The organism is Streptomyces sp. NPDC050085 (genome assembly GCF_044460595.1).
GTDB lineage: Bacteria > Actinomycetota > Actinomycetes > Streptomycetales > Streptomycetaceae > Streptomyces.
This window is the reverse complement of sequence record NZ_JBITJZ010000008.1, coordinates 116,683-173,478: the sequence shown is the minus strand read 5'-3', so window position 1 is coordinate 173,478 and position 56,796 is coordinate 116,683. Positions and strand designations below refer to the sequence as shown.

At 70.1% G+C, this 56,796-nt stretch carries 49 protein-coding genes, 1 tRNA gene and 2 pseudogenes (1 of these 52 only partly in view); 23 read left to right on the top strand and 29 right to left on the bottom strand.

Annotated features, from left to right (window positions below):
* Positions 1-879 carry the 5' portion of a flavin-containing monooxygenase gene (locus ACIBUY_RS28385; RefSeq protein WP_399154141.1) on the bottom strand. The gene continues 654 nt to the left of window position 1, outside the view, so only the first 879 of its 1,533 coding nucleotides appear in the window; it begins with the start codon at positions 877-879; its stop codon lies off the left edge, out of view.
* A 177-nt stretch (positions 880-1,056) separates the two neighbouring features.
* On the opposite strand from ACIBUY_RS28385, the gene ACIBUY_RS28380 reads away from it, so the two are divergent.
* The gene (locus tag ACIBUY_RS28380) at positions 1,057-1,668 is read left to right on the top strand and encodes a MerR family transcriptional regulator (protein WP_365576770.1); all 612 of its coding nucleotides are present in this window, start codon (positions 1,057-1,059) and stop codon (positions 1,666-1,668) included.
* A 70-nt stretch (positions 1,669-1,738) separates the two neighbouring features.
* Here the strand turns inward: ACIBUY_RS28380 and ACIBUY_RS28375 are convergent, their stop codons facing one another.
* Complete coding sequence (locus ACIBUY_RS28375) at positions 1,739-2,563, bottom strand: exodeoxyribonuclease III (protein WP_399154140.1); 825 nt, start codon at positions 2,561-2,563, stop codon at positions 1,739-1,741.
* 46 nt (positions 2,564-2,609) lie between these two features.
* Between ACIBUY_RS28375 and ACIBUY_RS28370 the strand changes: the two genes are divergently transcribed.
* Positions 2,610-3,131, top strand: coding sequence for a GNAT family N-acetyltransferase (locus ACIBUY_RS28370; RefSeq protein ID WP_399154139.1), 522 nt, complete (start codon positions 2,610-2,612; stop codon positions 3,129-3,131).
* Positions 3,132-3,135: 4 nt separating this feature from the next.
* Here ACIBUY_RS28370 and ACIBUY_RS28365 read toward each other — a convergent pair whose 3' ends face one another.
* The 5 genes from ACIBUY_RS28365 to ACIBUY_RS28345 form a co-directional block, all read right to left on the bottom strand.
* Positions 3,136-5,145: a prolyl oligopeptidase family serine peptidase gene (locus tag ACIBUY_RS28365; RefSeq protein WP_399154138.1), complete on the bottom strand. Its 2,010-nt coding sequence runs from the start codon at positions 5,143-5,145 to the stop codon at positions 3,136-3,138.
* Positions 5,146-5,209: 64 nt separating this feature from the next.
* Positions 5,210-6,415, bottom strand: coding sequence for a HAMP domain-containing sensor histidine kinase (locus ACIBUY_RS28360; protein WP_365576671.1), 1,206 nt, complete (start codon positions 6,413-6,415; stop codon positions 5,210-5,212).
* On the bottom strand, positions 6,415-6,876 hold the full coding sequence (locus ACIBUY_RS28355) for a hypothetical protein (protein ID WP_399154137.1): 462 nt from the start codon (positions 6,874-6,876) through the stop codon (positions 6,415-6,417). Before ACIBUY_RS28355 ends, ACIBUY_RS28360 begins: the two co-directional genes overlap by 1 nt.
* Before the next feature lie 257 nt (positions 6,877-7,133).
* A complete protein-coding gene (locus tag ACIBUY_RS28350; RefSeq protein WP_399154136.1) occupies positions 7,134-8,309 on the bottom strand; it encodes an MFS transporter in 1,176 nt (391 codons plus the stop codon).
* Between the two features lie 71 nt (positions 8,310-8,380).
* Positions 8,381-8,983 (bottom strand): TetR/AcrR family transcriptional regulator, encoded by a 603-nt coding sequence (locus tag ACIBUY_RS28345; protein WP_399154135.1) that lies wholly within the window; start codon positions 8,981-8,983, stop codon positions 8,381-8,383.
* 381 nt (positions 8,984-9,364) lie between these two features.
* On the opposite strand from ACIBUY_RS28345, the gene ACIBUY_RS28340 reads away from it, so the two are divergent.
* Positions 9,365-9,949 carry a hypothetical protein gene (locus ACIBUY_RS28340; protein WP_399154134.1) on the top strand — a complete coding sequence of 195 codons (585 nt, stop codon included), beginning with the start codon at positions 9,365-9,367 and terminating at the stop codon, positions 9,947-9,949.
* 196 nt (positions 9,950-10,145) lie between these two features.
* Here the strand turns inward: ACIBUY_RS28340 and ACIBUY_RS28335 are convergent, their stop codons facing one another.
* A complete protein-coding gene (locus ACIBUY_RS28335) occupies positions 10,146-10,457 on the bottom strand; it encodes a helix-turn-helix domain-containing protein (protein ID WP_399154133.1) in 312 nt (103 codons plus the stop codon).
* 75 nt (positions 10,458-10,532) lie between these two features.
* Here ACIBUY_RS28335 and ACIBUY_RS28330 point away from each other — a divergent pair, with 75 nt between their 5' ends.
* Together ACIBUY_RS28330 and ACIBUY_RS28325 are read left to right on the top strand one after the other, a co-directional pair.
* Complete coding sequence (locus ACIBUY_RS28330) at positions 10,533-11,459, top strand: hypothetical protein (protein WP_399154132.1); 927 nt, start codon at positions 10,533-10,535, stop codon at positions 11,457-11,459.
* A gap of 68 nt (positions 11,460-11,527) precedes the next feature.
* Entirely contained in the window at positions 11,528-13,276 is a 1,749-nt protein-coding gene (locus tag ACIBUY_RS28325; protein WP_399154131.1) for a hypothetical protein, read from the top strand.
* A gap of 231 nt (positions 13,277-13,507) precedes the next feature.
* Here the strand turns inward: ACIBUY_RS28325 and ACIBUY_RS28320 are convergent.
* From ACIBUY_RS28320 to galU, 7 genes are all read right to left on the bottom strand, one after another.
* Positions 13,508-13,581, bottom strand: a tRNA-Ala gene (locus ACIBUY_RS28320).
* An 85-nt stretch (positions 13,582-13,666) separates the two neighbouring features.
* A complete protein-coding gene (gene glpR, locus ACIBUY_RS28315; protein WP_399154130.1) occupies positions 13,667-14,821 on the bottom strand; it encodes a gephyrin-like molybdotransferase receptor GlpR in 1,155 nt (384 codons plus the stop codon).
* Between the two features lie 172 nt (positions 14,822-14,993).
* Positions 14,994-15,638 carry a GNAT family N-acetyltransferase gene (locus tag ACIBUY_RS28310; RefSeq protein WP_399154129.1) on the bottom strand — a complete coding sequence of 215 codons (645 nt, stop codon included), beginning with the start codon at positions 15,636-15,638 and terminating at the stop codon, positions 14,994-14,996.
* Between the two features lie 20 nt (positions 15,639-15,658).
* Positions 15,659-16,171: a molybdenum cofactor biosynthesis protein B gene (locus ACIBUY_RS28305; RefSeq protein ID WP_399154128.1), complete on the bottom strand. Its 513-nt coding sequence runs from the start codon at positions 16,169-16,171 to the stop codon at positions 15,659-15,661.
* Positions 16,168-16,659: a cyclic pyranopterin monophosphate synthase MoaC gene (gene moaC / locus ACIBUY_RS28300; RefSeq protein ID WP_365576681.1), complete on the bottom strand. Its 492-nt coding sequence runs from the start codon at positions 16,657-16,659 to the stop codon at positions 16,168-16,170. The genes ACIBUY_RS28305 and moaC overlap by 4 nt, the downstream gene beginning before the upstream one ends.
* Before the next feature lie 110 nt (positions 16,660-16,769).
* A complete protein-coding gene (gene glp, locus ACIBUY_RS28295; protein ID WP_365576683.1) occupies positions 16,770-18,128 on the bottom strand; it encodes a gephyrin-like molybdotransferase Glp in 1,359 nt (452 codons plus the stop codon).
* 4 nt (positions 18,129-18,132) lie between these two features.
* Positions 18,133-19,035, bottom strand: a complete 903-nt coding sequence (galU, locus tag ACIBUY_RS28290; protein WP_365576685.1) for a UTP--glucose-1-phosphate uridylyltransferase GalU — start codon at positions 19,033-19,035, stop codon at positions 18,133-18,135.
* A 94-nt stretch (positions 19,036-19,129) separates the two neighbouring features.
* Between galU and ACIBUY_RS28285 the strand changes: the two genes are divergently transcribed.
* Positions 19,130-19,753, top strand: coding sequence for a 5-formyltetrahydrofolate cyclo-ligase (locus ACIBUY_RS28285; protein WP_365576687.1), 624 nt, complete (start codon positions 19,130-19,132; stop codon positions 19,751-19,753).
* An 80-nt stretch (positions 19,754-19,833) separates the two neighbouring features.
* Here the strand turns inward: ACIBUY_RS28285 and ACIBUY_RS28280 are convergent, their stop codons facing one another.
* Complete coding sequence (locus tag ACIBUY_RS28280; protein ID WP_399154127.1) at positions 19,834-22,590, bottom strand: penicillin acylase family protein; 2,757 nt, start codon at positions 22,588-22,590, stop codon at positions 19,834-19,836.
* Positions 22,591-22,810: 220 nt separating this feature from the next.
* Here ACIBUY_RS28280 and ACIBUY_RS28275 point away from each other — a divergent pair, with 220 nt between their 5' ends.
* The 6 genes from ACIBUY_RS28275 to mscL all read left to right on the top strand — a co-directional run bounded on the left by ACIBUY_RS28275 (position 22,811) and on the right by mscL (position 28,550).
* Complete coding sequence (locus ACIBUY_RS28275) at positions 22,811-24,280, top strand: potassium/proton antiporter (RefSeq protein WP_365576691.1); 1,470 nt, start codon at positions 22,811-22,813, stop codon at positions 24,278-24,280.
* A 260-nt stretch (positions 24,281-24,540) separates the two neighbouring features.
* Positions 24,541-25,824 carry an MFS transporter gene (locus ACIBUY_RS28270; RefSeq protein WP_365576693.1) on the top strand — a complete coding sequence of 428 codons (1,284 nt, stop codon included), beginning with the start codon at positions 24,541-24,543 and terminating at the stop codon, positions 25,822-25,824.
* A 69-nt stretch (positions 25,825-25,893) separates the two neighbouring features.
* The gene (locus ACIBUY_RS28265) at positions 25,894-26,232 is read left to right on the top strand and encodes an FmdB family zinc ribbon protein (RefSeq protein WP_365576695.1); all 339 of its coding nucleotides are present in this window, start codon (positions 25,894-25,896) and stop codon (positions 26,230-26,232) included.
* Between the two features lie 90 nt (positions 26,233-26,322).
* On the top strand, positions 26,323-27,177 hold the full coding sequence (locus ACIBUY_RS28260) for an S-methyl-5'-thioadenosine phosphorylase (RefSeq protein WP_365576697.1): 855 nt from the start codon (positions 26,323-26,325) through the stop codon (positions 27,175-27,177).
* 365 nt (positions 27,178-27,542) lie between these two features.
* A complete protein-coding gene (locus ACIBUY_RS28255; RefSeq protein ID WP_365576699.1) occupies positions 27,543-27,962 on the top strand; it encodes a hypothetical protein in 420 nt (139 codons plus the stop codon).
* A 126-nt stretch (positions 27,963-28,088) separates the two neighbouring features.
* Positions 28,089-28,550, top strand: a complete 462-nt coding sequence (mscL, locus tag ACIBUY_RS28250) for a large conductance mechanosensitive channel protein MscL (RefSeq protein ID WP_365576772.1) — start codon at positions 28,089-28,091, stop codon at positions 28,548-28,550.
* 19 nt (positions 28,551-28,569) lie between these two features.
* Here mscL and ACIBUY_RS28245 read toward each other — a convergent pair whose 3' ends face one another.
* The 6 genes from ACIBUY_RS28245 to nirB all read right to left on the bottom strand — a co-directional run bounded on the left by ACIBUY_RS28245 (position 28,570) and on the right by nirB (position 38,098).
* Entirely contained in the window at positions 28,570-28,755 is a 186-nt protein-coding gene (locus ACIBUY_RS28245) for a hypothetical protein (RefSeq protein WP_365576701.1), read from the bottom strand.
* A gap of 52 nt (positions 28,756-28,807) precedes the next feature.
* Entirely contained in the window at positions 28,808-30,229 is a 1,422-nt protein-coding gene (locus ACIBUY_RS28240; RefSeq protein ID WP_365576703.1) for a NarK family nitrate/nitrite MFS transporter, read from the bottom strand.
* 84 nt (positions 30,230-30,313) lie between these two features.
* Positions 30,314-31,117, bottom strand: coding sequence for a pyruvate formate-lyase-activating protein (gene pflA / locus ACIBUY_RS28235; RefSeq protein WP_399154126.1), 804 nt, complete (start codon positions 31,115-31,117; stop codon positions 30,314-30,316).
* A gap of 102 nt (positions 31,118-31,219) precedes the next feature.
* Positions 31,220-33,490, bottom strand: a complete 2,271-nt coding sequence (pflB, locus tag ACIBUY_RS28230) for a formate C-acetyltransferase (protein ID WP_399154125.1) — start codon at positions 33,488-33,490, stop codon at positions 31,220-31,222.
* Between the two features lie 282 nt (positions 33,491-33,772).
* Positions 33,773-35,206: a NarK family nitrate/nitrite MFS transporter gene (locus tag ACIBUY_RS28225; protein WP_365576708.1), complete on the bottom strand. Its 1,434-nt coding sequence runs from the start codon at positions 35,204-35,206 to the stop codon at positions 33,773-33,775.
* Positions 35,207-35,341: 135 nt separating this feature from the next.
* The gene (nirB, locus tag ACIBUY_RS28220) at positions 35,342-38,098 is read right to left on the bottom strand and encodes a nitrite reductase large subunit NirB (RefSeq protein WP_399154124.1); all 2,757 of its coding nucleotides are present in this window, start codon (positions 38,096-38,098) and stop codon (positions 35,342-35,344) included.
* Between the two features lie 329 nt (positions 38,099-38,427).
* Between nirB and ACIBUY_RS28215 the strand changes: the two genes are divergently transcribed.
* The 5 genes from ACIBUY_RS28215 to ACIBUY_RS28195 all read left to right on the top strand — a co-directional run bounded on the left by ACIBUY_RS28215 (position 38,428) and on the right by ACIBUY_RS28195 (position 44,407).
* Positions 38,428-39,186 (top strand): sirohydrochlorin chelatase, encoded by a 759-nt coding sequence (locus ACIBUY_RS28215; protein WP_399154123.1) that lies wholly within the window; start codon positions 38,428-38,430, stop codon positions 39,184-39,186.
* Between the two features lie 397 nt (positions 39,187-39,583).
* Entirely contained in the window at positions 39,584-40,732 is a 1,149-nt protein-coding gene (locus tag ACIBUY_RS28210; protein ID WP_365576714.1) for a low temperature requirement protein A, read from the top strand.
* Positions 40,733-40,920: 188 nt separating this feature from the next.
* On the top strand, positions 40,921-42,066 hold the full coding sequence (locus ACIBUY_RS28205; protein WP_399154122.1) for a P1 family peptidase: 1,146 nt from the start codon (positions 40,921-40,923) through the stop codon (positions 42,064-42,066).
* A 200-nt stretch (positions 42,067-42,266) separates the two neighbouring features.
* Positions 42,267-43,463 carry an Ig-like domain-containing protein gene (locus ACIBUY_RS28200; protein WP_399154121.1) on the top strand — a complete coding sequence of 399 codons (1,197 nt, stop codon included), beginning with the start codon at positions 42,267-42,269 and terminating at the stop codon, positions 43,461-43,463.
* 164 nt (positions 43,464-43,627) lie between these two features.
* Positions 43,628-44,407: a DUF6227 family protein gene (locus ACIBUY_RS28195; protein ID WP_365576720.1), complete on the top strand. Its 780-nt coding sequence runs from the start codon at positions 43,628-43,630 to the stop codon at positions 44,405-44,407.
* A gap of 23 nt (positions 44,408-44,430) precedes the next feature.
* Here ACIBUY_RS28195 and ACIBUY_RS28190 read toward each other — a convergent pair whose 3' ends face one another.
* Positions 44,431-44,676: a hypothetical protein gene (locus ACIBUY_RS28190; protein ID WP_365576722.1), complete on the bottom strand. Its 246-nt coding sequence runs from the start codon at positions 44,674-44,676 to the stop codon at positions 44,431-44,433.
* A 216-nt stretch (positions 44,677-44,892) separates the two neighbouring features.
* On the opposite strand from ACIBUY_RS28190, the gene ACIBUY_RS28185 reads away from it, so the two are divergent.
* From ACIBUY_RS28185 to ACIBUY_RS28170, 4 genes and pseudogenes are all read left to right on the top strand, one after another.
* The gene (locus tag ACIBUY_RS28185) at positions 44,893-45,639 is read left to right on the top strand and encodes a recombinase family protein (RefSeq protein WP_399154120.1); all 747 of its coding nucleotides are present in this window, start codon (positions 44,893-44,895) and stop codon (positions 45,637-45,639) included.
* A gap of 4 nt (positions 45,640-45,643) precedes the next feature.
* A pseudogene (locus tag ACIBUY_RS28180) lies at positions 45,644-45,973 on the top strand (zinc ribbon domain-containing protein); the annotation flags it as partial.
* 12 nt (positions 45,974-45,985) lie between these two features.
* Entirely contained in the window at positions 45,986-46,273 is a 288-nt protein-coding gene (locus ACIBUY_RS28175; RefSeq protein ID WP_399154225.1) for a hypothetical protein, read from the top strand.
* Between the two features lie 57 nt (positions 46,274-46,330).
* Positions 46,331-47,248 carry a GNAT family N-acetyltransferase gene (locus ACIBUY_RS28170; protein ID WP_399154119.1) on the top strand — a complete coding sequence of 306 codons (918 nt, stop codon included), beginning with the start codon at positions 46,331-46,333 and terminating at the stop codon, positions 47,246-47,248.
* A gap of 85 nt (positions 47,249-47,333) precedes the next feature.
* Here the strand turns inward: ACIBUY_RS28170 and ACIBUY_RS28165 are convergent.
* Positions 47,334-48,467: pseudogene (locus tag ACIBUY_RS28165) on the bottom strand (PTS fructose transporter subunit IIC); the annotation flags it as partial.
* Positions 48,468-48,513: 46 nt separating this feature from the next.
* Between ACIBUY_RS28165 and ACIBUY_RS28160 the strand changes: the two are divergent.
* Complete coding sequence (locus ACIBUY_RS28160; RefSeq protein ID WP_399154118.1) at positions 48,514-50,139, top strand: recombinase family protein; 1,626 nt, start codon at positions 48,514-48,516, stop codon at positions 50,137-50,139.
* Between the two features lie 142 nt (positions 50,140-50,281).
* Here the strand turns inward: ACIBUY_RS28160 and ACIBUY_RS28155 are convergent, their stop codons facing one another.
* From ACIBUY_RS28155 to ACIBUY_RS28135, 5 genes are all read right to left on the bottom strand, one after another.
* The gene (locus tag ACIBUY_RS28155) at positions 50,282-51,763 is read right to left on the bottom strand and encodes a replication initiator (RefSeq protein WP_399154117.1); all 1,482 of its coding nucleotides are present in this window, start codon (positions 51,761-51,763) and stop codon (positions 50,282-50,284) included.
* A 157-nt stretch (positions 51,764-51,920) separates the two neighbouring features.
* Positions 51,921-52,613, bottom strand: coding sequence for a DUF2637 domain-containing protein (locus ACIBUY_RS28150; RefSeq protein ID WP_399154116.1), 693 nt, complete (start codon positions 52,611-52,613; stop codon positions 51,921-51,923).
* Positions 52,614-52,661: 48 nt separating this feature from the next.
* Entirely contained in the window at positions 52,662-54,065 is a 1,404-nt protein-coding gene (locus ACIBUY_RS28145; RefSeq protein WP_399154115.1) for an FtsK/SpoIIIE domain-containing protein, read from the bottom strand.
* On the bottom strand, positions 54,062-54,268 hold the full coding sequence (locus ACIBUY_RS28140) for a hypothetical protein (RefSeq protein ID WP_399154114.1): 207 nt from the start codon (positions 54,266-54,268) through the stop codon (positions 54,062-54,064). The genes ACIBUY_RS28145 and ACIBUY_RS28140 overlap by 4 nt, the downstream gene beginning before the upstream one ends.
* A gap of 26 nt (positions 54,269-54,294) precedes the next feature.
* Entirely contained in the window at positions 54,295-54,693 is a 399-nt protein-coding gene (locus ACIBUY_RS28135) for a hypothetical protein (RefSeq protein ID WP_399154113.1), read from the bottom strand.
* A 161-nt stretch (positions 54,694-54,854) separates the two neighbouring features.
* Between ACIBUY_RS28135 and ACIBUY_RS28130 the strand changes: the two genes are divergently transcribed.
* Positions 54,855-55,340, top strand: a complete 486-nt coding sequence (locus ACIBUY_RS28130; protein ID WP_399154112.1) for a GntR family transcriptional regulator — start codon at positions 54,855-54,857, stop codon at positions 55,338-55,340.
* Positions 55,341-56,796 lie beyond the last annotated feature (1,456 nt).

The following is a 56,796-nucleotide window of genomic DNA, read 5'->3' as shown; positions in this document are numbered from 1 at the left end:
GAGCAGGATGCGCTTGCACCCGATCCGGTAGTCGGGCGTGAGCTTGGCCCGCAGCGCCGGGTCCTTGATCGACCGGTGCATGTTCCGCTTGGCGATCCGCTCGACGAGCCCGAGCTCGTCGGGCCGCTTGGTGAACGCCTGGACCTGCAACTCCCGTATGCCCCACAGGAGTCCGCGCCGCGCCTGCGTCGTGAAGGGCAGCTGCCGGTGCACCCACCGCTCGGCCTTGCTGATGGCGCGGTCGGCGCGCGGCATCACCCACGGAGGCGTGCGCTGGAAGAGCGTGAGCTGCGCGACCTCCTTCTGGATGGCGGGCACGATCTGGATGGCGGAAGCACCGGTCCCGATCATGGCGACGCGCTTGCCGCGCAGGTCGTACTCGTGGTCCCACTGCGCCGAGTGGAAGACCTTGCCGGGGAAGGAGTCGAGCCCGTCGATGTCCGGCATCTTCGGGTCGGACAGCGGCCCGGTGGCGGACACGACGACATCGGCGGTGAAGGCACCGCCGGCCGCGCCTGCGACGTCGATCTCCCACCGCAGCTGCTCACTGTCCCAACGCAGCTGCGTGACCTCGGAGTTGAGGCGTATGTGCGGCCGCAGCCGGAAGGTGTCGGCGACGTGCTCCAGGTACTCCTGGATGCGCTCCTGTCCGGAGAACGTGCGCGGCCAGTCCGGATTCGGCGCGAACGAGAAGGAGTAGAGATGGGACGGCACGTCGCACGCGCACCCCGGGTAACTGTTGTCCCGCCACGTACCGCCGACAGCGCCCGCCCGCTCCAGGACCACGAAGTCGGTGATCCCCTCGCGGCGCAGCCTGACCGCCGCGCCGAGCCCGCCGAACCCGGACCCGATCACCGCCACCCTCACGTGCTCGCCCATTCCGGCGCCTCCCTGTGCTGAGCGACTCTGCCAGTGAACACTGGCGCAATTGGGAGCGTAGAGCAGCAACATACCGATGGGTAGGGGGCGGGCCGAGGAAAGTTACCGGTGGTACGACATAGGGTCGTCGACGTGGCAGAAGAAGCGAGGCAGGGCTCGGACAGGCGCGAGTACCGGATGGAGGAACTGGCCGAGGCGGCCGGCATCACCGTCCGCACCGTGCGCTTCTACCGCGAGCGCGGCCTCATCAAGCCCCCGCGCCGCGAGGGCCGCATCGCCTGGTACGACGAGACGCACCTGGCCCGCCTGCACACCATCGCCGACCTGCTCGAGCGCGGCCACACCCTCAACGGCATCGCGGAACTCTCCGAGGCCTTCGACCGCGGCCGCGACGTCGGCGAACTCCTCGGCCTCGGCGGCCCCACCGAGGAGACCCCGGTCCGCCTCTCGGCCACCGAACTCGCCGACCACTTCGCGGGCGAAGTCACCCCGGAGAACCTCCAAGCCGCCCTGGACCTCGGCTACTTGGGCACCGACGGCGAAGAGATCGTGCACATCAGCCGCCGCCTCCTCGACGTCTCGGCGGCACTGGTCCGCGAGGGCATCCCGCTGGCGGAGGTGCTGGCCGCGGCCAAGAGCGTCCGCGAGCACGCCGAGTCCATGGCCACGCTCTTCACGGACCTGATCCTCGCCCACGGCACGGAGAAGGACGTCCAGCGCCTGCGCCCGCTGGCCAAGTCGGTGGTGGACGCGGAACTGTCGATGGCCCTCGACCGCAAGATGAAGTGACGGGCCCGGCGACTCACAGCGCCCGCTGCACGGAGCAGATCGCCCCGGACCCGCTCGCCCGCTTTGCGGCTCAGTGCTCGAAGACCACGGTCACCGGAGCGTGGTCCGACCACCGCTCCTCATGAGTGGCGGCCCGCTCCACGAACCCCTTGACCGCGCGCCCGGCGAGCCCCGGCGTCGAGACGAGGTAGTCGATGCGCCACCCCGTGTCGTTGTCGAAAGCACGCCCCCGATAAGACCACCACGAGTACGGCCCCTCGACGTCCGGGTGGAGCGCCCGCACGACGTCGACGTACCCGCCGTCGGCCGCGTCGAAGACCTGGCCGAGCCACTCCCGCTCCTCGGGCAGGAACCCGGAGTTCTTCTTGTTGCCCTTCCAGTTCTTGAGGTCGGCCTCCTGGTGGGCGATGTTCCAGTCGCCGCACACGACGACCTCGCGCCCGTCGGCCGCGGCCCGCTCCCGCAGCCCCTTCAGGTAGCCGAGGAACTCGGCCATGAACCGGATCTTCTCGTCCTGCCGCTCGGTCCCGACCTCGCCGGAGGGGAGGTAGAGGGAGGCCACGACGACGCCGGGCAGGTCCACCTCGACGTAGCGCCCACTGCCGTCGAACTCCTCGGACCCGAAGCCGATCTGCACCCGGTCCGGCTCGCGCCGCGTGTAGAGGGAGACGCCGGCCCGCCCCTTCGCGGCGGCCGGGGCGTGCACGACGTGCCAGCCCTCCGGCTCACGCACCTCGTCGGGCAGCTGCCCCGGCTCGGCCCGCACCTCCTGCAGGCACAGCACATCGGCGGAGGTCTGGGCGAGCCACTCCACGAAGCCCTTCTTGGCGGCGGCCTGCAGCCCGTTCACGTTCACAGTGGTCACAGTCAGCACCGGGCCACGGTACAGGCACACTAAAAGGGAATACCGCACCCGGAAGCATAGAGTTACGATACACCGCATGAGTATCCAGCCGTCGACCTCGCCTGCCGCAGTCGTCACCCTGCGCCCCGTCTCCTTCGGCCACCCCGACGCGATCGCGCTGAACGACCGCGTCCAGCTCGAATACGCGGAGCGGTACGGCGACGGGGGCGACGCCACGTACCTCGACCCCACGATGTTCGACCGCCCGCGCGGCCTGTACCTGATCGCGTACGACGAGCAGGGCACCCCCCTGGCGACGGGCGGCTGGCGCGCCCAGGACGAGAACGAGGAGGGGTACGCGGACGGCGACGCCGAGCTCAAGCGCATGTACGTCACCCCCGAGGCCCGCGGCCTGGGCCTCGCCCGGCGCATCCTGGCCGAGCTGGAGGCGGACGCCCGCGCGGCGGGCCGGACCCGGATGGTCCTGGAGACGGGCACCAAGCAGCCGGAGGCGATAGCGCTGTACGCGTCGAGCGGCTACGAGGAGTGCACCAAGTTCGGCCACTACCGCTTCGACGAGCTGAGCCGCTGCTACGCGAAGGCGTTGCGACAGGGCTGACGGCTCACATGCGGGCGGGACGCTGCCACTCGGCGCCGAGGACGTGGTGGTCGAGGAAGTTCAGGAACGCCTCGTACCAGACGTGGACGTGGTTCGGCTGCAGGATCCAGTGGTTCTCGTCCGGGAAGTAGAGGTACTTCGCCGGGACCTCGTAGCGCTGCAGGTCCTGGAAGAGCGCGGCGCCCTGGCCGACGGGCACGCGGTAGTCCTTCGCGCCGTGGATGACCAGCATCGGGGTGCGGATCTTGGTGGCGTCCGGGTACGGGGAGTCGGCCTCGTACCGCTCGGGCCGGGTCACCGGGTCCCCGAAGATGCACCGGAAGTACCACGGCACGTCGGTGTCGCCCTGGAACATCCGCAGGTCCCACAGGCCCGCGTGACTGACGATCGCCTTGAACCGGTCGGTGCTGGTGGCGACCCGGTTGGCCATGTAGCCGCCGTAGGAACCGCCCGCGAGCGCCGTGCGCCCGGCATCGATGTCGCCCCGCGCCTCCGTGGCATCGGTCAGCGCCATCACGTCCTGGTAGGGGCGCCCGCCCCACTGCCCCCAGCCCCGCCGCTGGCCCAGCTGCCCGTAGCCGGTCGACAGGGCCGGGTCCGGCAGCAGCACCGCATAGCCACGGGCGGCGAACGGCCACGGGTTCCACCGCCAGGTCCAGCCGTTCCAGCTGCCCTGCGGCCCACCGTGGACGGCGACGAGCAGCGGCGCGGGACGCTCGGCCGACGCCCCCTCGGGCAGCACGAGCCAGCCGCGCAGGGCGAACCCGTCGTCCGCCTCGGCGTGCACCTCGGTGAGCGTGCCGGGCAGTCCGCCGGGGGCACCGGGAGCCGCCAGTTCGGCGGGCGTCCGACCGGCCGTGGCGCCGTCGATGCGGACGGGCCGCGGCGGCGAGTCGATCGCGTTGCGCAGGGCGTAGAGCGTCCGCCCGTCGGGGGCCACGCACAGCGATCCGTACGCGCCCGAAGCCGTGAGCCGGGTGACGTTGCCGTCCCGGTCCCGCCGGAAGACGGGGCTGTGCCCCTGCTCGTCCGCCGTGAACCAGAGCGTGTCGTCGACGGGTGAACAGACCGCGCCATGGGGCCAGTTGTCGAACCCGGGCAGCAGGTCGCGCACCTCGCCGCTCGCCAGATCGATCCGGACGAGCGTCTGGTCCCACGGCTCGTCGTACGTCGGCCAACTCCTCCGGGCGCACACGACGGCCGAGCCGTCATGGGTGAACGCCGGTGCGTCATAGAGGTGTTCCAGATCGCCGACGACAAGGAGCTGCTCGCCGCCGGCCGCGTCGGCCACGACCACGGCGGTGCGGTTCTCGTCCGGGATCCGGCCGGCCACGAACCGGGTGTACGCCACCCGCGTCCCGTCCGGCGACAGCGCCGCGTCCCCGGGCTCCTCCAGCCCGGCGCCCTGCCCGCCGGCGTCGACCACGTCCGCGTCGGCGCCGGCCCGGACGAACGTGTGCGGCTCCTCAGGACCGATGTCGCGGTCCCAGGCGCGGGTCGGTCCGGCTTCGTACAGGATCGCGGTGACCTTGGCGTCCTTGCGTGCCGTGCGCAGCGTGCCGTGTGCCTCGGCGTCGGCGGCTCCCGGCAGCAGTCCGGCCGTGTGGCACAGCGCGCCGGAGTCCCGGGCGACGGTGAACGCCGTGATCCCGCCCGGGTGCCGGGCCACGACGGCGGCCTCTCCGCGCGGGGGCAGCGCCCACAGCGCGGCGCCCTCGTCGTCGTCCTCGTCGTCGCCCGCCCTGCCGGACAGGAAGTACAGCGCCCCGTCCGGCCCGAACGCCGGCGCGGACTCGCCCTTGTCGGACCGGGTCAGCCGCAGCGCCGGACGCTCCCCGGCCGGGTCGATCTCCCACAGCCCGGACACGAACCGCGTCCCGTCCCCGGACAGCGTCTGTACGGCGGCGACCAGCCGGCTGCCGTCGGCGGACAGGGCAAGCGAGTTGAGGCGGGGCAGGGCCAGGAAGGCGGACAGGTCGTGAAAGGCGGACGCGCCACGGGAGGTCTCAGGCATGCGGGCGATTCTCGCGCGCGAAGGCCGTGAGGGTACAGGGCACTTCCGTAACCGGCCTACCGGCCTACCGGCTTCGCACCGCTCCACGCAGGTCGAGCACGGCGAGCGCCCCGCCCTCGAGCGGATTCTCGAACCGCACACGCGCGCCGAGCACCCGCGCCTGCCCGGTGACGATGGTCAGCCCGAGCCCGAGCCCGGTCTCCCGCTCGCCGGTGCGGAACCGCTGCGGCCCACCCGCGAGCACCCGCTCCGGAAACCCGTCGCCCTTGTCCCGTACGCGCACGACGCCCCCGTCGACCGTCACGGAGACGGGGTCGCCGCCGTGCCGCAGCGCATTGCTGACGAGATTGGCGAGAACCCGCTCGACCCGTCGCGGATCGGTGACCACGACGACGTCGCGGACCACGTCGACCCGCACGTCCGGGTCGACCCGCGCCACGGCCCCGCGCACGAGCTCCCCCAACTCCCGCTCCACGAGCTCGGGTTCCTCGCTCACGGCGTCGAGCCGGGCCACCTCGATGACGTCGTCGACGAGTTCGCCGAGCCGCCGCGCGCTGCCCTGGACGAGTTCGGAGGGCCGCCCGGGCGGCAGCAGCCCGGCCGCGGTGATCATTCCGGCGACGGGCGTACGCAGTTCATGGGCGATGTTCGAGGTGACCTCGCGCTCGGCCTGCAGCCGCCCGGCGAGCGCGTCGGCCATGGTGTTCACGGCGGCGGCGAGCTTGCCGATCTCGTCCTTGCCGCCGGTCGGCAGCCGCGCGGTCAGATCGCCCTCGGCGATGCGCTGCGCGGTGTCGGCGTTGACCGTGAGCCGCCGCCCGAACCGCGTGGCCACCAGCAGCCCGGCGACCGACGCGAGCCCGGTCCCGACCCCGCCGGCCATCCATAGCACCCGGTCCAGATCCCGCAGGGTCGCGGTCTCCCGCTGATAGGGCCGCCGCAGCGCGACGACGTCTCCCTGGTACCCGCTGGCCGCCCACAGCACGGGCACGGACCCCGCACGGCCACGCTCCAGATAGAACCCCCACTGCCCGTCGCGCACGGCCGCGGCCAGCGGCTTCGGCAGATCGGGCGGATCGATGAGCGTCCGGTCCCCGTCGACACCCGCGGCATGGTCCTGCACCGCGGTGCGCAGCCGGTCGCCGAGCTGGCTGCGCGCGTTCTCGTACTGCGCGTCGACCGTACGGTGATGAACCAGCAGCCCCATCACGACGGAGACGACCGCCGCCGTCCCCGCGATCAGCACCCCGAGCTTCGCCCGCAGCCCCATCACAAGTCCGGCACCGCGAGCCGGATGCCCTGCAGCTGCACACCGGTCGCCGCGTCCGGCAGCTCGGCCGGCCGCACCGGCTGCACGGAGGCCCGCCGGTAGTAGCCGCCCCGGTCCTGCTGCTCGAGCCCGCTCAGCACCACGTCCACGTCGTACGGCTTCTTGCCGCACTCCGGCAGGCACCACGGCCCGCTGAGCTTGCCGACGGCCCGCGCGGTCGCGCCGCCCCAGCCCTGCCAGTGCAGCCCGGACACCCGCACGGACTCGCTGAGTCCGATCTCCCCGGGCCGCCGCAACGGCTCCCCCACGACATCGGCGACGTACACGGGCCCGGCATTCCGCGAAGGAGTCATGGCAGCGCCCTCGACCCGCAGCCCCTCGGGCCCGCCGCACCCGGCGACGGCCACGGCCAGCAGGACGACGCCGCCGGCGGTGAGGACGGAACGGGACGGGATGGCCATGCATCAAATGTTGCCAGGGCCACAGCGGAACCGCCCGGGCCGGGTGACGGGCTACGCACAAGCAAAAGCCCCGCCGGTTACCCGGCGGGGCTTTCATTGCAGTGGGGGGTTCACGGGTGCCCCTGACCGGGAACCTCTCGGCAGTCTGAAGTCGTTTTCCCGTGGAGTTGGTGATCGTTCCCCGCCAGGTGAAGGAGCAGGCCCACGCCGATCATGGGAGTGATCGGCGTGGTTTCGCGGCGGGCCGTTGGGCTGGCTCAGTCTTGTACGGGCTGGGGGCTGAGGCGCGCTTTGTGTCCCAGGGTCTGCGCGCTCAGGACGCAGGTGGCGAGGATGGCGAGGACGGCTCCGGTCCACATGGCGGCGGCTGAACTGGAGTCTTGGCCGAGGCTGATGGCGACGCCGCCGATCGCGCTGCCGAACACGACTCCCAGGGTGATGACAGAGGTGTGCACGGTGTTGACCAGATTGCCGGCTCCGGCGACGTCGACGACCCGGGCTACGAGGGCGGGATTCATCGAGACGCCGACAAGTCCGACCAGGAGCACGCCGGGCAGGGCTGCCCAGGGCAGTCGGGAGAAGAGGGCGAGCACCACCAGTGCGCCGGCCAGGACGAGGTGTCCGATGCGCAGCAGGGGCACGGCGTGGCGGTCCGCGTAGCGGCCGACCAGGTTGTTGCCGATGACGGTGCACAGGCCGTAGCCGAAGAGGATCACCGTGGTCGTGTTGGTGGAGAAGCCTGCGTCTCCTTCCAGCAGGGGGGTGAAGTAGGAGAAGGCGCCGTAGGTCGCGCCGATGGTGAGCAGGCTGACCAGATAGCGGCTCCACAGTCGTGGTGAGCGGAATTGCTGCAGGTCGTCGGCGGAGGTCTGGGCGGACACGGCCGGCAGCGAGGGCAGTGCGGATACGTCGAGCAGAGCGATGATCAGGCCTGCGATGCCGAGGGCGACGAAGCTGGTCTGCCAGTTGAATGCTGTGGCGATGGCATGGCTGATGGGCAGGCCCAGGACAGCTCCGAACATGAGCCCGTTCAGCACGATGGAAATCGAGGAAGCGATGCGGTCGGGGCTGGGGGCGAGCCTGGCGGCCATGGTGAGCGTGAGGCCGAACACGGCGCCGCCCAGGCTTCCGGTCAGCAGTCGAAGTGCAGCGATCCACCAGTAGTTGTGCACCACAGGGACCGCGGCTTCCAGAAGTGCGTACACGATGACGACGCCCAGGAGTGCTGTCTTGGGCGGGGTCAGGCGCAGTGCCCAGGCGATGAGCGGGCCGCCGATGGCCATGCCGAAGGAGTAGACGGAGATCAGGGTGCCGACTGTGGCGGTGGAGGCGCCGAGACTACGCGCCATGTCGGGCATCATGCCCATGGTCTGCAGCTCGCTCATGGCGACGAGGAGCAGGGTGAGCATGAGCCAGTACAGCGGTCGTTTCACGGCCGAAGCCCTTTCTGTATTCTGGAATCCAAAATTTGGGCAGACCTGAGCCCGCCTTCGACCTCGCCGCCTCAGCCCAGCAGGGAGTGCAGTCCGTCGAGAGCGATCCGGTGCAGCACCTCTGGGGCGACGCCGGTCTGCGCCGTCACCCGGAGACCGGAGATGAGGGTGTTGACGAGGAGTGCACTTTCGCCCGCATCGGGACCCTCCGGGATGCTCCCGTCCGAGCGGCCGGCCCGGATGACGTCCTCCAGCAGGCCGAGCCGCTCCCGCAGATCCCGTTCGAGGATGCGGGCGATGCGTTCATCGCGCGCCCGCAGGTCGGGGTTCATCAGCGTGTGCACGCCCATGCAGCCGGCGGCATGCCCCTGCTCGCGGGCGACGCGCTCCTCGTCGACGATGGCGTCGAGGAGCGCGCGGAGGCGGCCGGCGCCACTGAGGGAGGTGTCGGCGAGGATCGACGCCTGCCGTGCCCGCATGGTCGACGCGTAGTGGTCCAGCGCCCGCACGAAGAGCTCATCCTTGGACGTGAACGCGTTGTAGAGGCTACTGCGCCGCACGTCGGCGGCCTCGCAGAGTTGCTCGGTCGACGTGTCGGCGTAGCCGTGAACGCGGAACTGCGCCGCCGCCGCCTCAAGAACTGCCGCTTCGTCGAATGTGCGCGGTCTGGCCATGCGAGCAAGCTACCACGTTATGGATTCCAGAATCCATAACGTGAGGCGGCCACTCCTGCCGAAGGCGAGGGCGGCAACGGCCCTGCCCGATTGCCGCACGAGCCTGGGTGGCATCTGCGGCACCTCTCGGCGGGAACCCTCAGGATCTCCGCACGGTACGTCGCAGGGTGCTGCACGTGGTCGAACCCTGCCCTCACGGCAGCCAAATTCCTTACGGCAATGGATTGCTGAGGGCCAAGGGCTCACTGATTGCGGCGTTTGCGATCGGCTCTGGACTTGAGGAGCACTGTTGTTTCCCGAACCGTACGGTGTCGTGCTGGGGTCCTGCGGATGCTCTGCCGGTTAGGCCCGGCGGATTACCTCTGGGCGGAAGGGGCTGAGGTGTCCGATTTCGAGTTCGAGGTGCTGGACCGGCGAGAGCGCGCCCTGCTTGCCGAAGCAGACGTGCTGGACAAGGAGTTCGAGGAGATCGGGCAGCGGCGTGATGCCGTGGGCGGAAAGCTGGCGCGGATCGCAGCAGCCCGGGCGACATTGCACGAAATCCTCCTGGATGAATCCGGAGAGAACCGCGTTCCGTCCGAGGACGATGGCCCGGAACCCGATGCCGGCGAGGAAGCAGCCGCTCCCGGAACGGCGGGCGGCACAACGGCGGGCGGTGACCCGGACCTTGGCGCGCAGGATCCCATCGAGCTGGAGGAGGCCCAGCGCAGGGCCGTCTCCCTGCTGGCCACCTCCGGACGGAAGATGCGGGCCCGTGCCATCGCGCAGGCGATCGGCGAAGATCTGTCCGGCGGTCCCGGCCGCGTGGAGACCACCCGCGGCCGCCTGAAGAACCTGGTGACCAAGGGGGTGCTCGAAGAGGACCCGCCCGGGGTGTTCTTCATCGCCACCACGACCCACTCCGATGACAGCGAGGCGGAGGAGTCCGCCGAGGAGGGAGCAACGGAATCTCCCGTGTCGGCGTGAGATGCCGGTACGGGGTGGGTCGGCACCGCCGCAGCCGTAGCAAGCAAGACGGCGGTGCCGGCGCGCAAGCTGCCATGAAGGTGGCTCCGCGCCTTTTGAGCGTAGGCGAGTGCTCGTCACCAGGTGACCGGAGCCACGAAATCGCCATGCCCGAACACTTCTTGTGTTCGGGCTGGCGCGAATCGAGGCGTTCGTGTCACCCACTTCTTTCGCCTTTGGCGGTTCGGGGCCACAGCGGGATTCCGACAGCGGCGCCGAGCCGGGCGACGGTGGCAACGTCGGGCCAGGACCGTCCGGCGAGCAGGTCGGCGGTGGCCTGCCGGTTCACGCCGGAGGCTTCGGCAAGACCACGCAGGCTAAGGCCGCGTTCGGCGACCGCCGAGGCCAGGGTGCGGGCGATGTGCTGGACGGCCGCGGCGCCGGGGTCGGTGAGGTCGGCCTCGGGCCAGGCTTCCGGGTCGCCGGCAAGCTCGCGCGGCGGGGTTCGCCGTTTCATGCCTCCGACCATGCGGATGCGCTCCTTTACGTGAAGATCGCCACCGACCCCTTCACTGGCTGCTTGACCAGCCGATGGAGTTGGTCCGTGACGTTGAATGCGCAGGTCTCCGCCCACATTCGCAACTACCGTCCCCGGCTGCCCGCCGCCCGGTGGGAGCCGGTGGCCGCGCAGGTGCGGGCCGTTGTCGCAGCGGTCGCGCCGGGAACGTGCGACACCGCGCGACGGCTGCTGTATGCGGTGAGCCGGCTGGCGGTGTGGGCGGATGCGGTGGGCCTGCCGCGTGATCCGGGGCTGTGGCTGCGCACGGAGACGATCGACCGGTTCGTCCTGACGGGACTGGCCGGTCAGCCCGGCGGGACGGTGCAGACGTGCCGCTGCTGGCTGCGCCGTACCCGGGAAGCGGTCGTGTGGGTGCAGCGGGGCGAGGCCCCGCCGATCCGGATCAAGGCAAATCGCACACCCCGACCCCCATACGCAGCAGGGGAGTTGGCGGGACTGCGCCGGTGGGCCGAAATGCTGGCGGGCCGGGCCCGGCTGGACGGCCTTACGCTGATGGCGCTGGCCGCCGGGTGCGGTCTGGCACCCGGCGAACTGCGGGCCGTGCGCGGCACCGATCTGCGCACCACGCCGCAGGGTGTGGTCGTCATCGACGCCCCGTGGCTGGACCGGCTGGTCGCCTGCCGCGCCGGATGGGAGGAGTGCCTGGCTGAACTCGCCCAACTGGCTGGTGACGCCTACCTGTTCCGGCCCGGCCGGAAGGTCGAGGCCGCGAAGAATCTGGTCAGCTCGTGGCCCGCCCGGCACCGCCCGCACGCGGGACTGCCCCGCCTGGAGGCGCGTCGGCTGCGGAGCACGTGGATCGTGGAGCTGTTGCGGCAGCGCATCGACCCGGTCCTGGTCGCCGAGGCCGCCGGGATGTCCTCGGCCGCCGCGCTGGCCCCCTACTTTCACTGGGTGCCCCCGCTCGATCCCGAGCAGGCGGCCGAACTGCTGCGCGGTCCCCGCGGATGATGCGCCGCCCGCCGGACGCTACCCGCGATGCGGCCGCGAGTGTCCGGCTGCTGCGTCCCAAGCCGCCGTTGAGCGGCCCGCCGACGTACCCCGACTCCAAGGTGGGCCAGTTGCTGACCCTCCTCGACCGCTCCGGCCTGCCCCAGGAGCTGGAGCAGCTCCTTGCCGACCGGCCAGGCCCCAAGGGGATCCGGCCCCGGGTCGTCCTGATCGGCCTGCTGCTGGCGGTCTACTACACCGGCCGCGCCACTGTCGCCGACGCCTGGCGCTGCCTGCACTACAACCTCGAACCCCGCGCCCGCACCTGGCTCGACATCCCCGACCAGCCACCCCGCACCGCCCACGAACGCATCGCCTCCAGCCGCCGCCTCTACCGGGCCCTGGACGCGATCACCACCGTGCTGGACCCCGTGCGCCACGACCGCCGCTCCCGACTTCCCTTGCGCCACGCCGACTTCCACATCGCCCTGTGGGACACCCCCGAAAGCCGGGCCGCCGCCGACCGCCTCCACCATCTGGCCAACCGTCTGGTCCTGGCCACCGTCCGCATGGCCCAGCAACGCGGCCATCTGCGCGGCTGGAACGGCGATGTCGGCATCGACGCCACCGGCATCCCCGTGATCGCGCACCCCGACAGCTCGTGGCACGGCACCGCATCTGTTGAGATCACCGCGGGCTGGCACTTCAAGGGCGGTACCGGGGAGAAGGTCTTCGGCTACAGCGCCGCCCTGGCCATCGCCGCCCACCACCGTGACCGCGACGACGACCCGCCCAAGGCGTACCCGCAGCTGTGCCTGGGCTTCGAGCTCGACACCCCCACCGTCCGCACTGGCCACAACGCGGTCAACGTCCTCACCCAGCTGTCCGAACTCGGCCTGCCCACCGGCATCCTGGCCGCCGACCGGGCCTACACGAACTGCTCCGCACCCACCTTCCAGACACCCGTCCGCAAACTCGGCTACCGCCTCGCGCTGGACTACAAGTCCAACGAGCGCGGAGAACAGGGCAGTTGGCAGGGCGCCCCGCTCGTCGACGGCTCGCTCATGTGCCCGCTCACCCCCGCCCCGCTCCTCCACGCCACCACCGCCGCCAGTGACGACGCCATCCACACGCCCAGCGACGAGCTCGCCGAGAAGATCACGGCCCGCGAGCCGTACCACTTCAAGCTCAAACAAGGCCCGGACACCCGCGGAACCATCCGCCTCCAGTGCCCGGCCACCGGCCCCTCTCCGAGCGTCAACTGCGCCCGCCACGACCGGCTTCGCCGCCGCACCGCAGCCACGATGCCCACCCGGACCGTCGACCTGAGCGGACCTCCCGTCCGGCGCGTCCCGGAGGCAGCCCGCCCCACCATCGACATCACCGCAGCCGAGCACTTCACACCGCCACCCGAGAAGACGCTGCCCAAGGTATGCCGCAAGGACTCGATCGCGGTGCCCGCGGACACCGAAGGCTCCGACTGGCGTCTGGCCAAGTACCGCCAGGACGTCCACTACCTCCACACGTCCTGGATCAACACCTACCGCCCCATCCGCAGCCACAACGAAGGCGCCAACGGACGGTTCAAGAGCGACAAGATCGACATCGGCAACGCCAAGCACCGCCCGGCTCCCGGCCAGGTCGCCCAGGCCCTCCTGCTTGCCGTCATGCTCACGGTCGCCAACCTGATCGTCCTGGAGACCTGGCTCTGCGAACGCGCCGGCCCCGACGAACTCACCGACGCCGACTTCGACGCGAGCGGCCCATTGCTGCCCCTCGTCACACACCGCGGACCGCGCAACGCACTCGCCGGACGCCCACCGCCCGCCGACGGCTGAGCCGACTCGCGCGGAACAACTCCACCTCAGCCCAGCACGCTGATCACTCCCATCAGCGTGCTTCCCCACGCCCGAACGCAAGAAGAAGCGCGAACCTTGCTCGCCGCGGCGCTCCTCCACCCGCACCCAGACCTTTCACAGAGCCCAGAAACGCAGAGATCCCGCCCGATCGAAGTGATCGGACGGGATCTCGTCAACCGCGTACGAGCTAACTCGTGAACGGCGCTGCAGTGGACCTGTGGGGATTTGAACCCCAGACCCCCTCGATGCGAACGAGGTGCGCTACCAGACTGCGCCACAGGCCCTCGGGCCGTTCGGCCCTTGCAACGAGTGGAACTCTAGCACCCCGATCCGGGTGCTTGGAAATCCGTTCCCGAGCTGGTCAACCGGTCACTCGTTGGCGGCCCTCGGCCGGTCGTCCGGACCGGCGCCGACGTCGTACTGATCGAACAGCGGCGTACGTCCGCGCTCGCGGGAGCGGCGGGCGGAGGCGGCACGGCGGGCGTCGCTGCGCCCGTCGTCGGCGGCCTGCTCCTCGGCCCTGCTCTCCTCCTCCACCGCGGAGGAGCGGGCGGCGCTCCACGTCTCGGGGGCGCCGTAGTCGACGCCGCCGCCCGCGCGGGGCGCGACCGGGGCGGTGACATAGGTGGGCAGCGGCACGGGGACCGGGTCCCAGCTGTCGCCGGGGCCGGGGCGGCGCTGCCGCTCGCGCTGCTGGTCGACCCACTCCGCGTGGTCGGTCTGCTCGACGAGCGCGCGCCGGTCGGCGGCGAGCGCCTCGAGCCCGGAGTCGGTGGCCGGCTCGGCGCCTGGGCCCTCCTCCGGGTCTTCGGCGGCGGAGCGCTGCGCCGCCGACTGCCGCCTGCGCGGCTGCCGCTCCCGCAGGCGCTGCGCGGCGATCTCGGCGCGGCGGCGGTCCATGACGTAGGCGAAGCGGCGTCGCTCCTGGGTGCGCAGATAGACGATGTACGCGCTGAGCAGCAGGGCGGGCACCGCGGGCGCCCACAGGAACGCGACACCGCCGACTCCGGCGACGACGGCACCGGCCGTGAAGGCGACGAACAGCAGCACCGTCGTACGACGGCGGCGCGCGAGGGCCTTGGTGCGGCGGGCGCGGGCCTGTGCCTCGGCGGCGGCCGCGGAAGTGGCGCGCGGGGGGCGGGACTTGACCGGGGCGGCGGGCTCCGGCTCGGCCTCCGGGGCGGGTTCGGGTTCGCGGACGGGCTCGGTGCGCACCCGGTCACCGGATGGCACGCGCTCGCCCGCCGGGGACACGACGAAGCCCCGGACGTCCACCGGGTCGGTGGTCGCGTCCGGGTCGGCCGGGGCGCCGCGCCGCTCGTCCGTCTCGGGCGAGCGCGCCTGCAGGTCCTTGGCGTATCGGCGCTCCATGCCCGCCCGACCGGAGAGAAGCCGGATGGCGGTGCTGAAGCGTTCCGTCGGACGGGCTTCGTTCAGCTCGTCCTGCCTACGGAGCCACATCGGCACCAAGTAGGCGGCCCAGGCCCCGACGATGACTGCGTAGATGAGGCCGCTGCTGCTCACGCCTCACACCGTAGAGGGGTTTGCGTGAGGCCATCCGCCAATTGGGCCGGTGTGTCGCACGATCTGGCTGATATTTCGAACTTTTTTTGTGACTGGTGCGATCAACTGGCCGACCTGGGCGCGAATTTAATGGCTCGGACGGTCGCTCGGCGATCAATTTCGAACATTTATTTTATTTCGAAGGGGTGCCGGGGTCGACCGTGTTGGAGGCACCCGGACCTGCGGTGTTGCCGCGCCGCTCGCGCTGCCAGCGCCTGAGGAGCCCTTCCGGGACCTCCTCGGCGGTGAGCGCGAAGACGAGGTGGTCCCGCCAGCCGCCGTCGATGTGAAGATACCGTGGACGAAGTCCCTCCTCGCGGAATCCGAGTTTCTCCACGACGCGACGGCTCGGCCCGTTCTCCGGGCGAATGCAGACCTCGATGCGGTGCAGGCCCACGGTGCGGAAGCAGTGGTCGACGGCGAGCGCGACGGACGTGGGCATCACTCCGCGGCCGGCCACCGACTGGTCGACCCAGTAGCCGACATGGCCCGAACACATCGAGCCCCAGGTGATCCCGGCGACCGTCAACTGGCCCACCAGGCGGCCCTGGTACTCGATGACGAAGGGCAGCATCCGGCCCGCGTTCGCCTCCGAGCGCAGATGGCGGACCATCTGCCGGTAGGTCGGACGGTGCGCGATCGGGCCGCTCGGGGTGGGCGGCGGGATCGTCGCTTCCCAGGGGCGCAGCCAGTCGCGGTTGCGGCGGTTGACCTCGCGCCAGGCGCGCTGGTCGCGCAGCTTTATGGGGCGGAGGACGACATCGCCCTCCGCCAGCACGGCGGGCCAGGACGGGCTGTTCAGTGCGCACCCCCGGCGTGGGCATCGGGTCTGGGGTGGTCGCCGCCGCGGATCTGGTCGACGGCGTGGGCGAGCAGCGGCTCCAGGACGGCCAGGCCGTCCTTCACTCCGCCGCTCGAACCCGGCAGGTTCACGATCAGTGTGCGCCCGGCGACCCCGGCTCGGCCACGGGAGAGCGCGGCGGTGGGCACTTTCTGCCGCCCGTACGCGCGGATCGCCTCGGGGATGCCGGGGATCTCGTGGTCGAGGACGCGGGCGGTCGCCTCGGGGGTGCGGTCGGTCGGCGAGATGCCGGTGCCGCCGGTGGTCACGACGACGTCGTACGCCGCCTCGACCGCGGCCCGCAGCGCGGCCTCGACCGGGTCGCCGTCCGGCACGACCTGGGGGCCCTCGACGTGGAAGCCCATCTTCTTGAGGCCCTCGGCGATCAGCGGGCCGCCCTTGTCCTCGTAGACGCCCGCGGCCGCGCGGTTGGACGCGGTGACGACGAGGGCGCGGTACGGCTCGGTCATGACCGGTTCCAGTCCCCGGACTTGCCGCCCGTCTTCTCCTCGACCCGGACGTCCGTGATGACGGCGCCCTTGTCGACCGCCTTGACCATGTCGACGACCGTGAGCGCGGCGACGGAGACAGCGGTGAGCGCCTCCATCTCGACCCCCGTGCGGTCCGTCGTCTTCACGGTGGCGAGGATCTCGACGGCGTCGTCGGCGACGGACAGGTCCAGCTTCACGCCGGAGACCGACAGCGGGTGGCACAGCGGGATCAGGTCGGGCGTGCGCTTGGCGCCCATGATCCCGGCGATCCGGGCCGTCGCGAGCGCGTCGCCCTTGGGCATGCCCTCGCCGCGCAGCAGTTCCACCACGCGCGGCGATACGAGGACGCGACCGCTGGCGCGTGCGGTGCGCGCGGTGACGTCCTTCTCCGATACGTCGACCATGCGGGCGGCGCCCGCCTCGTCGATGTGCGTGAGCCGGTCGAGCCGGTCCTGCGAAGTGCTCATGGTGCTGTGCCGCTCCCGATCCGAGCCGTGCGCGGTGCGGCGCGCCGGACTGTTTGTGCGCGACACGGTACCGCGCACCGCGGACACCGGGCCCGGCCAAAGACAGGCTCTCAGCCCAGGAGGACGACATCCACCTCGGTGCCGGGTTCCACCGATGTCACGTCCTCGGGCACCACGATCAGCGCGTCCGCGTGGGCGAGCGCCGCGATGAGGTGCGAGCCGGAGCCACCGACGGTGGCGACCTCCCCCGCCTTCGCGTCGTACGCACCGCGCAGGAACTGGCGGCGGCCCTGCGGAGAGGTCAGCGCCTTGTCGGCGGTCAGCACCGCGCGCGTGGTGGGGCGCTGCACCGTCTCTGCGGGCAGGCCCATCAGCGTCCGGATCGCGGGCCGGACGAACAGCTCGAAGGAGACGTAGGAGGAGACCGGGTTGCCGGGCAGGGCGAGCAGCGGGGTGTGGTCGGGGCCGACCGAGCCGAAGCCCTGCGGCTTGCCGGGCTGCATGGCGAGCTTGCGGAACTCGACGCCGCTGCCCGCGCCGATGCCGTCCTCCTCGTCCGGGTCGCCGATCGAGGAGAGGGCTTCCTTCACGACGTCGTACGCGCCCACGCTGACGCCGCCCGTCGTGACGACGAGGTCGGCGCGGATGAGCTGGTCCTCGATGGTGGAGCGCAGCGTCTCGGCGTCGTCGGCGACCGCACCGACCCGGTAGGCGATGGCTCCGGCGTCGCGGGCCGCGGCCGTGAGGGCGAAGCTGTTGGAGTCGTAGATCTGGCCGGGGCCCAACTGCTCGCCGGGCTGCACCAGTTCGCTGCCGGTGGAGACGACGACCACGCGCGGGCGCGGGCGTACGCGTACGGTGCCGCGGCCGATGGCGGCGAGCAGGGCGATCTGCGGCGGGCCGAGGACCGTGCCGACGGTGAGGGCGCGGTCGCCGGCGCGGACGTCGCTGCCCTGCGCGCGGACGTGCGCGCGCGCCTCGGCGGGGCGGTGCACGCGGACCTCGCCCGATGCCCCTTCGGGAGCGGCGCTGTGGGCGGTCATCGAGGTGACGGGGCCCGCGCCGAGCCCTCCGTCGGTCCACTCGACGGGGACGACGGCTTCGGCGCCAGGCGGCAGCGGGGCGCCGGTCATGATGCGGGCGGCCTGGCCCGGACCGACGGTGGGCTGCTCGCCCTGGCCCGCTGCGACGTCGCCGATGACGGTGAGCACGGCGGGGAACTCCTCGCTCGCGCCCGCGACATCGGCCACGCGTACCGCGTACCCGTCCATCGAGCTGTTGTCGAACGGGGGCAGCGAGACCGGCACCGTCACCTCCTCGACGAGCACACAGCCCTGCGCGTCGAGGAGTTGGAGCTCGATGGGGTCGAGCGGGTGGACGGTGCTGAGGATGTCCTCAAGGTGCTCGTCCACCGACCAGAGCTGGCCGTGGGTGGTGGACGGCGGTGACGACGGGGTCGCGCTGCTCAAGGTGCTACATCTCCTCGGTGACGTAACTGCGAAGCCAGGTCCGGAAGTCGGGGCCCAGGTCTTCACGTTCGCACGCGAGTCTGACAATGGCACGCAGATAGTCGCCGCGGTCACCGGTGTCATAGCGGCGGCCCTTGAAGACGACGCCGTGCACCGGGCCGCCCACCTTTTCGTCGGCCGCGAGCTGCTGCAGGGCGTCGGTGAGCTGGATCTCGCCGCCGCGGCCCGGCTCGGTCTTGCGCAGTATGTCGAAGACGGCCGGGTCCAGGACGTAGCGGCCGATGATCGCGTAGTTGGACGGGGCGTCGGCCGGGTCCGGCTTCTCCACGAGGTCGGTGATCTTGACGACGTCGCCGTCCTCGGTGGACTGCACCGCGGCGCATCCGTAGAGGTGGATCTGCGCGGGGTCCACCTCCATGAGCGCGATGACGCTGCCGCCGTGCCGCTCCTGGACCTCGACCATGCGCGCGAGCAGCGGGTCGCGCGGGTCGATCAGGTCGTCGCCGAGCAGGACCGCGAACGGCTCCCGGCCCACGTGCGGGGCCGCGCACAGCACGGCGTGACCGAGGCCCTTGGGGTCGCCCTGGCGCACGTAGTGCATGGTGGCGAGGTCGCTGGACTCCTGGACCTTGGCGAGGCGGTCGGCGTCGCCCTTCTTCTGAAGGGCCGACTCCAGCTCGTAGTTGCGGTCGAAGTGGTCTTCCAGCGGGCGCTTGTTGCGGCCCGTGATCATGAGAACGTCGTCCAGACCCGCGGACACGGCCTCCTCGACCACGTACTGGATCGCCGGCTTGTCGACCACCGGAAGCATCTCCTTGGGAGTGGCTTTCGTGGCCGGCAGGAACCGGGTGCCGAGACCGGCTGCCGGGATGACAGCCTTGGTGATCCTGGTGTGCGCGTCAGTCATGCCCGCCACCATATCCGGCGCCTATGGGCGGAATCTGTGGGTCCGCTTTGTTGGCACATATATGCGTGGAATAGGAGAGGTTTGTGAGCCGACTATGAGTCAGCACGCCCCTGACGCCCCTGAGACCCACCCTGACAAGCGCACATGTCGACGGGAGTTCCTCAGGGTGAGGAACGCGTTGCCACATGATGACGTACTGGAGACGCAGACGGTTCTCGCCGAGCGTGCCCTCGAGGTCGAGGAGTTGGCCGGGGCCCGCACCGTCGCGGCGTACGTCTCCGTGGGCAGCGAGCCGGGGACCGGGCCCCTCCTGGACGCGCTTCGCGCGCGCGGGACGCGGGTCCTGCTGCCGGTGCTGCTGCCCGACAACGACCTGTCCTGGGGAACCTACGAAGGAGCCGATTCGCTCGTACGCGTTCAACACGCGGGAAAGATGGCCCTGTTGGAGCCCGCCGGTGAGCGGCTCGGGGCCGACGCCGTCCTGGCGGCCGACGTCGTGCTGCTGCCCGGGCTCGCCGTGGACGCGCGCGGGATGCGCCTCGGCCGGGGCGGCGGCTCGTACGACAGGGTGCTCGCACGGCTCGAATCGGCCGGAATGCACCCCGCTCTCGTGGTGCTGCTGTACGACAGCGAAGTGGTCGCACACGTCCCCGCGGAGGCGCACGACAAGGCGGTGCACGCCGCGGTGACCCCCTCGGGAATCCGGCGCTTCACCTGAAGGAAGCGCGAAGCGAAGCGGAAAAGGGACGTGAAAAGGGGCACTACGCGCGCGTAGTGCCCCTTTTCACTGTCGCCGTTCTACGGCTTCAGGGTCAGCGTGTCCGACGTGCTGTCGTCCACGGCCTTGCTCGTGAAGTCCCACGGCAGCAGGTCACCGTTGACCCACTTGTCGGTCTGGTCCGTGTAGTGGGCGCTGTAGGTGTGGCCCGAAGCGCCGGTGAGGTTGATCCACTTGGACTTGTCGAGGTCGGCCAGGTTGACCACCATGCGCATCGACGGCACCCAGTCGACGCCGTAGCCGCCCGCCGCGTTCCAGCCGGTCGCGTTCACCGCCGCCTCGCCGCCGCCGAGCTTCCAGGGGCCGCGGTTGAGCACGTACTGCAGCCAGCCCGGGCCCTCGGTGCCGAGGGTCTGGTTCTTCAGCTCCAGCTTGTGCAGGCGGCCCCAGCTCCAGGTGTCGATGTCCTTGCCGAGCTTGGCGGTCAGGTCCCAACGGGCGTCGTCCATAGCGCGGGCGAACAACTGGTCACGGTTGTCCGTGGCCTTGTCGTTGCGCGTCTTGGGGGCCTTCCACCAGTCGCTGTTCTCGTCGTTGACGAGGGTGCGGACGACCTCGAACCAGCGGTCGCCGCCGTCCGGCTGCGCCGAGTCCGCGTCGCGCTGGCCGCACTCGCGGACCTTGCGGTCCTCGTCCGCGGGACCGGTGTTGTCGACCGGCTCGACGTACAGGCACTGCCCCTCGACGCGCAGTTCCTTGGGCAGCTTGTTGCCGAAGGCGAGCTTCAGGATGTTGCGCCAGACCGAGTTGAAGTACGCGGCGGCGGCCGAGTCCGGGTTCTGGGTGTAGTCCCAGTTCTCCAGGAGCTGCTGCGCCTCGCGGACGTACTTGTCCTTGACGTCGATCTTGAGCAGCTTGGGCACGAGCAGCTTCGCGATCTCGCTGCTGTTGTCCATCTGCATGGTGCGCATGTCGTCGGTGGAGATCTTGCCGCCGTCCTTGATCTTCGACGCGATCAGGTCGGAGATGCGCTGGCTGCGGGTGCCGTAGCCCCAGTCCGTGGTGAGCGTGTACGGGTACTTGTCCTCGTCGATCACGGCCTGGTTGGCAGTGACGATGTAGCCGCGCTTCGGGTCGTACTCGTAGGGCAGCTCGTCCTGCTTGATGTAGCCGGTCCACTGGTACTTGGAGTCCCAGCCGGGCGAAGGCAGCGAGCCGTCGCCCTCGCCGCGGATCGGGATGCGGCCGGGCAGCTGGTAGCCGATGTGGCCGTCCGTGTCGGCGTACGTGAGGTTCTGCGAGGGCACCTGGAAGTCGGCGGCGGCCTTGCGGAACTCGGACCAGTTCTTCGCCCTGTCGATCTCGAAGACGGAGTCCATGGTGTTGCCGGGCTCGAGCGCGGTCCAGCGCAGCGCGATGCCGTAGCCGTCGCCGCGGTCGGGGGCCGTGGAGTCCACCGGCGCCTTCTTGCCGACCTTGACGAGTTCGTCGTCGCGGTCGGAGACCAGCGGGCCGTTGTTCGTCTCGCGCACGGTGATCGTCTTGGCGTCGCCGCCGGCGACCTTGATGACTTCCTTGCGGGTCTTGAACGCCTGCGTCTTGCCGTCGTACTGGTAGCCGTCGCCGCTGAAGCGCTCCAGGTAGAGGTCCGTGACGTCGGCGCCCGAGTTGGTCAGGCCCCAGGAGATGTTCTTGTTGTGGCCGATGACCACGCCCGGCATGCCCGCGAACGTGTAGCCCGTCACGTCGTACTGGCACTTCTCGGACAGCGTCGTGCAGTGCAGGCCCATCTGGTACCAGACGGACGGCAGTTGCGGCGCCAGGTGCGGGTCGTTGGCGAGCAGCGGCTTGCCGGTGATGGTGTGATCCCCGGAGACCACCCAGGAGTTGGAGCCGATGCCGTTGCCGTTCGGCCCGAGGCCCGCGGAGTCGGGGATCCGGTCCAGGACGTCGGCCAGGCCGCCGAGCTGGCTCTGAAGGCCGTTGGGGGCCTCTGTGTTGCCCGTCAGGCCGGTGCCCGCGGAATTGGTCGACTGGGCGCCGGAAGAGCCGGAGGCGGCCGTGTCGTACGTCTTCGTGGCGTCGTTGTAGGCACCCTCCTGCACGATCGGCTTGTTCCGGTCGTACGGGTACTTCGGGTACAGGTCGGCGATCTGCTTCGCGCTGAGGCGGCTCGTCATCAGGGAGCGGTCGATCTCGTCCTGCATGTTGCCGCGCAGGTCCCAGGCCATCGCCTTCAGCCAGGCCACCGAGTCGGCCGGGGTCCACGCCTGCGGCTTGTAGTCGTTCTCGAAGCCGAGCGCGACGTACTCGGCGGAGATCTCCTTGCCGCTCTTGCCCGCCAAGTAGGCGTTGACTCCCTTGGAGTACGCCTGGAGGTACTTCTTGGTCTCCGGCGAGAGCTTGGAGTCGTACTCCTCCTGCGCCACCCGGTGCCAGCCCAGGGTGCGCAGGAACTCATCGGTCTTGACCTGGCCCTTGCCGAACATCTCGGAGAGCCGACCGGAGGTCGTATGGCGGCGCACGTCCATCTCGTAGAACCGGTCCTGCGCCTGCACGAAGCCCTGCGCCATGAACAGGTCCTCGTCGGAGGACGCGTAGATCTGCGGGATCCCGTAGCCGTCCCGCTTGACCTGTACGTCCCCGTCGAGGCCCTGGAGCTCTATCGAGCCTGTGGTCTGCGGCAAGGAGGCTCGGACAGAGTCGACGCCCCAGTAGGCGCCGTATCCGATGCCCGCGACCACGGCGAGCACGAGGACGATCACCAGCAGTCGGGCTCGGCGCCCCTTCTTCCTGCCGGACCTGCGACCGGAAGAGGCGTTCGTAGTGGAGGGCATCGCGATCCTTGCTGTCCTTCGCTAGCGGCTGGCTGGAGCAACCATACGAGCAGTGCGGTGCGGGCCCGGACGCGGTGTCAGGAAGCGGGTGGGTACGCGGGTCCGAGGAAGGGGTCCGTCCGTCAAGGAATCGTCAACGGTTAGGTAAGGTAACGAAGTAACTCCCCGCTTCCGGAAGGAACAGCCCCTGACTGTCCACCACCTCAACCAGCTCCTGCTCGTGAGCGCACTCGTGCTGCTCATCGCGGTCGCCGCGGTGCGCATCTCCTCGCGCAGCGGGCTGCCCAGCCTGCTCCTGTACCTCGGCATCGGCATCGCCATGGGTCAGGACGGCATCGGCAACGTCTCCTTCAGCAACGCCGAGTTGACCCAGGTCATCGGCTACGCGGCACTCGTCGTGATCCTGGCCGAGGGCGGTCTGGGCACGAAGTGGAAGGAGATCAGACCCGCGCTCCCGGCAGCCGTCGCGCTCTCCCTCGTAGGTGTGGCGGTGAGCGTGGGCGTGACAGCGGCGGGTGCGCACTACCTGGTGGGCCTGGAATGGCGGCAGTCCCTGATCATCGGCGCGGTGGTGTCCTCCACGGACGCAGCGGCCGTTTTCTCCGTCCTACGTAGAGTGCCGCTCCCCTCACGCGTCACGGGCGTCCTGGAGGCGGAGTCCGGCTTCAACGACGCACCTGTCGTCATCCTTGTCGTGGCTTTCTCCACCGCGGGTCCAGTGGAGCACTGGTACGTCCTCATCGGTGAGATCGCGCTCGAGCTCGCCATCGGCGCCACGATCGGACTCGCGGTCGGCTGGCTCGGCTCCTACGGGCTGCGGCACGTGGCCCTGCCCGCCTCCGGCCTCTACCCGATCGCCGTGCTGGCCATCGCCACCGTCGCCTACGCCGCGGGCGCCATGGCCCACGGCAGCGGCTTCCTCGCCGTCTACCTGGCCGCCATGGTCATGGGCAACGCCAAGCTGCCGCACTGGCCCGCCACACGAGGGTTCGCCGAAGGGCTCGGCTGGATCGCGCAGATCGGCATGTTCGTGCTGCTCGGCCTGCTCGTCACCCCGCACGAACTGGGCAACGACATCGTGCCCGCGCTCCTCATCGGGCTCGTCCTGACGATGGTCGCGCGCCCCTTGGAAGTCTTCGTCAGCCTGCTGCCGTTCCGCATGCCCTGGCAGGAGAAGGCCCTCATGTCGTGGGCGGGCCTGCGCGGCGCCGTGCCCATCATCCTGGCGACCATCCCGATGGTGACCGGCGTCACCGACAGCCGGCGGATCTTCAACATCGTCTTCGTACTGGTCGTCGTCTACACCCTCATCCAGGGCCCCACACTGCCCTGGCTCGCCCGCAAGCTGCGCCTGGGCGACTCCTCGGAGGCCTCCGACCTCGGCATCGAGTCCGCGCCCCTGGAGCGGCTGCGCGGCCACCTGCTGTCCGTCTCCGTCCCGAAGAGCTCCCGCATGCACGGCGTGGAGGTCGGCGAGCTGCGGCTGCCCAAGGGCGCCGCCGTCACCCTCGTCGTCCGCGACGGGGCGTCCTTCGTGCCCGGCCCCACCACCGTGCTGCGCCGCGGCGACGAACTGCTGGTCGTGGCCACCGACCCGGTGCGCGACGCCGCGGAGGCGCGCCTGCGGGCCGTCGCGCACGGCGGAAAGCTGGCCGGCTGGCTGGGCGCGAGCGGCGAAACCGCCCGGTAGCATGGAAGAACAGACCAAAGATCCAAAGATCCACCGACTCTGCCTGACGTAGAGCCGGCGCGACCGCAAAGCGGCCGCGGTCCCCTTGCAGCACTCGCTCGTAGTGCCTGATCTGCTTGGCCCAGGGCCTCTCCTGGCGCGGACCGTAGGTATCACTCGGTTCCCGGCGCATGTTGAGGACGGCTCTCGGCACCGTGCCCCTCGGCCCCATCCCGGCCAGGAGGACCACGGCGCTACCAGGCGGCAGAAAGGCGAGGGCCGTGCCGGACAAGGACACGGTCACCGACACCCCCGGCAAGCGTCCGGGCTACGGACAGCTGCTGCGCACCCGCGGCGCCTGGACGTTCCTGCTCCCCGGCTTCGCGGCGCGCCAGCCGTTCGCGATGCTGACCATCTCCATCGTGCTGCTCGTGCAGCACACCTCCGGCTCGTACGGGACCGCGGGGGCGGTCTCCGCGACGACCGGTGTCTCCATGGCGCTGTTCGCGCCCTACACCGGCAAACTGGCCGACCGCTTCGGCCAGCGGGCCGTCCTGCTGCCCGGCGTCCTCGTGCACACCGCCTCGGGCCTCACGCTGACCGTGCTCGCCCTGTCCGGGGCGCCCACGTGGACGCTGTTCCTCGCCGCGGTGCCGACCGGTGCGTCCACGCCGCAGGTCGGGCCCATGGTGCGGGCCCGCTGGGGCGTCAAGCTCCAGGGCTCGCCCCTGATGCAGACGGCCGCTGCCTTCGAGTCGGTCACCGACGAGTTCACGTTCGTGCTCGGCCCGCTGTTCGCCACCGCGCTGTGCACCGGCGTGAACCCCGCTGCCGGTCTGATCACGGAGGCCGCGCTCACCCTGGTCGGCGGTCTGCTGTTCGCCGCCCAGAAGGGCACACAGCCCCCGGTGTCCGCGATCGCGGAGCACGCGCGCGTGGAGCACGCCTCCGCGCTGCGCGTCCCCGGCGTGCGCGTCCTGATCGTCACGTTCCTCGGCATCGGCTCCGTCTTCGGCGGCATGCAGGTCTCGCTGGCCGCCTACACGGAGGCGATCGGCGAGCCCGGCCTCAACGGCGTCCTGTACGGCACCTTCGCCGCGGGCAACATGCTCTCGGGCATCGTCTGCGGCGCCATCGCCTGGAAGGTCGCCCCGCAGCGCCGCCTCCTTGTCTCCTACGCGGCCCTCGCCCTGATGGCCTCCGGACTGTGGGCGGCCCATTCGGTGCTGCTGCTCGCCGGCCTCGGACTACTGGTCGGCGTCTGCATCGCGCCCGCGCTGATCACCGGCTACACCCTCGTCGAGAAGATCGTCCCCGCGAGCTCCCGCACCGAGGCCTTCACCTGGCTGACCGGCGCGGTCGCCCTCGGCCAGGCCGCCGCCGTCACGGTGGCCGGACAGCTCGAGGACCGCTTCTGGGACGGTGCCGGATTCCTGGTCCCGATGGGCGGCACCGTGCTCGCTCTGGCGGTCATGTACGCCCTGCGTTCGCGGCTCGTGCCGCCGCCCGCGACACGGACCGTGGCACGTGGTGTCGGTCACCGCGTGCCGGTGGCAGTGGACTGATCCCGTGGAATAGGCCACTATGGAGCGTCGTTAGCACTCATTGAGTGAGAGTGCCAGGAGGAAGACACAGTGCCGACTTACCAGTACCAGTGCACCGAGTGCGGCGAGGGCCTCGAGGCGGTGCAGAAGTTCACCGACGATGCCCTGACCGAGTGCCCCAACTGCGGTGGCCGCCTGAAGAAGGTGTTCTCGGCCGTCGGCATCGTCTTCAAGGGTTCCGGCTTCTACCGCAACGACAGCCGTGGCTCGTCGTCGAGCAGCTCGCCCGCTTCGACGCCGTCGACGTCCAAGTCGTCCTCGACGTCCTCGGACTCGAAGTCGACCTCTTCGTCCTCGAGCTCGTCGTCGTCGGACTCGAAGTCGTCCTCGACGTCCAGCAGCTCGTCCAGCTCGTCGTCCGCCGCCTAGGCGCGACCTTCCGCGAGACGTCTTACGAGACCCTGTCGTCATCCGGCGGCGGGGTCTTCGGCGTTCCCTCGCTTGGTTAGTGTGCTGACCATGGCGACCAACGCGAACACACGTGCCCGCGCCGAGATCGGCGTGATCGGCGGATCCGGCTTCTACTCGTTCCTCGACGACGTGACCGAGGTCCAGGTGGACACCCCCTACGGGCCGCCGAGCGACTCCCTGTTCCTGGGCGAGGTCGCCGGGCGCCGAGTCGCCTTCCTGCCCCGCCACGGCCGGGGCCACCATCTGCCGCCGCACCGCATCAACTACCGCGCAAATCTGTGGGCGCTGCGCTCCGTCGGCGTGCGTCAGGTCCTCGGGCCGTGCGCGGTGGGCGGGCTGCGGCCCGAGTACGGACCCGGGACGCTGCTGGTCCCCGACCAGTTCGTGGACCGTACGAAGTCCCGTGCGCAGACCTACTTCGACGGGCATCCGCTGCCCGACGGGACCGTCCCGAACGTCGTGCACGTCTCGCCCGCCGACCCGTACTGCCCGACCGGGCGCAAGGTCGCGGTGAAGGCCGCCCGCGGCAAGGACTGGGAGGCGGTGGACGGCGGCACGCTCGTGGTCGTCGAGGGCCCCCGCTTCTCGACCCGCGCCGAGTCGCTGTGGCATGCCTCGATGGGCTGGTCGGTGGTCGGCATGACCGGGCATCCCGAGGCGATGCTCGCCCGTGAACTGGAGCTCTGCTACACGTCGTTGACCCTCGTCACCGACCTTGACGCGGGCGCCGAGACCGGGGAGGGCGTCTCGCACGACGAGGTGCTCCAGGTCTTCGCGGCGAACGTGGACCGGCTGCGGACGGTGCTGTTCGACGCGGTCGCGGGGCTGCCGGCGAGCGAGGAGCGGGACTGCCTGTGCACGGGGGCGCTGGGCGGGATGGATCCGGGAATCCAGCTGCCGTGACATGTGTGGCGTACGTGACGTCCGTGGCGTACGGGGCGCACGTGGCGTACGACGGAGTGCGGAACTGCCCCTTCGGGTGAGGGAGTTGTCCACAACCGGCTGGTAGTACACGGGGCTCGGCGGGATGTGGCGCGGAGGCGGATCGTGGTCGGCGAGACGGGCGCGGTGCCCGCTCGACGGGCGTGGTGCGCGTCCGTCCGACTCCGAGTCACCGGCGGTGCCCCGTGTCCCTGACGACCTCCCCGACCTCCCCGACCCAGCTGAGCACTCCCCCGACGTCCGAGGTCCCCTCCTTCCCTCCCGTACGCGTACGGGGTGCGCGGTGGCGGCCCGGGCGTACGGGGCGGCGGCGACGCGGGCCCGCCGTGACCGCAGGGCTCGCCCTGACCGCGGCGGCGCTGGCGGCCGCGGTGCCGTCGTCCGGCGCGGGCCGCGGGCACGAGCGGGCGCAGGCTCCGCCCGGTGAGCGACCGCGCGGGCCCGCCGTGACGGTGTCGGCGCCGGTGCGGATCGCGGACGCGGGTGCGGTGCGGCTGCTGCGGCCCGGCGACCGGGTGGACGTCGTCGCGGCGCGGGCCGACGGCCGGCCCGGGGCGCGAGTGCTCGCGGCAGGGGCGCGGGTGGCGTCCCTGCCGGAGGGACCGGAGGAGGCACCCATGTCCGGCGCTGCGGCCGAAACCTCCCTGGGCGGTGGCGCGTTGGTGGTGCTGCGGGTGGGGCGTGCGGCGGGCGCCCGGCTCGCGGGGGCGGGTGCCGTTACCCGGTTGGCGGTGACGGTGTGGTGACTTCTGTGACTTGTGTCGCGTCAAGTCCCCCGATCGGGTTACCGAATTGGACAGGTCTGAGCCGAACTGTCGTAGGTTGCAAAGTCGTTTGCTCTGCAACCTGGACATGTGAAGAAAGGCCTTCTGGTGAGCGAGAAGAAGCAGCCGAGTCTGTTGGAGGGCTTCAAGGCCTTCCTGATGCGCGGCAATGTGATCGACCTGGCCGTCGCCGTCGTGATCGGCGCCGCGTTCACCAACATCGTGAACTCGGTGGTGAAGGGGGTCATCAACCCGCTCGTCGGCGCCTTCGGCACCAAGGACCTGGAGGGCTACAAGTCCTGCCTGAAGGGCCCGTGCACCGCCGGCGGCGATGGCATCGAGATCCTGTGGGGCTCGGTCCTCAGCGCCGTCCTCAGCTTCGTGATCACGGCTGCGGTCGTCTACTTCCTGATGGTGCTGCCCATGGCGAAGTACCTGGCGAAGAAGGCCGCGCACGACGCCGCGAAGGAGGGCGTGCAGGAGACGCTCGAGGTCTCCGAGCTGGAGGTCCTCAAGGAGATCCGCGACGCGCTCGTGGCGCAGCGGGGCTCGGGGCACACCGAGTCGTAAACAGCGCCCCGAGGGCGCTTCACAGGTGGTGGGGCGGCTTCTCGTCGAGGAAGCGGGCCAGGTCGGCGGCGCTGTTGTCAGCAGCCGTCGGCCGATCGCCCCAACCGCGGTCCGAGTCGTCGGCGGAGGTCGCCGACAGCGGATCGTCGAAGATCAGCGCGGCCTTGGGGTCGCGCGGCTCGGGGGCATCGGGCGCGGTACTCATGTCTCCAGGGTACGTCGCACGGCCCGGCGCGGGGCCGGGCCGGGAGGCGACGTCAGCTGGGTGCCTCGGCGCCCTTGCGGGCGTAGAACCAGTAGCAGACCACCAGGCACGTGGCATAGAAGACGATGAAGCACCACAGCGAGCTGGTGACGGCGAAGTTCGCGAACATAGCGGGGATGAAGAAGAACCCGTAGGCGGCGATCGCCGAGGAGAAGCCGGTGACGGCGCCCGCCTCCATCTCCGACTGCTTCAGCGCCTTCGCGTATTCGGGGGTGCCCTCCGTCAGGCCCTTGGTGTGCTGGTCCCGGAAGATCACGGGGATCTGGCGGAACGTCGAGCCGTTGCCGATGCCGGAGAAGGCGAAGGCGCACAGGAAGCCGACATAGAAGGCCCAGAAGCTGCCCTGGTCGCTCCCGGAGGGCAGCGCGTTGATCACGACGACCAGCGACGCGGCCATGCCGACGAACGACACCATCGTGACGCGGGCGCCGCCGATCTTGTCCGACAGCCAGCCGCCCGCCCAGCGGGTCAGGGCTCCGATGAACGGGCCGACCCAGGCGTAAGTGGTGGCCTGGTAGCCCTGGGACGCGAAGTTGTTCTTCATCAGCAGCGGCAGACCCGCGGCGAAGCCGATGAAGGAGCCGAAGGTGCCGACGTAGAGCCAGGTCATCAGCCAGTTGTGCTTGCGCTTGAAGATGACCTTCTGCGCGCTGAACGGGGCGGCGGCGACCTTGAGGTCGTTCATCAGGAACCAGGCGAGCAGCGCGGCGATCACCAGCAGCGGCACCCACAGGAACGCGGCGTTCTGCAGCCACACGTCCGAGTTGTTGGTCGTGTTGCGCTGCGGTCCGCCAGCCGGGGGGCCGAGGATCGCGGCGGTGACGGCGATCGGGGCGACGAGCTGCACGACGGAGACGCCCAGATTGCCGAGGCCGCCGTTGAGGCCGTTGGCGTTGCCCTTCTCCCGCTTGGGGTAGAAGAAGCCGATGTTCGCCATCGAGGAGGCGAAGTTGGCGCCGCCGATGCCGCACACCGCGGCGATCAGGGCCAGCTCCCAGTACGGGGTGCCCGTGTCCTGCAGGGCGAAGCCCAGCCACAGCATCGGGGCGACGAGGATGATCGTGGAGAGCGCGGTGAACTTGCGCTCCCCGACCATCGGCCCGATGAACGTGTACAGGATGCGGAAGGTGCCACCGGTCAGGCCGGGGATGGCGGTCAGCCAGAACAGCTGCGACGTGGTCAGGCCGAAGCCGACGTCGTTGAGCTTGGTGGCGGTGACCGACCAGACCTGCCAGACGACGAAGCCCAGCATGAGCGCGGGGATGGACACCCACAGGTTGCGCTGGGCGACGTGGTGCCCGGTCGTTTTCCAGAAGGACTCGTCCTCGGGGCGCCACTCATTGATGGTGGAGCCCGCACGGTAGCTCTCCTGGGGCTCCGACGCGGGGGGCGGCGATGCGGTGGGAGCAGACATGCCGCCACCGTAAGTTCGGGCTGCGGCCGCGGCCTGCCGTGTAGGCCGTTCGAGGGATGCGGGGGCTGGGCCGCCGGTCCGGGATCAGATCGCGTTGAGGCCGTGACCTGCGAAGATCTCGCGTGCCGTGGTGATCTGCTCGGGCGTGGGCGACGGGGTCCCGGTCAGCGTGAAGTCCTTGCCGAGCGCCTGCCACTTCGCCTCGCCGAGCTTGTGGAAGGGCAGCACGTCGACGCGGGAGACGTTGCCGAGGGAGCCGGCGAAGGCGGCGACGCCCTCGATGTTCGCGGGGTCGTCGGTGAGACCGGGGACGAGCACGAAGCGCACCCAGACGTTCTTGTTGAGGTCGGCGAGACGGTGCGCGAAGTCGAGGGTGGGCTGCAGCGGGCGTCCGGTGACCTTCTTGTACGTGTCGCGGTCCCAGGACTTGATGTCGAGGAGGACCAGGTCGACGTCGCGCAGCAGGGCATCGGTGGCGCGGACGCCGAGGAAGCCGGAGGTGTCCAGGGCGGTGTGCAGGCCCAGTTCGTGCTTGAAGCGGTGCAGCAGTTCACCGGCGAAGACGGGCTGGAGCAGGGGTTCGCCGCCGCTGACGGTGGCGCCGCCGCCCGCGGCCTCGATGAACCGGGTGTACTTGGCGGCCTCCTCGACGATCGCGTCGGCCGAGGTGCGCTTGCCGTTGCGCATCTTCCAGGTGTCGGGGTTGTGGCAGTACAGGCAGGTCAGCGGGCAGCCGGAGAGGAACGTGACGAAGCGTGTGCCCGGTCCGTCGACGCCGGTCGACAGGTCCCAGGAGTGCACCGAACCCTCGGTGGGGCGGCGCGTCGCGGCGGCGGCCGGGGTGGCGGCATCGTTCGCGAGCAGGTTCTGGGTGAGCAGCACGGTCATGGCAGGACTCCTCGAACTGCGAGGTGGAGGTGGGGAGTTCGCGGCGCCCGGGGCCGGGGTGAGGGCCCGGCCCCGGGACCGCGGTTCAGGGGGCTGCCCGGCTCACAGGGAGCCGTGGAAGGTGCGGTTGATGACGTCCAGCTGCTGCTCGCGCGTCAGGCGGACGAAGTTCACCGCGTAGCCGGAGACCCGGATGGTCAACTGCGGGTAGTTCTCCGGGTGTTCCATGGCGTCCTCGAGGGTCGCCTTGTTGAGGACGTTGACGTTCATGTGGAAGCCGTCGCTGGCCATGAAGCCGTCGAGCACGCCGGAGAGGTTGCCGATCCGCTCCTCGGGGGTGCGGCCCAGGGCGTCCGGGGTGATCGTGTTGGTCAGCGAGATGCCGTCCTCGGCGTCGTCGTAGGGCAGCTTCGCGACCGACAGCGCGGAGGCGATGTAGCCGTGCTCGTCGCGCCCGTTCATCGGGTTGGCACCGGGGGCGAACGGGGCGCCGGCGCGGCGGCCGTCCGGGGTGTTGCCGGTCTTCTTGCCGTAGACGACGTTCGAGGTGATCGTCAGCACGGACTGCGTGTGCACCGCGTCGCGGTACGTCGGGTGCTTGCGGATCTCCTCCATGAAGCGGTGGACGATGCCCTTGGCGATGGCGTCGGCACGGTCGTCGTTGTTGCCGTAGGCCGGGTAGTCGCCCTCGATCTCGTAGTCGACGGCGAGGCCGGTCTCGTCACGGATGACCTTGACCTTCGCGTGCTTGACGGCCGAGAGCGAGTCCGCGGCGACCGAGAGGCCGGCGATGCCGCACGCCATGGTGCGCAGGATGTCCTGGTCGTGCAGGGCCATCTCGATGCGCTCGTAGGCGTACTTGTCGTGCATGTAGTGGATGACGTTGAGCGCGTGCACGTACGTCTTCGCGAGCCAGCCGAGCATGGACTCGTACTGCTTCGCGACGGTCTCGTAGTCGAGGTATTCGCCCTCGATCGGCTCGAAGCCCCCGACGACGAGCTTGCCGGACTTCTCGTCGCGGCCGCCGTTGATCGCGTAGAGGAGCGCCTTGGCGACGTTCACGCGGGCGCCGAAGAACTGCATCTGCTTGCCGACGGCCATGGCCGAGACGCAGCAGGCGATGGCGGTGTCGTCGCCGTACTTGGGACGCATCAGCTCGTCGGACTCGAACTGGATGGCCGAGGTGTCGATGGCGACCTGGGAGGCGAAGTCCTTGAAACCCTTGGGGAGTTCGCGCGACCAGAAGACCGTCAGGTTCGGCTCGGGGGCCGGGCCGAGGTTGTACAGGGTCTGCAGCGCGCGGAAGGTGGTGCGCGAGACGAGCGGGCGGCCGTCCTCACCGATGCCGGCCATCGACCAGGTGACCCAGGTCGGGTCGCCGGAGTAGAGGTCGTTGTACTCGGGGGTGCGCAGGAAGCGGACGATGCGGAGCTTGACGACGAAGTCGTCGATGAACTCCTGGGCCTCGGACTCGGTGATGAGGCCGTTGTCGATGTCGCGCTGGAGGTAGATGTCGAGGAAGTTGTCGATGCGGCCGATCGACATGGCCGCGCCGTTCTGCTCCTTCACGGCGGCGAGGTAGGCGAAGTACAGCCACTGGACGGCCTCGCGGCCGGTGGTGGCGGGGCCGGAGATGTCGTAGCCGTACGACATCGCCACGGCCTTGAGCTCGTTCAGCGCCTTGATCTGCTCGGAGATCTCCTCGCGGTCGCGGATGACGTGCTCGGTGGGCCACTCGGCGCCGAGCCTGTCCTTGTCGGCCTGCTTGGCGGCGATGAGGCGGTCGACGCCGTAGAGGGCGACGCGGCGGTAGTCGCCGATGATGCGGCCGCGGCCGTAGGCGTCGGGCAGGCCGGTGATGATGCCGGAGGAGCGGCAGGCGCGGATCTCGGGGGTGTAGGCGTCGAAGACGCCCTCGTTGTGGGTCTTGCGGAGGTGCGTGTAGACGTCGCGGACCTCGGGGTCGGCTTCGTAGCCGTAGGCGTTCAGGGCGCCCTCGACCATGCGCCAGCCGCCGTTGGGCATGATCGCGCGCTTGAGGGCGCCGTCCGTCTGCAGGCCGACGATGAGGTCCTTGTGGTTCTTGGCGTCGCCGTCGATGTAGCCGGGCTTGAAGGCGTCGATGCGGGACGGGGTCTTCACGTCCACGTCGTAGATGCCGCGCTCGATCTCCGTCGGAAACATCGAGAGGAGCTTGTCCCACACGGCGGTGGTGCGCTCGGTGGGGCCGGCGAGGAAGGAGCCGTCGCCCTCGTACGGGGTGTAGTTCTGCTGGACGAAATCGCGGACGTCGATGGCGTCCCGCCACAGGCCGCCCTTGAAGCCGTCCCAGGCCTCGCCGTGCGTCGTCTTTTCCGCGGGAGTGGCAGTCATCGCCGACACCTTCCCCATCTCTTCGACCGGTTGGTTGCGTTTCTTTCTGCACATTCATTGGACTCCCGCCGGGCCGGTCCCGGGGGCCGCAATAGTCCTCAGTGCGGGACCTTTGGGCCTTGTTCGGGACCGGCGTGGGCGGGGATTGCCGCTCTGACCTGGAGTTTCCTTCGGGACTTTCGACCCAGGTTCGCTTGTGAACGCATTCACAAGAATTTCGTCGAATTTCCGTGGTACAGGTCGCGGGGGCGGGGGGCGGGCCGTTTCTTTCCGGCCCGGCGGTCAGCTCGGGGACTCGGCGCCCTTGCGGGCGTAGAACCACCAGCAGACGACGATGCACGTGGCGTAGAAGCCCACGAAGGCCCACAGGGCGCTGGTCACCGCGAAGTTGGCGAACATCGCCGGGATGAAGAAGAAGCCGTACGCGGCGATCGCCGAGGTGAAGCCGGTGACGGCGCCGGACTCCATCTCCGCCTGCTTGAGCGCCTTCGTGTACTCGGGCGTGCCCTCGGTCAGGCCCTTCAGGTGCTGGCTGCGGAAGATGACCGGGATCTGACGGAACGTGGAGCCGTTGCCGAGACCGCTGAAGAGGAACGCCAGGTAGAAGCAGGCGAGGAAGCCCCAGAAGGAGCCGCCCGCACCGCCTGTGGGCATGAAGTTGATGACGCCGATGATCGAGGCGGCCATGCCGACGAACGAGAGGATCGTGACGCGCGCGCCGCCCAGCTTGTCGCCGAGCCAGCCGCCGCCCCAGCGGGCGAGGGCACCGATGGCCGGGCCGATCCAGGCGTAGGTGGCGGCCGTGTAGGCGGCGTCGATCGGGGTCCACGTGGTCTTGATCAGCATCGGCAGGGCCGCGGCGAAGCCGATGAAGGAGCCGAACGTGCCGACGTACAGCCAGGTCATCAGCCAGTTGTGCTTGCGCTTGAAGATGACCTTCTGCTGCTTGAAGGGGGTGGAGGCGACCTTCAGGTCGTTCTGGCCGAACCAGGCGAGGGCGGCCAGGACCACCAGGACGGGGACCCACAGGAACGCGGCGTTCTGCAGGTAGACCGGGGTGCCGTCCGCCTTGTGCTGGGCAGAGCCGAGGGCGATGACCGAGCTGGTGATGACGATCGGCGTGAGCAGCTGGACGACGGAGACGCCGAGGTTGCCGAGGCCGCCGTTGATGCCGGTCGCGTTGCCCTTCTCCCGCTTGGGGAAGAAGAAGCCGATGTTCGCGAGCGAGGAGGCGAAGTTGGCGCCGCCGAAGCCGCAGAGGGCGGCGATGGCGACCATCACGGCGTAGGGCGTGCCGGTGTTCTGGACGGCGAAGCCGAGCCAGATCAGCGGGATCACCAGGACCAGCGTGGACAGCGCGGTGAAGCGGCGCTGGCCGATGCGCGGGCCGAGGAAGGTGTAGAAGATGCGGGCCGTGCCGCCGGTGAGGCCGGGCACGGCGGTCAGCCAGAACAGCTGCGAGGTGCTGAAGCTGAAGCCGACGTCGCCCAGGTTCGTCGCGGTGACGCTCCAGACCTGCCACACCACGAAGGCGACCAGCAGGGCGGGGACGGCGATCCACAGGTTGCGGGCGGCGACCCGCTTGCCCACGGACTTCCAGAAGAGCTCGTTCTCGGGTTCCCAGTCGGAGATGGCCCGGCCGGGCCGGTACTGCTGGGGGTCATAGGAACGGGTGACGTCGTCGACCACGGCGGCGTCCCGGACGGCAGGACTCATGGCGTGTTCCTGGTGGTGAGGAGGGTTTTCCTTGCTCCTCAAGACTCCCGCCGGGATAAGTGGGACGTAAGAGGCGTTGGTCGCCGTCCCAGCGCCCCGAAAGTCGGGACCGCCGCGCGACCAAGGTCCCCCGGCTCACCCGGCGTTGGGCACCTCGTGGACGGCCAGGCGCACGGACGGGTCGTCGAGGCACTCCCCCGTGCGCAGGTCGAACTCCTGCTTGTGCATCGGGGAGGCCACGACGGGGGCGCCGTCGCGGGTGCCCATGATGCCGTTCGCGATGACGGCGGCGCCGGAGAACGGGTCGCGGTCGTCGACGGCGTAGACCCGGCCGTCGATGTCCTTGAAGAGGGCGGCCTCGGTGCCGTCGGGCAGCACGGCCGGGCGGCCGCGGCCCGGCTCGAGGAAGCTCGGGTCGGATACGAAGGGGGCGAAGCGGGCGAGGGCGGCCGGGTCGTCGAGGACGGCCTGCCACTCGTCGCGGTAGGCGCTGACGTGCCGCTCCATCTGGGCCTCCAGGTCGGCGCAGAGACCGAGGGAGTCCTCGAGGAGGACGGACTTCAGGTGGTCGAGGCCACCGATGCGCTCGAACCAGGCGGCGGTGCGCTCCAGGCGCTCGCCGGTGCGCACGTAGTACATGAGGAACCGGTCGGTCAGGCGCAGCAGTTCGTCGCTCGACAGGTCGGTGGCGAGGAGGTCGGCGTGGCGGGGGGTGGTGCCGCCGTTGCCGCAGACGTACAGGTTCCAGCCGCCGGCGGTGGCGATGACGCCGATGTCCTTGCCGCGGGCCTCGGCGCACTCGCGCAGACAGCCGGAGACACCGCCCTTGATCTTGTGCGGGGTGCGCAGACCGCGGTAGCGCAGCTCCAGGTCGATGGCGAGCTGGACCGAGTCGCCCTGGCCGAACCGGCAGAACTTGGCGCCGACGCAGGACTTCACCGTGCGCAGCGACTTGCCGTACGCCTGGCCGGACTCCAGGCCGACGTCGACCAACCGGCGCCAGATGGCGGGCAGTTGTTCCTTGCGGGCGCCGAAGAGGTCGATGCGCTGACCGCCGGTGATCTTCGTGTAGAGGCCGTGGTCGCGGGCGACCTCGCCGATCGCGATGAGCTGTTCGGCGGTGATCTCGCCGCCGGGGACGCGCGGGACGACGGAGTAGGTGCCGTCCTTCTGGAGGTTGGCGAGGAAGAGGTCGTTGGAGTCCTGGAGGGTGGCCTGCTCGCCCTGGAGGATGTGGGTGAGGCCGAGTTCGGGGGCGAGGGTGCCCAGGATGTTGGCGACGACCGGCTTGCAGACGGTGCAGCCGTCGGCGGCGCCCGCGTCACCGCGCCCGTGGGCCGCGATCAACTCGCTGAAGGAGGCGATGCGTTCGGTGCGGATCGTGTCGTAGATCTCGGCGCGGGTCAGCGCGAAGTGCTCGCACAGGCCGCGGGCGACCTCGACCCCGGCGGCGGCGAGTTCGGCGTCCAGGACGGACTGGAGGGTGCCGACGCAGCCGCCGCAGCCGGTGCCCGCCTTGGTGCAGCGCTTGATGCCGCCGACGTCGGTGAGGGACTCGGCGGTGACGGCCTCGCGGACGGCGCCCTTGGTGACGTTGTGGCAGCTGCAGATCACCGCGTCGTCGGGCAGGGAGTCTGCGCCGGGTGCGCCTTCCGCGCCCGTGGACGGCACGAGGTAGGCCTCCGGGGAGGCGGGCAGTTCCCGGCCCGCGTGCGGCTTGAGCGTCCCGTACGCGGTGGCATCGCCGACCAGGATGCCGCCGAGGAGCCGGCCGTCGGGGCCGAGGACGAGCTTCTTGTAGACGCCCTCGCGGGAGTCGGAGAAGACGACCGCCATCGCGCCGCTGTCCGCGCGCTCGTCCCCGTCGCAGGCGAACGGGTCGCCGAAGGACGCCACGTCCGCGCCGAGCAGTTTGAGCTTGGTGGAGGTGTCGGCGCCGGTGAAGGTCGTGGTGCCCTCGCCCGCGAGCGCATCGGCGGCGGCCTCGGCCATCTGATAGCCCGGCGCGACCAGGCCGTAGACCCGGCCGTCGGAGGTCTGCGCGCACTCGCCGATCGCGTACACGTACGGGTCCGTGGTCCGGCAGTGCCGGTCGACCACGACGCCGCCGCGGTCGCCGACGGCCAGTCCCGCCTCACGGGCGAGCCGGTCGCGGGGGCGGACCCCGGCCGAGAAGACGACGACATCGGCGTCGAGCGCCCGGCCGTCGGTCAGGTGCAGGGCGTGGGCCGAGCCGTCGGCGTCGGTCTCGACGGCGCGGGCGCCGACCCCGGTGTGCACGGCCACGCCCATCCCCTCGATGGTGGCGCGCAGCGCGTCGGAACCCCCGTCGTCGACCTGCAGCGGCATGAGGCGCGGGGCGAACTCGACGACGTGCGTGTCCAGGCCAAGGGTGCGCAGGGCGCCGGCCGCCTCCAGGCCGAGCAGGCCGCCGCCGATGACGACGCCGGTGCGGGTCGTCTCGCGGGACGCGTACTCGGTGAGGGACTCGACGTCGTACAGAGTGCGGTACGTGAAGCAGCCCGGGGCGTCGGCGCCGTCGATGGGCGGGACGAAGGGGTACGAGCCGGTGGCCAGGACGAGGGCGTCATAGGGGAAGACGGCGCCGGAGGTGGTGGTGACGGTCCGCGCTGCGGTGTCGATGTGCTCGGCCGGGTCGCCCAGGCGCAGATCGATGCCGTGATCGGCGATGAACTCGGGGGTGGAGAGGGCGAGTTCCGCGGGGTCCGTGCCGGTGAAGGCGGAGGAGAGGTGGACGCGGTCGTAGGCCGGGCGGTCCTCTTCGGCGAGGACGGTGACGTGCCAGGTCGTCAGGGCGTCGCGCTCCGCGAGGAGCTGGAGGAGGTGGTGGCCGACCATGCCGTGGCCTATGAGTACCAGGTGGTGGGGCATGGAGGGCGCTCCGGGGGTGCGGTGGGTTTGCGGGCCGACGTGTTCGACGGTAGGCCGGAAATGGGCGCGCTCCGCGTCGAATTGGGCCCGTTGGGGCGGGACCTGTTGCCCTTGTGCGGGGTGCGTTGGTCCTGGCCCCGGGGTGGGGGCCGGGGCGGGGGATGGGGTGGGGGATGGGATTGGGGTCGGGGGCGGCCCGGGTCCAAAGGCCTGGTCATCAGGGGCTTGTGGCGGGCTCCCGGCCGGGGGCGGCGGCGTAGCGTCGGACGAAGCGGGCTGCCCCCGACCACTTGCGCAGCCCGCTCTCACCCTCCCCGGAGGAGCCCGTCATGTCTCTCGTTCTCGCCGTGCACGGCAGTGCCCTGCCCGCCGCCGGGGCCACCGTGGGGCGGCTGCGCGAGGCCGTCGAGGCGCGGCTCGGGCAGCGGCCCGCGGTCGGGCATCTGGATCATCAACTGCCGTCGCTCAAGGGCGTGTTGCAGGCCACCGCCGCCACCGGGGCGCAGACGGTCGTCGTGCCGTTGCTGCTGGGGGACGGGTTCCATCGCATCGTCGACATCCCGGCCGTGATCGCCGCGCACGGCGGGCCCGGGTGCGTGCTGACGCCCAGCCTGAGCGGGGCGGCCGAGGTGGACGCGGCGTTGGAGGCGCGCCTGGCCGAAGCCGAAGCGAAAGCCGAAGCCGAAGCCGAGGGCGGCATCACGGGGCAGGGTGTCGACGCGCTGGTGTTCGCCGCCGCGGGGTCGTCGCGGCCCGGCGGGAACAGTGGGGCGCTGCTCGCGGCCCGGCGGCTGGCCGACCGGCGCCCCGGGACGCCGGTCGTCACGGCGTACTGCTCCGCGGCGGAGCCGACCGTGCCCGAGGCGCTGGCGCGGCTGCGGGCCGCGGGGTACCGGCGGATCGGGATCGTGACGCATCTGCTGGCCCCCGGCCGGTTCACACAGGCTCTGGGCGCGGCCCCCGCCGAGCTGGTCACGGCGCCGCTGGCGGACCATTCGGCCATCGCCGATCTCGTCGTACGCCGCTATCGGGAGGCGTCGGACGGACGGGCGCCGCTCGGGGCCGCGGCCGTACTGACGGCTGCCTGAATCTCCCGAACACCCCTGGGTCCCCTGCCCCGGGGGTCCCACGAGCATCTCTGGATCCCACGACCATCCCTGGGCGCCACGAACATCTCTGGGCCCCACAACCATCTCTGGGTCCCACGAACATCTCTGGAGCCCCACGAACATCCCTGGGCCCCCGAACACCCCTGACTCCCCTGGCACCCGGGTCCCCCGAACACTCCCGGATCCCCGCTCCCCCGCGCGCCGATCCCCCCACCCCGCCGCCCCGATCTGCTGTCCTGGGCGCATGACCTCCACGCCGGACACACCAGGTACATCAGGCACACCAGGTACATCAGGCACACCAGATACATCAGGCACGCCAGGCACCCCGTCCCCCTCGCCCCACTCGGAAACAGGCCGTCCCCCGCTGCGCCGCATGGTCGAGCGCGGGCGGGACGAGGAGCATCGGGTCGCGTCGCCGCTGGAGCTGTTCTTCGACCTGTGCTTCGTCGTGGCGGTGGCGCAGGGCGGGGTCGAGCTCGTCCATGCCGTGGCCGAGGGGCACGCGGGCAGCGGCATCGTCGACTACGCACGGATCTTCTTCGCCATCTGGTGGGCGTGGATGAACTTCACCTGGTTCGCCTCGGCGTACGACAACGACGACGTGCTCTACCGGATCGTCACACTCGTACAGATCGCGGGCGTGCTCGTGCTCGCGGCCGGGGTGTCGAAGGCCTTCGCCGACGAGTTCACCGTCGTCTACCTCGGCTACCTGATCATGCGGCTGGCGATGGCGGCGCACTGGCTGCGCGCGGCGCGGGCGACGAGCGGGGCGGAGCGCACGGCCGCGTTGCGGTACGCGGGCGGGGTGCTGCTGTGCCAAGTGGGTTGGCTGGGGCTGATGTTCACGCCGTCGGGGGCCCGGAACTGGGTTTTCCTGGCGATGGCGGTCCTGGAGATGTGCGTTCCGGTGTACGCGGAGAAGGACCGGCAGACGTCCTGGCACCCGCACCACATCTCCGAGCGCTACGGCCTGTTCACGATCATCGTGCTCGGCGAGTCGATCGCCGCGGCGACGGTCGCGGTGAAGTCGGGCATTCAGGAGAACGACGCCCTCGGTGACCTGCTGCCGATCGCGGCTGGCGGGTTGCTGATCGTGTTCGCGGCGTGGTGGATCTACTTCGCGGTGCCGATCCACGACCGGTTGCGCACCAACGGGCAGGCGTTCCTGTGGGGTTACGGCCACTACTTCGTGTTCGCGTCGGCGGCGGCGATCGGCGCGGGCATCGAGGTCGCGGTCGAACAGGCAGTGGGCAAGGCGCACCTGTCGACAACCGCGGCGTCGGCGGCCGTGACGATCCCGTCGGCATTGTTCCTGCTGATGGTGTGGTTGCTGCACGCGCGGTACTTCAAGGTGGGGGTGGCGCAGCAACTCACGCTGCCGGTCAGTGCGTTGCTGGTGCTCGGCTGTACGTTCGCGGGGCATCGGGCGGTGCTCGCGGCGGGGGTCGTGGCGGCGTTGACGGTGGCCGTCGGGGTGACGCTGTCGGCGCGTACGGTCCGGGCGTCCAGCGCGCAGGGATGACACCGAAGCGCTCGATTCCCCCGGTGCGCGCGCATGGGCGTTACGCGGGCATGACGCCGAAGCGCTCAGCTCCCCCCGGTGCGCGCGCATGGGGCGTTACGCGGGCATGACGCCGAAGCCGCTCAACTCCCTTGGCGCGCCCAGGACATCACGCCGAGGCCGCGCCACTCCCGTGGTACGCATGGAGCATGACGACGACGCCCGCCAAGACCTCCGCCGCACCCCCAACCCGCCACGACGCGCTCACCGACGTACCGGGCCTGCGGGTCGGTCACGCCACCCGCACCGGCGGCGGTTTCCTGACCGGCACCACGGTCGTGCTCGCCCCCGAGGGCGGCGCGGTCACCGCCGTCGACGTGCGCGGCGGCGGCCCCGGCACCCGGGAGACCGACGCGCTCGACCCGCGCAATCTGGTGCAGCGCATCGAGGCGATCGTGCTGACCGGCGGCAGCGCGTACGGGCTCGACGCGGCGTCCGGCGTGATGGCGTGGCTGGAGGAGCAGGGCCGCGGGGTGCCGGTCGGCGGCCCCGAGCGGGTCGTCCCCGTCGTGCCCGCGGCCTGCGTCTTCGACCTCGGCCGCGGCGGCGACTGGCGCGCACGGCCCGATGCGGCGACGGGCCGCGCAGCGGTGGAGGCAGCGGCGGCGACCGGGCCGGGCTCCCCCGTCCAGGAAGGCAGTGTGGGCGCGGGCACCGGCACGCTCGTCGGCCGGATCCGCGGCGGCATCGGCACCGCGTCCACCGTTCTCGACTCCGGGATCACGGTGGGCGCGCTGGTCGTCGCGAACGCGGCGGGCTCGGCGCTCGACCCGGCGACGGGGGCGTTGTACGGGGAGTTCTTCGCGGGGCGCGGCCCGGTGACGTACCCCGCGCCCGCGGTGCACGAGGCGGCGGGCAAACGGCTCGCGGAGGCCGCGGCGGCGAACGGGCCCGCGCCCCTCAACACCACCCTCGCCGTCGTCGCCACCGACGCCGACCTCACCCGCGCCCAGGCGCAGAAGGTCGCGGGCACCGCGCACGACGGCATCGCGCGCGCCGTGCGCCCGGTGCACCTGCTCAACGACGGCGACACGGTCTTCGCCCTCGCCACGGGCGCCCGGCCGCTGGACGCCGCCGATCCCCTTGCCCTGAACGAGATCCTGGCCGCGGGCGCGGACCTCGTGACGCGCGCGATCGTACGGGCCGTGCGCGCGGCCGAGTCGGCACACGCCCCCGGACCCGACCTCGGCCCCAGCCCCAGCCCCAGCCCCAGCCCCAGCCCCAGCGGCACGCACCTGTCGCACCCGTCTCACCTGTCGTACAGCGAGCTCTACGGCCCCGCCCCTTCCGCGTAACGGCGCCCTCACCCACGTACGTCCACGTAGGTCCACGTACGTCCACGCGCATCATGCGCATCATGCGCATCGCGCACACCTACGTAACAGAACTGTCCCTGTGTCCGCCTTCACAACAACCGGAGGGAACCTCTCCGGTCATCTCGGACTCTCTCCCCGTACCGGATCAAGTACGCGGAACAGCGGAACAGGAGCAGACCGTGAGAAGGCAGAACATAGCCGTCGCGTGGGCAGCACTCGCCATCGGCGCACTCACCCTCACGGCCTGCGGGGGCAACGCCAGCGCCGACGGCAACAAGGGCGGCAAGGACGGCGGCGGCGCGCAGGACGCCCCGCAGATCACCATCTCCGCCAAGGACGGCTCGACCGGCGCGTCGATCAACGCCACGGGCGTCAAGGTCAGCGACGGCAAGCTCACCGACGTGAAGATGACCGAGTCGGCCACCGGCAAGGCCGTGACCGGCGCGATCGCGGCGGACGGCGCGTCCTGGAAGCCCAAGGAGCAGCTGGACCGCGGCACCAAGTACCGCATCTCCGCGACCGCCAAGGACGGCGAGGGCCACACGGCCGCCGCCAACTCGATCTTCACGACCGTGTCGAACGCGAACAGCTTCATCGGCACGTACACGCCCGACAACGGCACGACGGTCGGTGTCGGGATGCCGGTCTCCTTCACGTTCGACAAGGCGATCACGAACAAGAAGGACGTGCAGTCGCACATCTCGGTCACGTCCAGCAGCGGCCAGCAGGTCGTCGGCCACTGGTTCGGCGCGCAGCGCCTGGACTTCCGGCCGCAGGACTACTGGAAGGCCGGCTCCAAGGTCACGATGAAGATCGACCTCGACGGCGTCGAGGGGGCGAACGGCGTGCACGGCGTCCAGGACAAGACCGTCACCTTCACCGTCGGCCGCAAGCAGGTCTCCACGGTCGACGCGAACACGCAGAAGATGACGGTCGAGCGCGACGGCCAGGTCATCAAGACGGTCCCGGTGTCGACCGGCAGCGACCAACACCCCACCTACAACGGCCAGATGGTGATCTCCGAGAAGTTCGTGCAGACGCGCATGAACGGCTCGACGGTCGGCTTCGGCGGCGAGTACGACATCGCCGACGTGCCGCACGCGATGCGCCTGTCGCAGTCCGGCACGTTCATCCACGGCAACTACTGGAGCTCGCCCGGCATCTTCGGCGCCCAGGGCACCAGCCACGGCTGCATCGGCATGCAGGACGTGCGGGGCGCGGGCGGCGACACGACCGCCAAGTGGTTCTACGACCACTCGCTCGTCGGCGACGTCGTCGTCATGAAGAACTCGCACGACAAGACGATCTCCCCGGACAACGGGCTCAACGGCTGGAACATGAGCTGGAGCCAGTGGACGGCGGGCAGCGCCGCCTGAGGCACCCCACCCCTCTCCACGACACGGGCCGCGCGGGAACCTCCCGCGCGGCCTGCGCGTTGTGCAATTACCGTTCCCCGTTTACGAATTCACGGACATGATGTCCGACCAAGGGGCTACGGTATGCACCCACGAGGTGACATGCAGCAATGCCGGGAGGTGCCTTGAGCGTTCCGCACGACTACGGCTACGAGTCCGACGCCGCTGCGTCCACGTCGGCCGCGTCCCCCGAGGAGCAGCTGGCCCGCCTCCTGGGCCGCGCTCTCAACTCCTTCGAACTGCCCGACGAGACCCTGCACCGCCTCGACAGCGCGCTCGCGTACGCCGGTTCGCTGCACTCGGCCCACCACAGCGCGGGCCGGCACCGCGAGACGTACCGGCACACCTGGCTGCTCGCCGACGGCAGCCCGCTCACCCTCTGGGAGCTCGTGCACAACATGGGGCGGGACACCGCACCCCAGCACGAGGTCTACGTCACCGAGGACGAGCTGCACCTGGCGACCGGCCGCCTGCCGCTGCCCCCGGAGGCCACACCGGAGTTCGACCTCCAGGTCCCCATCGCCCCGGCCGGCTCCGTGCACTTCCCGCCGATCCCGCCGCAGCCCCGCAGGTTCGGCCCCGCCGACCCGGACAGCTCCGTGGACCACGCCCGCCGGCTGCTGCGCCGCGCGGAGAACCCGGACGTGACGACGCGGCCCGGCCCCGGCACCGCCCGACTGCTGCGCCAGGCGTGCGCCCACCAGATCACCCAGGCGTTCGGCCGCCGCGTCAGCCAGGGATTCTCCCTCTACGAGCACGCGTTCCTGCTGCGCGACGGGGGCGAGATCAGCCTCTGGGAGGTCGAGCACACGGCGACCCCTGACGGCCGCCACATGTGCGAGGTCTATCCGACCCAGGAAGAGGCCCGCGCCGCGATCGAACACCGGGCGGGCTGCAGGCCCTGAGGCCTGCGCGCGGGTCAATACAGTTAGCGCCTGCTGAACTGCCGTACAAGACCGGCGAAAGCGTCCTGCTCGTCGGCGGTCAGCGCCACCGACTCCACGGCAGGCGGCTGCGCCTGCCCCGGCAGCGCACCCATGGGCAAGGCCATCGGCTCCGACGGCCGGAAGCCGACGATCCGCACCAGACGGATCAGACCGACCACCCACGCCACCGTGGCGACCGCGAGAATCGCCAGGCCTATCTGCTGAAGGATCGACACGTGCTCAGGCATGCGTCCCAGTGAACACCACGGTCCGGGACTTTGGTCCCGGACCGTGACGTATCTCGCAGGAACGGACAGTTCCCCATGAGTGCCCTGTGAGCATCTACAGGCAGGAGCGATTCGCGGCGCCTTGCTCACACTCCCGAGTGACTCTTCAGCCGACCTTCCCGTTTCGCACATGCGCGCCCATAGCGTTCGTTCCATCGAGGGGCACGGGGAGGCGACGTGAAGGAAGCAGCGCTGGGCATCTACGTCCGGCAATCCGATGACGAGCGAGGGCCCGAAGGCCGCTGGCTCGGCGCTGCGGTAGCGCGTCAGGAGTACGCGTGCCAATGGCTCGTGGCCGCGCTCGGCGGCGTCGCGGTCCGGGTGTACGACGACAACGCTCGCTCAGCTTCGCTGCCCGGTGTGCGCCGCCCCGCATACGAAGAGCTTCTTGCCGACCTCGCAGCAGGAGTGATCGACGGGTTCGTCTTCGCACACGCCGACCGAGTCGCCCGCCGGGCATCCGACGCCGCCCGCGTCTGCGCCCTGTACGAAGAGCAACCCCGACTGGTGGGCAGATCGGTCGAGGGCGGGGTCGACTTGTCACGGTCCAGCGGACGTTCACTGTTCCTCCGCCAGGCTCTCGACGGCGGCACCGAGGCAGACGCCACGGCCCGGCGGCAGCGCGCCGCCAATCTGCATCGGGCCCTGACCGGCCAAGCCCACATCGGCGCCATCGCCTGGGGCTGGGACAAGGAGGGCCGCCTGCAGTACCCCGCCGCTGCGCTTCTGCGGCACGGCATCGAGGCAGCGGTCTCAGGCGCCTGTGTGCGCGAGATCCGCGCGGACTGGTCGCACCACGGTGTGACCGGACGCACCGGCAAGCCGGTCGCCCGCAAGACCGTGCTGCTCCGCCTCATCAACCCGCGCAACGCGGGCTACCGCATCTACGCCTCGGCGCGGTGCTTCCTGGCTGTGGACGCCTGACCTGGTGCTCCACGGCGACGGTGGGCTTCCTGTCACGGGCGAGTGGCAGCCCGTGGTCGCACCCGCGATCTACTGGGCCGCGGTGCACAGCCTGAAAGGGCAGCTCGACGTTGCTCATGAGCGGGGCCACAGTGGTCCTCCACCCGGTCTGTACACCCGCCTCCTGTCGGGCCGAGTGCGGTGCAGCCTGTGCGGGGTGTCCATGGTCGTCTCCGCACGAACGGTGAGCACGGGTCGGGCAGCAGGGACGCGACAGCCGTTCTACCGCTGCCCCTCCATCAACGGCGGATGCGGCCGTCTCTCTCGTACCGCAGCTTCCCTGGAGGCCTATGTGGAGGGTGAGTTGATGGCACGCCTGGCACAGATGGTGACCGCGCCTGCCGCCCCCGCCGCGCATGGGGCCGATGCGGAGACCTCGTACCGTCACAGGGCACTGGCCCGGCACCGCACCGAGTTGGTCCGGTCCGCGCAGCACGCTGTCGCCCAATGGCCCCAGCTGAAACTTCCCGAGCAGCGCGCCCAACTGGCCGCACATGTACGGGAGGTGGTGCTCCGGCCGGCACCTCGTGGCCGGTGGTTCGATCCGGCGACGGTCGACATCCACTGGACCGACGCCGTAGCCGAGGCGTCGTAGAGGCCTCACGAAGTGCCGGCCCGGAGCGGGAAGACGGTGCGCGGCTACCATCCGCCGATGCCATCAACTGTCCCGTCACTTCCGCGCGGTTACCGTTCTCGGCCCGCGAACGTCCACGACGTCCCAGCCATCCACGCGCTCGTCGCGGCCTGCGAGCGAGACGCGTACGGGTATGTACGGAGCACTGCCGGGACCGTCGCCGCCGGTCTCGCGCGGCCGGGGCTGGTGCCGGAGTCCGACACCGTGCTCGTCCTGGACCGGGCAGGGCGCCTGGTCGCACGGGCCTGGGTGCACCGACGGTCCGAGGTCGATGTGCACCCCGAGCACCGGGGACGCGGGCTGGGCGCGGCGCTGCTCGACTGGGCGGAGGCACGGGCCCGGGAGGCCGGAGACGACGGCATCGTGCAGACCGTTCCGGACACGGACTCGGGCGCCGTCGCCCTGGTGCGCTCGCGCGGGTACGGGCCACTGGCAACAGCCTGGCTGCTGGAGTTCACCATGCCCGCGGAACCTGCCGTGCCCGAGCCGCCGGCGGGCGTCACGGTGCGCGCCTTCCGTGGCGGCGACGCTCCCGCCGCGCATGTCCTCGTACAGGATGCCTTCGACGCGTGGCAGCAGCGTCGGCAGGCGTACGAGGAGTGGGCCACTCATACCGTCGAGCAGCCCTCGTTCGCCGCGGAGCAGTCCTCCTTGGCCTTTGTCGACGGTCAACTCGTGGGTGCGGTACTGGCGTTGGGTGCGACGGGGTCACGCGAGGGACATCTGGAGCAGGTCGCGGTACGTCACGACCAGCGCGGCCGGGGCATCGCGCGACTGCTGCTGCGCCACACGTTCCGCGCTTTCCACCGGTCGGGCCGTCATTCCTGCACGCTGTGGACGCACTCGGACACCGGTGCGCTCGAACTCTATCTCCGCGCAGGCATGACGGTCCGGCACAGCTCCACGGTCTTCCGCAGGGATCTCCGCGCCCAGTAGCGCTTGGTCGTGTTCTGTCGTCAGCTTCAACGCCTGGACGGCGGCGGTCCGTTGACCGCCGCCGTCCGAGGCATGCAGCGTGTGGTCACACCTTGAGAGGCCCCTCGACCCCTGCGGGCAGCATCGCCGCCGACACCGCGGCCGGGGCGGCCTGCGCGCTCGGCACGGCGCCCTGTGCCGCATGAGCGGCCTCGGTCGGCAGGTCGGCGGCGGGCTTGCGCAGGGACTTCAGGAGGACGGTCAGCGCCGCCGTGACGCACACACCCGCGGCGATCGCCACGAGGTACAACCACGCGCTACCGATCAGCGGGACCACGAAGATGCCGCCGTGCGGGGCGCGCAGGGTGGCGCCGAAGGTCATCGACAGGGCTCCGGTAACACCGCCGCCGACCATCGACGGCACGATCACGCGGATCGGATCGGCCGCGGCGAACGGAATCGCGCCTTCGGTGATGAATGACGCGCCGAGCACCCACGCCGCCTTGCCGTTCTCCCGCTCGGTCCTGGTGAAGAGCCTCGGACGGACGGTCGTCGCGAGCGCCATGGCCAGCGGCGGGACCATACCGGCGGCCATGACCGCGGCCATGACCTTGAGCGAGCCGTCGTTGGGGGTGGCGAGACCGCCGACGGCGAAGGCGTACGCGACCTTGTTGAGCGGACCGCCCAGGTCGCTGGCCATCATCAGGCCGAGCACGACGCCCAGGATGATCGCGTTCGACCCCGACAACGAGGCCAGCCAGTCCGTCAGCCGGGTCTGCACCCAGGCGATCGGATGCCCCACGACCGCGAACATCAGGAAGCCCACGACCGCCGACGAGGTCAGCGGGATCACCACCACCGGCATGATGCCGCGCACCACGTCGGGCACCTTGACCCGCTGGATCGCCAGCACCACGGCACCGGCGATCAGACCGCCGACCAGGCCGCCGAGGAACCCCGCGTTGATCGTGACCGCGATCGAGCCCGCCACGAACCCGGGAACCAGACCCGGCCGGTCCGCCATGCCGTACGCGATGTACCCGGCCAGCACCGGGACCAGGAAGGCGAAGGCCGCCTGGCCGGTCCAGAACATCAGGGCGGCCCAGCTGTGCATGGAGCCCCAGTGGAAGGCGTCGATGAGCGACTGCACATCCGTATTGGCGATCTTGTAGCCGCCGAGGGCGAAGGAGATCGCGATGAGCAGCCCGCCCGCCGCCACGAACGGCACCATGTAACTGACGGTCTACTTTATTCTAGGCACTTGACCTAACAGCGGGAGGCTAGCAGTGGCCAAGCCATCTTCCAAGTGGCAGATGCACCCTGACCTACAGCGGGCACTTGCCGAGGGCCAGACCTTCGAGGAGTGGCTTGAAGACCGCAAGCCCTGTTGCTCGTACGCCCGGATCACCCTGGACCGGCGTGAGGAGAAGGGCGTAGGCCGCCAGCACCGCAACTGCGACGAGTTCGCCGAGGAGCACGGGTGCGCGATCGTCTACCGCTACACCGACAACCACATTACGGCCGCGGATCCCGACATCGAGCGGCCGGCCTTTCTGCGGCTGGTACGTGATCTCCGAGCGCGGCGCACCGAGGAGAGCTACCCGCTACACGGGGTCTTCGTCGTCGAGGAAGAGCGCATCGTGCGACTCCCCGAGGACTACTTGCGCCTGCACCGAGCGCTCACCGTCGACAACAAGGGTCTGTACGCCGTCACCGACACCAGGACCGTCCTGGACGTGCACAGCGATGCCGAGATGCTGCGTGGTCTGCTCACGTCGGCCATGGGCGAGCGCGAGGTCACCAAGGTCAAGCGGCGTGTGAAGCGCAATGTTCGGGACCAGGCGCTGGAAGGCGCTCCGACCGGGCCATGTCGCTTCGGATGGGAGGGGCCGGACCCGAAGACCGGCAGGAAGGTCAACGAGAAGTTGCGGCCCAAGGAGGCCAAGGTTCTGCGCGAGTGCATCGACAAGGCGTTGGCGGGCAAGCACTGGGCCACGATCGTCGAGCACTTGGACAAGAGCGGGTTCCTGACGCTTCGCGGCAACAAGTGGGCGACGACACCGGTTCAGTACATGCTCACGAACCCCGCTCTGTGCGGATACCGCATGATCAACGGCGAGTTGGTGTGCGACCCGAAGACCGGCGAGCCGGTGGTGGGCAAGTGGGAGACCGTGTGCTCACCGGAGGAGTGGTACAAGCTGGTAGCTCGCTGTCCGGTGTGGTTCAACCCGAACGGAGAAACGGCAAAAACCCGCTTCATGGAGAAGGTGAAGCGGGAGGGGAAGAAGAACTTCCGAGAGATCGCGGAGGAGACCCGGCGCTTCCTGCTCACGAACATCGCGCGATGCGGGTACGTGAAGGAGGACGGTTCGCTGTGCTTCGCGAAGATGAAGGGCACTCCGCCCAGCGGTACCAACAAGCAGGACCGCTACCGGTGCGGTGACCCACGGTGCAACAAGGTGAGCCGTCGGGCCGATCTCATGGACAAGGCCATAGAGAAACTGGTGGTCAAGATCCTCGTGGATCAGTTCGCGGCGCGGAAGCCGAACGAGGTGACGTGGTACGGCGAGGACACGCTGGCCACGCTGGTCAAGAAGCAGCAGGAGATCAAAGAGGCTTACAAGACAGGCCAGTTCAGCACGGCCGAGTATCTGGAGTTCAAGGACGACAACGACGCCCAGATCGCCACGTCGCAGAAGGACCGGGACGACTTCTACGCGGAACAGGCCGCCAAGAACTTCCTTGCCGGGTTCAGCGCCGAGAAGTGGGCGGACTTCGACATGCGGCAGAAACGGAAGGCGATCGCCACGGTCCTGCAAGCCGTCGTCGTCCACCCACTCCCCCAAGGTCGGTCCCGGAGCAGTCAGTTCGACCCGGAACTGTTGGAGCCGGTGTTCAGGCCCACCTACTGACAGAGGTCCCGAAGGATCTCCAGCTGCCCTTCGCCCAAGCGAGGGGCAGCTTTCGCGTGGGCGGCGGCCCATGCCTCGATGGCGCGCGAAATCGGTTCATCTTCGGTCCCTGGAGGCAGACGCTCCACCTCCAGGGCCGCCGTCATTCCCACAACTCACCTTCGCTCTTGATGCGTTGCCGTTCCGCCTGTTCGTGGCGGACCTGGGCGGCGATGAGTTGTTCGCCGGGGGTGTATCCGAGGCCGAGGAAGGTCCAGTCGGAGACGACGAAGGTGACGTCGTCCAGGTTCTCGGTATCGTTCGGCTGCTCCACGTCCTCGAGGACGAGGTGGTCGTCGTGGTGGGCGCGGCGCCAGGCGCGGCGTTCCTCGCGCAGGGCGCCGAGGGTGGTGGAGTAGCGGCGGGATTTGGTGGAGAAGTGGCCGCGGAAGCCAAGCATGTGCGCCCATTTGTGAAGCTTGAAGGCGGCGAGTTCGGGGATGGTGGCCAGGTCGAAGCAGGTGCGGATCATCTGGCGGACGTGGGCCGGGAGCCGCAGGTGGTCGAGGGGTTCGCGGCCGTTTCCGTCGCAGGTGGGGCAGGGAGCGGGGTGGCCGGCGGGGGTGGTGGTCTGTCCGTTGCCGTGGCAGTCGCGGCAGTGCAAGGGGCGATCGAGGGCGCCGGAGTCTTCGGCGCCTTTGGTGGCGTACTTGGCGATGTATCCGGCGACGGCTTCGGCGGTGAGGCGGCCTTCGCCGGTGTCGGGGGTGATCTGGCGTACGTCGATCTGCTGGCCCCAGCGCAGGGTGCGTTCGCCGAGCTGTTCGGCCTGGACGTGCAGGGTGGCGTGGCGGGCCGCGAGTTTGACGGCCTTGGTGAGCACGGCGGCGGTGGCCTTGGGAGGCGGGGGCTGGGTGCTGCCTTCGGGGCCGTCGAAGCGGATGATCGCGTGGTAGTGGACAACACCGCGCTTTTGGAACTCGGCGACCTTGGCGAAGGAGACACGAAGGATCTCGGCGGCTTCCTTCTGGGTGAGGTCCAGGAGGCGGGCGACGTAGCGACGCAGGTAGGTGGTGAAGCGGCCCCACAGGAGTCCGGCGTGGGCGTTGAACAGGACGGCGCCGGTGTAGTCGTAGCGGGCCAGGTCGAGAGGTGCGCCGAGGGCGGGGGCGTTGTCGGGATGCTGAGTACCGCAGCGGCAGCGGGGCTGGCCGCGCCAGGTGGTGCCGTGGACAGGGCCGAAGCTGGGCGCGGTGAGGGTCGCGAACACCCTTGGGTGAGTGGCGACTTGTGCTGTGATGTTCTTGCCTCCTGCGACTCCGGCCTTGATGAGCTGGTAGGTGTCGCCCGCATAGGTGCGGGAGCAGGAGGGGCAGCGGGAGGCGCGGCGGTTGTTGCAGGCGACCAGGAGGCCGCCGGTCGCGTGGTCGGCGGTGTTGAAGCTGTGCAGGATGCGGCCGGTGCGGGCGTGGACGGTTTCGGTGTATCCGGCGAGCCTGATCGGGTTGGTGCAGCCACGGGCCGCGCGGACCTGGTTGCGGACCTGGTCGAAGCGCTCGTGGTGAAGGTGAGTGAGCAGTTCACGGAGGGCAGGGCTCTTCACGTGGCCCAAGTCGGCGGCGGGTCGAGGCTCAGGGGCGGGCATCGGGCGAGTGCTCCTCTCGATATACGCGGTGGTGAGGGTGTGGGGCCCCGAGCCGCGCCTGTGGCAGAGGAAGCCGCAGGCATGGCTCGGAGCAGGGGGAACCGTGACCTCAAGGGGCCATCGGGAATGTGGTGTTCGGTGTGCGCCCGACGCGAGTTCAGGCCGTGAGCTGGGCGTGTGCGGCCGTGGCGATCGGCTGCGCGACACCGAGGCGGGCGCGGAGCTGTACCGAGGTGATGGGTTCGCCGTGGGCTGCCAGGTGGGAGGCGGCGATGGAGCGGGCCGCATCCAGCAAGGGGGCCGGTACGGCGGGCGTCGGGCCAAGAGTTGACGCCATAGGCGCAGGCTCCGGGGCGCGGATGGGAGTGGGCTGCGCTTCGGCCGTCGCAGCGTCGACGACCGGTTCGGGCGTAGGGGCGAGTTCCTGCACGGGAGCCGGGTCGGGGTGGGTGACCGTGTGGAAGTGGCGGAGCAGGGAGGGGCCGACACTGCCCCAGCCGAGCAGGAGGAGCGGGGCGACCGCGTCCACGCAAGCCCGGCCGTAGTGTCCGGCCAGCAAGGGTTCGGCGACGTTGAGAGCGAGGGTGAACAGGCCGGACAGGTGCATCAGGCGCGTGGCGGGGCGCAGTTGGTCATCGGGGACGCCGCGCAGGGCCAGGTAGCGCTGGGCGATGAGGAGACCGACCACGGACAGGTCGACCATGGGGGCGATCAGCGGGGCGACCAGGTGGGGCACTCCCAGGCGCAGGGCGAGGTTCCAGACGTTGCCGAAGGAGAACACGAACGCCAGGGCTGCGATGACCATCATCACGACGGTGACGGTGAGCTGCGTGATCCGATCCTCTGCCATGAGTAATTCACCTCCCTTCAGAGGCTGTTGGGGACTGATGGGGGCGGATCAGGCCGCGGTGGGCAGGTCGTCCGGGGGCGGGGTCTTGTCGAGGCTCAGGTGGCCGTAGCGGGCCAGGAGCTTGGCGGGGTCGCGGGTGAGGTGGGCCGTCTGTTCGGCGACGCGCTCCGCGTCCGCGTCGGCGACGTAGGGGGTGCGGATGCGCACGAAGCCCACGCGGTTCTGGGCGGCCATGACCGCGACACCGACGTACTTCGGGTCCTGGAGGGTGATGGGGTTGACGTCGTCCCACTTGCGGATGTCATCGCCGAGCGCGGCGACGGCGGCGTCAGTGGTCTTCTGCGCGAAGGACAGGCCGACCGGGCACACGTCGCGGATGAAGGTAGGCAGGGCGTCGCCGGTCGCCTTCTGGGTGGCCGGGATGGTCAGCATGCCGACGCTGCGGCCCTTCTTCGTCAGGTCCTCCACGAGGCGGGCGTTCTCGGCCGACAGCGCCGCGAGCTTCTTGGTGGCGGGGTCGCTGCCCTTGTAGTCACGGAAGAACGTGTGGGCCTCGTCCACGATGACAATGACCAGCGGCCAGTCCTCGGTGGGGCCGTGGTGCCACATGTTGGACGTGCCGAACACTGCCTTCACCAGCGCCGTGCGGTCCACGCGGAGCTGGACCATCTCCTTGAAGAAGCGATTCGCCGCTTCAAGGTCGTCGCCGACGAACCGGAACAGGCGGGGCGCGACACTCGCGTAGTCGCCGTGCTCGGCGCGCGCGGACTTGCCGTCGACCACGGCGATCTGCACCAGCGGGGAGGGTGCGAAGTCGCAGATGAGCCGGTTGATGAAGGAGGTCTTGCCGTAGCCGGGCAGGCCGGCCACCGTCACCCCGGGCACGTTGGCCAGGTCGATGGCGATGGGGGTGGCGTACTCGTCCCACCCCAGTTCCCAACGGGTGATGTCGGCCGGGGGCTTGCCGGAGGGGGTGTGGGTGGTCTTGGTGGCCAGCGGGTCCTGACGCACGGCGCGAAGGATGACCTGTCCCGGGTGTTCGGCGGGGGCGACGGAGACCCGCACGCACCGCCAGGCGTCGGCGAGGAAGCGGGCGGACTTCTGGAATTCCTCCAGGCCCACCTGGGGAAGGCAGTTGGCATGCACGATCACGCCGAACCGGTCCGGGGTGGTCTTGACGGCGGGGATCAGCACCCGGGGTTCGGGCTTCTGGCCGTCCTTGGCGGTCAGCGAGGCCATGAAAGTCGGCGTCTTGTCAGTGACGGACAGGTTCGCCATCCGGGCCAGACGCTTCCAGCCCCACCGGATCCTGCGCGCCTGCCGGATGCTCTGGCGCGTCAGGGGATCGGCCCGGGCATAGCGCACCAGCACGATCACGGCCCACACCAGCAGGACGGCTATTCCCAGGCCCGCCCCGTACGGGGCGTAGCCGAAAACTACGTCGAGGTTCATGCGGTTCCTTCCTTCAGCATGCCGCCATCGGCGGCGAGTTGATGACTGCGGGAACGGTGGAGGCGGGAGAAGAAGAGCACCAGCTCATAGCGCTCCCGGCTGGTCAACGGCTGGTACTCGTGCGCGAGCCAGCCGCGCTCCACCTCGTGGACGAGGGAGGGGAAACGGTCCTGCGGGCCGATGGCCCGGGCGGGCGAGGGCATGTGACCTCGCCCGCCCCAGGCGCCCACTACGCGGCCTTCTTCGAGGAACCGACCGCCGCCTCAGCCCCGCCCCCCGGAACGGCCGTACTGGCGGGCTGGACCAGTTCCAGGCGCTTGACCCGATAAGCGATGCCATCGGAGAGGTTGCCGTTGAAGACGCGCGCCCACGGAATGGCGACGAGTTCCACCGGCCGCACTGCCATGCCCGGCATCAGACCTTCGGGCAGGCCCGAGGCCGGAAGCGTGATCTTCAGGAGTTCGGCGCGGCCGTCCTCCATCTGCATCACCGACAGGACGTAGAGGGTTTCGTTGGTCTCCCGGTCGACGGCGATCTCTCCCGTTTCCGGGTTCTTGATCTTCGGCACGGCCGCGGTGCCGGTGAGGAAGCTGGTGGTCTCGGGGGTCGCTACGCGGATGACAGCCACAGAAGGCTCCTTCGTTCTTGTTGGTTCGGCGGTCGAGGCGACCGCGATGGATCAAGTAGTACCCAGCCTAGCTAGCTAAGTCAAGTGGCTTCAGTGACTTAGCTATCCAGGTGGATCAGAAGAGGGTGTTAGCCGGGCTAGGCCGGGCTACCCTGTGAGGTATGACGAAGCCGACGACGGATGCCCGCCCGCCCTATCAGCGGGTCGCGGACGTACTGCGGCAGGAGATCACCGCCGGCCGTCTCAAGCCGGGCGAACAGATGCCCTCGCACCGCGAGCTCCAGGAGCGGTTCGAGATCGCGAACATGACCGCCCGCAGTGCCTTGCGCGTCCTGCGCGAGGAAGGACTGATCTACACGGTCCAGGGGCGCGGCAGCTTCGTCATGGACCAGGCCGCCCCGGCAACGGGCGAGTTCAGCATCAAGTACACGACGCCCGCTTGGTGGCGCGCGAGCACCGACACTCCACCAGCCGACAAGGATGGCAAGTCCGGGGAGAGCGGAGCCCCAGAGGGTGAACTCGTCCAGATGCTGCGCGGAGCGCTTGGGCAACTGGACGCGCTGACTTCGGAGATGGGCGAACTCAGGCATCAGGTGTCCCAACTGCAAGCGAAGGTCGAGAAGCTAGAACATCCAGACGGGCGTTGAGCTCTTCCGCCCGTTCGTGCATCTCCCACACCTGCCCGCGCAGATCCGTTGTCCGCTGCATGATCTGCGCCAGCAGACCGCTCACGTCCTCGCTCATCCCCGTCGTTCCCCTCATCGCGCTGTCGTTCATGTCAGCCATGTCGTTCACGCTCCCTGCGGCACTCACCACCCCACTCACCAACTCCGGGATCCGCGGCCACAGTTCGGCCACGAAGTCCGTGGTAAGGGCCGCGGCGAGCAGGCTCCAGACCCGCTGAGACCAACTTGCCTCCTGATCGATGGCCGGCGCCCCGCCCTGCCCGCCAGGTGGGCAGCCGCAGCCGGATCTCCCGCCACGCGGACAATCGACGCGCCTTCCCGTCCCGCCATGCGGGCTGCACCCACTTCCTCATCTGTTGCGCTGCGGCCCAGGCGCCACGGCGACAGGGAAAAGGATCCGGAGAATCGCCGGTTTGGGTAACCGGGGAATCTCCATACAATGCGCGGCCGTATCACGCGCACACCTCCCCGACCGGCCGCGGACCGGGTGTCGCGGCGAGGCATAAATGAAGCCCCGGGATCAGCCGTTTCCCTAACGGCCGGAACCGGTATATAAGTGCACCCCTCACCGGCCGCACCCTGCGCCTGCGCCGAGGAACGGCCCTGGAATCCCAGCCCCATCCTTGCGAGCGGCAGCCTGCCGCAAAAGTCCGCAAGCCAGTCAGAGGCAATCAAAATTCTCTCTTTTCGATGTTTTACCAGGTCATGAGGCACAAATGGACTTCCCGCCCTAAAGCCTCCCCATAGCGGGAAACCGGGGATTTCGAACGCAGCCACAGGCCACTCCCCGCGCATTCGCCCTCGAGTCACCGGCGCACGGGTAGTGCGACGGCCGTGGCCACACCCGCCGATCACCCGACATGCAGCGGCAGGCACATTCCGCTCCATCAAGGCCCTCCCGATTGCAGTTCCGCCATCACCAACTCAAGGAGAGCCAGAGCCCCAAACGTGACCATCGAGGTCGAAATTTTTCTGACACTCGCCCACCCAGGGGGCACATACGGACCCAAAGGGATGTTTCCGCCAGAGCGTTAGAAAGTGCACGTTCGCCGCATCTCATGAAGCAGACGTTAAGCCCACTTGCCTGTGGATAAATATCTGCGGCTCGAAGAACAGATCATGATGTTCTCTGCAAACAAGGAGAAATCGACGCACTGAGCCGCAGCCCTGCCGAAGCGGGCACGCAAGAACCCGGGCGAGGCAGGCAGCCCCGTAGCCACCCGAAGGCGCCAGGCCGAACTCGACAGGTCGGCGGGCCTGTTCAGACTTTCTCTACTTGATCAAGGCGGCCCGCTCACGCGGGCCGCGGGGCGGGGGGGGCGGGGCGCCCCCCCCCCCCCGGGGAACCCCCCCCCCCCCCCCCCCCCCCCCCCCCGCCCCGCCGCCCCCCCCCCCCCCGAAGCCCGCCCCCCGAGCT

Excerpts from the sequence above, each read along its gene's own strand:
- ACIBUY_RS28380 (WP_365576770.1), top strand. The coding sequence starts at position 1,057 with ATGGAGGAACTGGCCGAGGCGGCCGGCATCACCGTCCGCACCGTGCGC.
- ACIBUY_RS28370 (WP_399154139.1), top strand. The coding sequence starts at position 2,610 with ATGAGTATCCAGCCGTCGACCTCGCCTGCCGCAGTCGTCACCCTGCGC.
- ACIBUY_RS28365 (WP_399154138.1), bottom strand. The coding sequence starts at position 5,145 with ATGCCTGAGACCTCCCGTGGCGCGTCCGCCTTTCACGACCTGTCCGCC.
- ACIBUY_RS28360 (WP_365576671.1), bottom strand. The coding sequence starts at position 6,415 with ATGGGGCTGCGGGCGAAGCTCGGGGTGCTGATCGCGGGGACGGCGGCG.
- ACIBUY_RS28355 (WP_399154137.1), bottom strand. The coding sequence starts at position 6,876 with ATGGCCATCCCGTCCCGTTCCGTCCTCACCGCCGGCGGCGTCGTCCTG.
- ACIBUY_RS28345 (WP_399154135.1), bottom strand. The coding sequence starts at position 8,983 with ATGGCCAGACCGCGCACATTCGACGAAGCGGCAGTTCTTGAGGCGGCG.
- ACIBUY_RS28335 (WP_399154133.1), bottom strand. The coding sequence starts at position 10,457 with ATGGTCGGAGGCATGAAACGGCGAACCCCGCCGCGCGAGCTTGCCGGC.
- ACIBUY_RS28305 (WP_399154128.1), bottom strand. The coding sequence starts at position 16,171 with ATGACCGAGCCGTACCGCGCCCTCGTCGTCACCGCGTCCAACCGCGCG.
- moaC (WP_365576681.1), bottom strand. The coding sequence starts at position 16,659 with ATGAGCACTTCGCAGGACCGGCTCGACCGGCTCACGCACATCGACGAG.
- galU (WP_365576685.1), bottom strand. The coding sequence starts at position 19,035 with ATGACTGACGCGCACACCAGGATCACCAAGGCTGTCATCCCGGCAGCC.
- ACIBUY_RS28285 (WP_365576687.1), top strand. The coding sequence starts at position 19,130 with ATGAGTCAGCACGCCCCTGACGCCCCTGAGACCCACCCTGACAAGCGC.
- ACIBUY_RS28280 (WP_399154127.1), bottom strand. The coding sequence starts at position 22,590 with ATGCCCTCCACTACGAACGCCTCTTCCGGTCGCAGGTCCGGCAGGAAG.
- ACIBUY_RS28260 (WP_365576697.1), top strand. The coding sequence starts at position 26,323 with ATGGCGACCAACGCGAACACACGTGCCCGCGCCGAGATCGGCGTGATC.
- ACIBUY_RS28245 (WP_365576701.1), bottom strand. The coding sequence starts at position 28,755 with ATGAGTACCGCGCCCGATGCCCCCGAGCCGCGCGACCCCAAGGCCGCG.
- ACIBUY_RS28240 (WP_365576703.1), bottom strand. The coding sequence starts at position 30,229 with ATGTCTGCTCCCACCGCATCGCCGCCCCCCGCGTCGGAGCCCCAGGAG.
- pflA (WP_399154126.1), bottom strand. The coding sequence starts at position 31,117 with ATGACCGTGCTGCTCACCCAGAACCTGCTCGCGAACGATGCCGCCACC.
- pflB (WP_399154125.1), bottom strand. The coding sequence starts at position 33,490 with ATGACTGCCACTCCCGCGGAAAAGACGACGCACGGCGAGGCCTGGGAC.
- ACIBUY_RS28225 (WP_365576708.1), bottom strand. The coding sequence starts at position 35,206 with ATGAGTCCTGCCGTCCGGGACGCCGCCGTGGTCGACGACGTCACCCGT.
- nirB (WP_399154124.1), bottom strand. The coding sequence starts at position 38,098 with ATGCCCCACCACCTGGTACTCATAGGCCACGGCATGGTCGGCCACCAC.
- ACIBUY_RS28215 (WP_399154123.1), top strand. The coding sequence starts at position 38,428 with ATGTCTCTCGTTCTCGCCGTGCACGGCAGTGCCCTGCCCGCCGCCGGG.
- ACIBUY_RS28210 (WP_365576714.1), top strand. The coding sequence starts at position 39,584 with ATGGTCGAGCGCGGGCGGGACGAGGAGCATCGGGTCGCGTCGCCGCTG.
- ACIBUY_RS28205 (WP_399154122.1), top strand. The coding sequence starts at position 40,921 with ATGACGACGACGCCCGCCAAGACCTCCGCCGCACCCCCAACCCGCCAC.
- ACIBUY_RS28190 (WP_365576722.1), bottom strand. The coding sequence starts at position 44,676 with ATGCCTGAGCACGTGTCGATCCTTCAGCAGATAGGCCTGGCGATTCTC.
- ACIBUY_RS28175 (WP_399154225.1), top strand. The coding sequence starts at position 45,986 with ATGGCACGCCTGGCACAGATGGTGACCGCGCCTGCCGCCCCCGCCGCG.
- ACIBUY_RS28170 (WP_399154119.1), top strand. The coding sequence starts at position 46,331 with ATGCCATCAACTGTCCCGTCACTTCCGCGCGGTTACCGTTCTCGGCCC.
- ACIBUY_RS28155 (WP_399154117.1), bottom strand. The coding sequence starts at position 51,763 with ATGCCCGCCCCTGAGCCTCGACCCGCCGCCGACTTGGGCCACGTGAAG.
- ACIBUY_RS28150 (WP_399154116.1), bottom strand. The coding sequence starts at position 52,613 with ATGGCAGAGGATCGGATCACGCAGCTCACCGTCACCGTCGTGATGATG.
- ACIBUY_RS28145 (WP_399154115.1), bottom strand. The coding sequence starts at position 54,065 with ATGAACCTCGACGTAGTTTTCGGCTACGCCCCGTACGGGGCGGGCCTG.
- ACIBUY_RS28140 (WP_399154114.1), bottom strand. The coding sequence starts at position 54,268 with ATGCCCTCGCCCGCCCGGGCCATCGGCCCGCAGGACCGTTTCCCCTCC.
- ACIBUY_RS28130 (WP_399154112.1), top strand. The coding sequence starts at position 54,855 with ATGACGAAGCCGACGACGGATGCCCGCCCGCCCTATCAGCGGGTCGCG.